This window comes from Pseudoalteromonas sp. MB47 (genome assembly GCF_011319765.1).
Classification (GTDB): Bacteria; Pseudomonadota; Gammaproteobacteria; order Enterobacterales; family Alteromonadaceae; genus Pseudoalteromonas; species Pseudoalteromonas simplex.
This window is the reverse complement of the sequence record NZ_VFBD01000006.1, coordinates 115,344-173,014: the sequence shown is the minus strand read 5'-3', so window position 1 is coordinate 173,014 and position 57,671 is coordinate 115,344. Positions and strand designations below refer to the sequence as shown.

At 41.5% G+C, this 57,671-nt stretch carries 57 protein-coding genes (2 of these 57 cut by a window edge); 25 read left to right on the top strand and 32 right to left on the bottom strand.

Going from position 1 to position 57,671, the window contains the following annotated elements; all coding sequences use genetic code 11:
- From IMPJCBKJ_RS03445 to IMPJCBKJ_RS03430, 4 genes are all read right to left on the bottom strand, one after another.
- Positions 1–466, bottom strand: partial view of a DUF3034 family protein gene (locus IMPJCBKJ_RS03445; RefSeq protein ID WP_166338814.1) — the 5' portion only. The gene continues 368 nt to the left of window position 1, outside the view; 466 of the gene's 834 nt are visible here — the first part of the coding sequence; it begins with the start codon at positions 464–466; its stop codon lies beyond the left edge, outside the window.
- Positions 453–2,768, bottom strand: coding sequence for an EAL domain-containing protein (locus IMPJCBKJ_RS03440; protein WP_138598862.1), 2,316 nt, complete (start codon positions 2,766–2,768; stop codon positions 453–455). Before IMPJCBKJ_RS03440 ends, IMPJCBKJ_RS03445 begins: the two co-directional genes overlap by 14 nt.
- The gene (locus IMPJCBKJ_RS03435) at positions 2,761–3,414 is read right to left on the bottom strand and encodes a methylamine utilization protein (RefSeq protein ID WP_166338812.1); all 654 of its coding nucleotides are present in this window, start codon (positions 3,412–3,414) and stop codon (positions 2,761–2,763) included. The genes IMPJCBKJ_RS03440 and IMPJCBKJ_RS03435 overlap by 8 nt, the downstream gene beginning before the upstream one ends.
- Positions 3,415–3,766: 352 nt before the next feature.
- Complete coding sequence (locus IMPJCBKJ_RS03430) at positions 3,767–4,873, bottom strand: phosphoribosylaminoimidazolesuccinocarboxamide synthase (protein ID WP_166338810.1); 1,107 nt, start codon at positions 4,871–4,873, stop codon at positions 3,767–3,769.
- 217 nt (positions 4,874–5,090) lie between these two features.
- Between IMPJCBKJ_RS03430 and IMPJCBKJ_RS03425 the strand changes: the two genes are divergently transcribed.
- The 4 genes from IMPJCBKJ_RS03425 to IMPJCBKJ_RS03410 are packed head-to-tail and all read left to right on the top strand — an operon-like array spanning position 5,091 to position 8,655.
- Positions 5,091–6,164, top strand: a complete 1,074-nt coding sequence (locus IMPJCBKJ_RS03425) for a CDP-glycerol glycerophosphotransferase family protein (protein WP_240920987.1) — start codon at positions 5,091–5,093, stop codon at positions 6,162–6,164.
- A 16-nt stretch (positions 6,165–6,180) separates the two neighbouring features.
- A complete protein-coding gene (locus IMPJCBKJ_RS03420; RefSeq protein ID WP_166338808.1) occupies positions 6,181–6,879 on the top strand; it encodes an ABC transporter ATP-binding protein in 699 nt (232 codons plus the stop codon).
- A complete protein-coding gene (locus IMPJCBKJ_RS03415; RefSeq protein WP_166338806.1) occupies positions 6,866–8,158 on the top strand; it encodes an ABC transporter permease in 1,293 nt (430 codons plus the stop codon). Before IMPJCBKJ_RS03420 ends, IMPJCBKJ_RS03415 begins: the two co-directional genes overlap by 14 nt.
- An 8-nt stretch (positions 8,159–8,166) precedes the next feature.
- Entirely contained in the window at positions 8,167–8,655 is a 489-nt protein-coding gene (locus IMPJCBKJ_RS03410) for a DUF3299 domain-containing protein (RefSeq protein ID WP_166338804.1), read from the top strand.
- A gap of 33 nt (positions 8,656–8,688) precedes the next feature.
- Here IMPJCBKJ_RS03410 and mutM read toward each other — a convergent pair whose 3' ends face one another.
- Entirely contained in the window at positions 8,689–9,498 is an 810-nt protein-coding gene (gene mutM, locus IMPJCBKJ_RS03405; RefSeq protein WP_166338802.1) for a bifunctional DNA-formamidopyrimidine glycosylase/DNA-(apurinic or apyrimidinic site) lyase, read from the bottom strand.
- Between the two features lie 11 nt (positions 9,499–9,509).
- Positions 9,510–10,001 carry a hypothetical protein gene (locus tag IMPJCBKJ_RS03400; protein WP_054552702.1) on the bottom strand — a complete coding sequence of 164 codons (492 nt, stop codon included), beginning with the start codon at positions 9,999–10,001 and terminating at the stop codon, positions 9,510–9,512.
- Between the two features lie 151 nt (positions 10,002–10,152).
- Here IMPJCBKJ_RS03400 and IMPJCBKJ_RS03395 point away from each other — a divergent pair, with 151 nt between their 5' ends.
- A complete protein-coding gene (locus tag IMPJCBKJ_RS03395) occupies positions 10,153–11,079 on the top strand; it encodes a manganese-dependent inorganic pyrophosphatase (protein ID WP_054552703.1) in 927 nt (308 codons plus the stop codon).
- 65 nt (positions 11,080–11,144) lie between these two features.
- Here the strand turns inward: IMPJCBKJ_RS03395 and rlmB are convergent, their stop codons facing one another.
- The 5 genes from rlmB to IMPJCBKJ_RS03370 form a co-directional block, all read right to left on the bottom strand.
- Complete coding sequence (gene rlmB / locus IMPJCBKJ_RS03390) at positions 11,145–11,891, bottom strand: 23S rRNA (guanosine(2251)-2'-O)-methyltransferase RlmB (RefSeq protein WP_166338800.1); 747 nt, start codon at positions 11,889–11,891, stop codon at positions 11,145–11,147.
- Positions 11,888–14,371 carry a ribonuclease R gene (rnr, locus tag IMPJCBKJ_RS03385; RefSeq protein ID WP_166338798.1) on the bottom strand — a complete coding sequence of 828 codons (2,484 nt, stop codon included), beginning with the start codon at positions 14,369–14,371 and terminating at the stop codon, positions 11,888–11,890. Before rnr ends, rlmB begins: the two co-directional genes overlap by 4 nt.
- Before the next feature lie 145 nt (positions 14,372–14,516).
- On the bottom strand, positions 14,517–15,119 hold the full coding sequence (locus IMPJCBKJ_RS03380) for a response regulator transcription factor (protein WP_054552706.1): 603 nt from the start codon (positions 15,117–15,119) through the stop codon (positions 14,517–14,519).
- Positions 15,116–16,234: a histidine kinase gene (locus tag IMPJCBKJ_RS03375; RefSeq protein WP_166338796.1), complete on the bottom strand. Its 1,119-nt coding sequence runs from the start codon at positions 16,232–16,234 to the stop codon at positions 15,116–15,118. Before IMPJCBKJ_RS03375 ends, IMPJCBKJ_RS03380 begins: the two co-directional genes overlap by 4 nt.
- A gap of 14 nt (positions 16,235–16,248) precedes the next feature.
- Positions 16,249–16,575: a multidrug efflux SMR transporter gene (locus IMPJCBKJ_RS03370; protein ID WP_054552883.1), complete on the bottom strand. Its 327-nt coding sequence runs from the start codon at positions 16,573–16,575 to the stop codon at positions 16,249–16,251.
- A gap of 215 nt (positions 16,576–16,790) precedes the next feature.
- On the opposite strand from IMPJCBKJ_RS03370, the gene IMPJCBKJ_RS03365 reads away from it, so the two are divergent.
- The 7 genes from IMPJCBKJ_RS03365 (at position 16,791) to queG (ending at position 24,150) form a co-directional block, all read left to right on the top strand.
- Complete coding sequence (locus tag IMPJCBKJ_RS03365) at positions 16,791–17,639, top strand: DUF350 domain-containing protein (RefSeq protein WP_166338794.1); 849 nt, start codon at positions 16,791–16,793, stop codon at positions 17,637–17,639.
- Between the two features lie 20 nt (positions 17,640–17,659).
- Complete coding sequence (locus tag IMPJCBKJ_RS03360) at positions 17,660–18,478, top strand: hypothetical protein (protein WP_166338792.1); 819 nt, start codon at positions 17,660–17,662, stop codon at positions 18,476–18,478.
- Positions 18,468–19,994 carry a polyamine aminopropyltransferase gene (locus tag IMPJCBKJ_RS03355; protein ID WP_346774150.1) on the top strand — a complete coding sequence of 509 codons (1,527 nt, stop codon included), beginning with the start codon at positions 18,468–18,470 and terminating at the stop codon, positions 19,992–19,994. The genes IMPJCBKJ_RS03360 and IMPJCBKJ_RS03355 overlap by 11 nt, the downstream gene beginning before the upstream one ends.
- A gap of 87 nt (positions 19,995–20,081) precedes the next feature.
- Positions 20,082–20,948: a DMT family transporter gene (locus IMPJCBKJ_RS03350; protein WP_054552710.1), complete on the top strand. Its 867-nt coding sequence runs from the start codon at positions 20,082–20,084 to the stop codon at positions 20,946–20,948.
- Positions 20,945–21,643 carry a glycerophosphodiester phosphodiesterase family protein gene (locus IMPJCBKJ_RS03345; RefSeq protein WP_054552711.1) on the top strand — a complete coding sequence of 233 codons (699 nt, stop codon included), beginning with the start codon at positions 20,945–20,947 and terminating at the stop codon, positions 21,641–21,643. The genes IMPJCBKJ_RS03350 and IMPJCBKJ_RS03345 overlap by 4 nt, the downstream gene beginning before the upstream one ends.
- 84 nt (positions 21,644–21,727) lie before the next feature.
- Positions 21,728–22,945: a methyl-accepting chemotaxis protein gene (locus tag IMPJCBKJ_RS03340; protein ID WP_166338876.1), complete on the top strand. Its 1,218-nt coding sequence runs from the start codon at positions 21,728–21,730 to the stop codon at positions 22,943–22,945.
- Positions 22,946–23,016: 71 nt separating this feature from the next.
- Positions 23,017–24,150, top strand: a complete 1,134-nt coding sequence (queG, locus tag IMPJCBKJ_RS03335; protein WP_166338874.1) for a tRNA epoxyqueuosine(34) reductase QueG — start codon at positions 23,017–23,019, stop codon at positions 24,148–24,150.
- A gap of 16 nt (positions 24,151–24,166) precedes the next feature.
- Here queG and IMPJCBKJ_RS03330 read toward each other — a convergent pair whose 3' ends face one another.
- From IMPJCBKJ_RS03330 to IMPJCBKJ_RS03320, 3 genes are all read right to left on the bottom strand, one after another.
- Positions 24,167–25,294 (bottom strand): response regulator, encoded by a 1,128-nt coding sequence (locus tag IMPJCBKJ_RS03330; protein ID WP_166338790.1) that lies wholly within the window; start codon positions 25,292–25,294, stop codon positions 24,167–24,169.
- A 19-nt stretch (positions 25,295–25,313) separates the two neighbouring features.
- Positions 25,314–27,263, bottom strand: coding sequence for an ATP-binding protein (locus tag IMPJCBKJ_RS03325; protein WP_166338788.1), 1,950 nt, complete (start codon positions 27,261–27,263; stop codon positions 25,314–25,316).
- A gap of 142 nt (positions 27,264–27,405) precedes the next feature.
- Positions 27,406–27,897, bottom strand: coding sequence for a GNAT family N-acetyltransferase (locus IMPJCBKJ_RS03320; protein ID WP_166338786.1), 492 nt, complete (start codon positions 27,895–27,897; stop codon positions 27,406–27,408).
- Positions 27,898–27,972: 75 nt separating this feature from the next.
- Between IMPJCBKJ_RS03320 and IMPJCBKJ_RS03315 the strand changes: the two genes are divergently transcribed.
- From IMPJCBKJ_RS03315 to IMPJCBKJ_RS03290, 6 genes are all read left to right on the top strand, one after another.
- Positions 27,973–28,548, top strand: a complete 576-nt coding sequence (locus IMPJCBKJ_RS03315; protein WP_166338784.1) for a glutathione peroxidase — start codon at positions 27,973–27,975, stop codon at positions 28,546–28,548.
- A 73-nt stretch (positions 28,549–28,621) separates the two neighbouring features.
- The gene (locus tag IMPJCBKJ_RS03310; protein WP_054552716.1) at positions 28,622–28,903 is read left to right on the top strand and encodes a peptidylprolyl isomerase; all 282 of its coding nucleotides are present in this window, start codon (positions 28,622–28,624) and stop codon (positions 28,901–28,903) included.
- A gap of 60 nt (positions 28,904–28,963) precedes the next feature.
- Positions 28,964–29,542: a glutathione S-transferase family protein gene (locus IMPJCBKJ_RS03305; protein WP_166338782.1), complete on the top strand. Its 579-nt coding sequence runs from the start codon at positions 28,964–28,966 to the stop codon at positions 29,540–29,542.
- 17 nt (positions 29,543–29,559) lie between these two features.
- A complete protein-coding gene (locus tag IMPJCBKJ_RS03300) occupies positions 29,560–29,910 on the top strand; it encodes a DUF2750 domain-containing protein (protein ID WP_054552718.1) in 351 nt (116 codons plus the stop codon).
- Positions 29,911–30,025: 115 nt separating this feature from the next.
- Positions 30,026–30,703: a hypothetical protein gene (locus IMPJCBKJ_RS03295; protein ID WP_166338872.1), complete on the top strand. Its 678-nt coding sequence runs from the start codon at positions 30,026–30,028 to the stop codon at positions 30,701–30,703.
- Between the two features lie 112 nt (positions 30,704–30,815).
- Positions 30,816–33,386: a M1 family metallopeptidase gene (locus IMPJCBKJ_RS03290; RefSeq protein WP_166338780.1), complete on the top strand. Its 2,571-nt coding sequence runs from the start codon at positions 30,816–30,818 to the stop codon at positions 33,384–33,386.
- 169 nt (positions 33,387–33,555) lie between these two features.
- On the opposite strand, the gene IMPJCBKJ_RS03285 is transcribed toward IMPJCBKJ_RS03290, so the two are convergent.
- Positions 33,556–34,425: a hypothetical protein gene (locus IMPJCBKJ_RS03285; RefSeq protein ID WP_166338778.1), complete on the bottom strand. Its 870-nt coding sequence runs from the start codon at positions 34,423–34,425 to the stop codon at positions 33,556–33,558.
- Between the two features lie 230 nt (positions 34,426–34,655).
- Here IMPJCBKJ_RS03285 and IMPJCBKJ_RS03280 point away from each other — a divergent pair, with 230 nt between their 5' ends.
- Genes IMPJCBKJ_RS03280 through yjjG form a run of 3 tightly spaced genes read left to right on the top strand, consistent with a single transcriptional unit; the run spans position 34,656 to position 36,830 of the window.
- Positions 34,656–35,555, top strand: a complete 900-nt coding sequence (locus tag IMPJCBKJ_RS03280; protein ID WP_054552722.1) for a phosphoribulokinase — start codon at positions 34,656–34,658, stop codon at positions 35,553–35,555.
- A 49-nt stretch (positions 35,556–35,604) separates the two neighbouring features.
- Positions 35,605–36,144: an inosine/xanthosine triphosphatase gene (gene yjjX, locus IMPJCBKJ_RS03275; protein WP_138598845.1), complete on the top strand. Its 540-nt coding sequence runs from the start codon at positions 35,605–35,607 to the stop codon at positions 36,142–36,144.
- Positions 36,145–36,155: 11 nt separating this feature from the next.
- Positions 36,156–36,830 carry a pyrimidine 5'-nucleotidase gene (gene yjjG / locus IMPJCBKJ_RS03270; protein ID WP_054561044.1) on the top strand — a complete coding sequence of 225 codons (675 nt, stop codon included), beginning with the start codon at positions 36,156–36,158 and terminating at the stop codon, positions 36,828–36,830.
- A 71-nt stretch (positions 36,831–36,901) separates the two neighbouring features.
- Here yjjG and lpxC read toward each other — a convergent pair whose 3' ends face one another.
- The 16 genes from lpxC to mraZ all read right to left on the bottom strand — a co-directional run bounded on the left by lpxC (position 36,902) and on the right by mraZ (position 54,632).
- On the bottom strand, positions 36,902–37,813 hold the full coding sequence (lpxC, locus tag IMPJCBKJ_RS03265) for a UDP-3-O-acyl-N-acetylglucosamine deacetylase (RefSeq protein WP_036971181.1): 912 nt from the start codon (positions 37,811–37,813) through the stop codon (positions 36,902–36,904).
- Positions 37,814–37,917: 104 nt separating this feature from the next.
- Complete coding sequence (gene ftsZ, locus IMPJCBKJ_RS03260; RefSeq protein WP_054552725.1) at positions 37,918–39,165, bottom strand: cell division protein FtsZ; 1,248 nt, start codon at positions 39,163–39,165, stop codon at positions 37,918–37,920.
- A gap of 21 nt (positions 39,166–39,186) precedes the next feature.
- Positions 39,187–40,419: a cell division protein FtsA gene (ftsA, locus tag IMPJCBKJ_RS03255; protein ID WP_054552726.1), complete on the bottom strand. Its 1,233-nt coding sequence runs from the start codon at positions 40,417–40,419 to the stop codon at positions 39,187–39,189.
- Positions 40,416–41,195, bottom strand: a complete 780-nt coding sequence (locus tag IMPJCBKJ_RS03250) for a cell division protein FtsQ/DivIB (protein WP_054552727.1) — start codon at positions 41,193–41,195, stop codon at positions 40,416–40,418. Before IMPJCBKJ_RS03250 ends, ftsA begins: the two co-directional genes overlap by 4 nt.
- Before the next feature lies 1 nt (position 41,196).
- Positions 41,197–42,117, bottom strand: coding sequence for a D-alanine--D-alanine ligase (locus IMPJCBKJ_RS03245; protein WP_138598841.1), 921 nt, complete (start codon positions 42,115–42,117; stop codon positions 41,197–41,199).
- Positions 42,114–43,565 (bottom strand): UDP-N-acetylmuramate--L-alanine ligase, encoded by a 1,452-nt coding sequence (gene murC / locus IMPJCBKJ_RS03240; protein ID WP_166338776.1) that lies wholly within the window; start codon positions 43,563–43,565, stop codon positions 42,114–42,116. The genes IMPJCBKJ_RS03245 and murC overlap by 4 nt, the downstream gene beginning before the upstream one ends.
- A 2-nt stretch (positions 43,566–43,567) precedes the next feature.
- Positions 43,568–44,641: an undecaprenyldiphospho-muramoylpentapeptide beta-N-acetylglucosaminyltransferase gene (gene murG, locus IMPJCBKJ_RS03235; RefSeq protein ID WP_166338774.1), complete on the bottom strand. Its 1,074-nt coding sequence runs from the start codon at positions 44,639–44,641 to the stop codon at positions 43,568–43,570.
- Positions 44,638–45,813, bottom strand: a complete 1,176-nt coding sequence (gene ftsW / locus IMPJCBKJ_RS03230; RefSeq protein WP_054552731.1) for a cell division protein FtsW — start codon at positions 45,811–45,813, stop codon at positions 44,638–44,640. Before ftsW ends, murG begins: the two co-directional genes overlap by 4 nt.
- On the bottom strand, positions 45,810–47,135 hold the full coding sequence (gene murD, locus IMPJCBKJ_RS03225; RefSeq protein ID WP_166338772.1) for a UDP-N-acetylmuramoyl-L-alanine--D-glutamate ligase: 1,326 nt from the start codon (positions 47,133–47,135) through the stop codon (positions 45,810–45,812). The genes ftsW and murD overlap by 4 nt, the downstream gene beginning before the upstream one ends.
- Positions 47,136–48,218, bottom strand: coding sequence for a phospho-N-acetylmuramoyl-pentapeptide-transferase (gene mraY, locus IMPJCBKJ_RS03220; protein WP_054552733.1), 1,083 nt, complete (start codon positions 48,216–48,218; stop codon positions 47,136–47,138).
- Positions 48,212–49,600 carry a UDP-N-acetylmuramoyl-tripeptide--D-alanyl-D-alanine ligase gene (murF, locus tag IMPJCBKJ_RS03215; RefSeq protein WP_166338770.1) on the bottom strand — a complete coding sequence of 463 codons (1,389 nt, stop codon included), beginning with the start codon at positions 49,598–49,600 and terminating at the stop codon, positions 48,212–48,214. Before murF ends, mraY begins: the two co-directional genes overlap by 7 nt.
- Positions 49,597–51,075 carry a UDP-N-acetylmuramoyl-L-alanyl-D-glutamate--2,6-diaminopimelate ligase gene (gene murE, locus IMPJCBKJ_RS03210; protein WP_166338768.1) on the bottom strand — a complete coding sequence of 493 codons (1,479 nt, stop codon included), beginning with the start codon at positions 51,073–51,075 and terminating at the stop codon, positions 49,597–49,599. The genes murF and murE overlap by 4 nt, the downstream gene beginning before the upstream one ends.
- A complete protein-coding gene (locus IMPJCBKJ_RS03205) occupies positions 51,068–52,885 on the bottom strand; it encodes a penicillin-binding transpeptidase domain-containing protein (RefSeq protein ID WP_054552736.1) in 1,818 nt (605 codons plus the stop codon). Before IMPJCBKJ_RS03205 ends, murE begins: the two co-directional genes overlap by 8 nt.
- Positions 52,882–53,208 carry a cell division protein FtsL gene (gene ftsL / locus IMPJCBKJ_RS03200; protein ID WP_054552737.1) on the bottom strand — a complete coding sequence of 109 codons (327 nt, stop codon included), beginning with the start codon at positions 53,206–53,208 and terminating at the stop codon, positions 52,882–52,884. The genes IMPJCBKJ_RS03205 and ftsL overlap by 4 nt, the downstream gene beginning before the upstream one ends.
- Entirely contained in the window at positions 53,208–54,143 is a 936-nt protein-coding gene (gene rsmH / locus IMPJCBKJ_RS03195) for a 16S rRNA (cytosine(1402)-N(4))-methyltransferase RsmH (RefSeq protein WP_054552738.1), read from the bottom strand. The genes ftsL and rsmH overlap by 1 nt, the downstream gene beginning before the upstream one ends.
- Positions 54,144–54,173: 30 nt before the next feature.
- Positions 54,174–54,632, bottom strand: coding sequence for a division/cell wall cluster transcriptional repressor MraZ (gene mraZ / locus IMPJCBKJ_RS03190; protein WP_054552739.1), 459 nt, complete (start codon positions 54,630–54,632; stop codon positions 54,174–54,176).
- Positions 54,633–55,091: 459 nt separating this feature from the next.
- On the opposite strand from mraZ, the gene IMPJCBKJ_RS03185 reads away from it, so the two are divergent.
- The 4 genes from IMPJCBKJ_RS03185 to IMPJCBKJ_RS03170 all read left to right on the top strand — a co-directional run bounded on the left by IMPJCBKJ_RS03185 (position 55,092) and on the right by IMPJCBKJ_RS03170 (position 56,807).
- Positions 55,092–55,433, top strand: a complete 342-nt coding sequence (locus tag IMPJCBKJ_RS03185) for a hypothetical protein (RefSeq protein ID WP_054552740.1) — start codon at positions 55,092–55,094, stop codon at positions 55,431–55,433.
- Between the two features lie 5 nt (positions 55,434–55,438).
- Positions 55,439–55,885, top strand: a complete 447-nt coding sequence (locus tag IMPJCBKJ_RS03180; RefSeq protein ID WP_054552741.1) for a hypothetical protein — start codon at positions 55,439–55,441, stop codon at positions 55,883–55,885.
- Complete coding sequence (locus IMPJCBKJ_RS03175) at positions 55,885–56,142, top strand: hypothetical protein (RefSeq protein ID WP_054552742.1); 258 nt, start codon at positions 55,885–55,887, stop codon at positions 56,140–56,142. Before IMPJCBKJ_RS03180 ends, IMPJCBKJ_RS03175 begins: the two co-directional genes overlap by 1 nt.
- An 89-nt stretch (positions 56,143–56,231) precedes the next feature.
- The gene (locus IMPJCBKJ_RS03170) at positions 56,232–56,807 is read left to right on the top strand and encodes an AAA family ATPase (protein ID WP_166338766.1); all 576 of its coding nucleotides are present in this window, start codon (positions 56,232–56,234) and stop codon (positions 56,805–56,807) included.
- Between the two features lie 41 nt (positions 56,808–56,848).
- Here IMPJCBKJ_RS03170 and IMPJCBKJ_RS03165 read toward each other — a convergent pair whose 3' ends face one another.
- A protein-coding gene (locus tag IMPJCBKJ_RS03165) for a glutathione S-transferase family protein (RefSeq protein WP_166338764.1) crosses the window boundary here: on the bottom strand, positions 56,849–57,671 show its 3' portion. Its footprint extends 149 nt past the window's final position; 823 of the gene's 972 nt are visible here — the last part of the coding sequence; its start codon lies off the right edge, out of view; its stop codon occupies positions 56,849–56,851.

The following is a 57,671-nucleotide window of genomic DNA, read 5'->3' as shown; positions in this document are numbered from 1 at the left end:
TATCGGTACCGCTGGTATCTTTTGCACCTAAAAAACTAGCAATACTGCCATCATCTAAAGACTTATGCTGCACACCTAAACTTAATTGCGGCCATTTACTGTAAACAATGTCACCATATAAGCGTACTTTTGCCCCGGTAATTGATTGCTCAATATCGGTATTTAATGCGGGAACTTCGAAACGTTGCTCCGCATAACTAAATTCAACGCGATCATTAACATTTAGCTGCGCACCACAAACATCTAAGCGGTAATCACTCACATTTGCACGACTGCAAAAGCCATTCAAAGCGATTTCATCATCACTTGCATAGCCTGCGAGCTGAGCCCATGGAACAATCCCACCACCCGCACTGCCTTCAACCTGAGAGACTCCGGGCGTTGCTAATAATTTACCTGAAGCTGCAAACCCTGAACTTGTAAAAACAATGAAAGTTAGTCCAAATAGCCAATTAAGATGCTTCATTATAGACCTCTAGCCATTGTAAAAACTGCTCTGATTTTAGTGGCCTGCTCAAGTAATACCCTTGCGCATAATCGCACTTCATTAGTTTCAAAAAGTCTAAAGAAGCTTTATTTTCAACACCTTCTGCAACGACAGAGAAACCTAGCTGATGACCTAAGTTTATTGTTGATTCAACAATATACTGATCTTGTTTAGATTGCTCCAATTGAAGAATAAAGCATTTATCTAACTTAAGTTCATCGATAGGTAGTAATTTCAAGCGACCCAATGAAGTTTGCCCAACACCATAATCATCTAGCGATATTTTTACCCCAAGTGATTTTAGGTTTTCTAATGCTTTAATACCTTGTTCTTCATTTTCTATCATGTCGCGTTCTGTCAGCTCTATTGTAATAAGCTGTCCATTAACATCATTCTCTTTTAATTGTTTTGCCAAATGAGAGAAAAAGCTTGGGAAGGCAATATCTTGAGCCGAAACATTGATAGCGGCTTGCATAATAATGCCTTGTTCTTGCCACCTTGCGACTTGAGTGACAACTGTTTTAACTACCCAAGCAGTCAAATCAACAATAACACCTGACTGCTCCGCTAAATCAATAAATAGCTCCGGTGATACCCACTGCCCATCCTTTCTTTGCCAACGGATCAGCGCTTCCACTTTATCGATCTTAGAGGTGTTTAAATTTAGCTTTGGTTGATAAGTCATAAACAATTGGCCATCGTCTGCTTGTAATGCATGTTTTAATTCATCAATAATTGCCAACCGTTCCAGATACTCTTCATCTTCACCGTTTTGATAATAATGAACATTCTTCTTTTTTGACGAAGCTGTATCAATTGCGATTAAAACTCGGCGCATTAGATCATCGGGCTTAACTCCCTCAAAGGTACAATGAACTACACCAGCGCTAAATCGCAAGGTAATATTCAAGCCTTGAATAGTGTAACCGACTTGTAGCTGAGCCATTAAATCCATGACTCCACTTTTTAATTGCTCTGCTTTTCCACTTGGAAATAAGGTTAAAAACTCATCTCCACCTATGCGTGCATTGACTCCACCAAGCGGCTCAGAATACTCACTAATACGTTCAGCAACTTCTCTTAAACAATCATCTCCAATACGAGGGCCAAGTTTGTCATTGATATGCCGCAAACCTCTTATATCAATAGCAACTAAAGTATATTCAGTGCCTTGCCCTAATAGCGACTCCATAATTTCCAACATGGCACTGCGTGTTAAAAACCCCGTTAACGTATCATGACTTGCTTGAAAGTTGATTTGTCGTTCACGTTCTTTAATGTCATTACCCATATTATTGAATGCATCAACTAACGTCGTAATTTCAGTACTTTGTTTTTTTCCTATAAATTCAGCTTTGTAGTTACCCCGCGCGAATTGCTGAGCAAGTAAAGTAAGTTTAGAAAGCGGTGTGGTAAGGTTTTTAGCCAAAATCCCACTAGCTAAAACGCCAATCACAACTGTGATAGCTGCTAATGAAATAATAGTAAAAAAGAGCTGCTCAAATTCAAGATAACTTCGAGTTAAATCGGCACTTAGTAGCACTGATACTTTATGCCCAGAAACCGAAGGTAGCTCAACAAGGCGATTACGATAAACTGGCTTTTCCCCAAAAATTCGCTGTGTAGATTTATTTTCAAAATGCCTAAGTACTGCATTATCTTCTGGCTTATCAACAAGAGAGGTTTCAACGACATCATCATCCTCTCCGATAAAACTTACATCCATAGTTGTAAGTTTTTTTAACTCTTCGGCAACTAGATCTGTGATTTCAAAACCAACCAAACTATATGCAACTGTTCTCGGTGCGCGAACTGGCAATATAATAACTTGATAAAGAGTCTGCTCGATAACGATGAAATTTGACTGCTCAGGGTTATCTAATAACTGCTTCATTAATGCCGTAAACTCATTTGGCATGTGAGCGAAATCCGTATTAGCAGAAACGAGCTCCCCAGATAAGTTTATGAGCATCATTAAATCAGCATTAATCCGCCTACTATGATTATTTAAGACACTGCTGATAGTATCGGCGTCTTGAGTTGCGACAGCTTGTTTAAAACCGAAATCTGCTGTTAACACTTTTGCAGCAGTTAGAAGAAGGCTCTCTTTCGCACTTAAATACTGGTTAAAAACATTCTCAGCAACATTAATATCTTCTAGAAGCTTTTGGTCATTAAAACGATTCGCTGACCACCAAGAACTAACTAGGCTGACTAAGCTTGTTAACAGAACAAGACCAACACATAAGGCAATAACTCGCCCTCTTAAACTATTAATCATTAGTACCCTTAAACATTTCTCCAAATGTATTTCGTGGTTTCGGCTCTATTGTAGTAATGACAATATCTGCAACCTGCGAAGAATCAGCAAATGTAATTGTTTTTTTCTGATCGATATCACTCTGTTGGTTTGGTTGCCATACCGTAAAGCTAGCAGGAAATGTACTCACATTTAATTGAACCTTCCCATCTACGCTCGTTTTTAGCACTTCTGAACTATCTGCAACATAAATGTATCCGACCATTGAATCATGGATATTACAACCGAGAACAACAATCCCAGGTGATTCAAATTTTTCGGGTTTTTCAGGTCGACCAGAGTAAAGTTTGATGTCAAATTGCTTTACAGTCGAGAATGAGTACACATGATGGCGAATATTATCACTATTTGGGAAGTCAACTAATTGCCCGTTTTGAATAACAAGTACTTTAGGGGTAAAGTGCTTATCAACCTGGTCCATGACGGCAACTGATAAGTTATCTTGGTGATTTAACTGCTGATCCTTAAACTCAATAACAGCATCTTTTAATGGCTCTCCAAATTGATCGCGTACAACAAAGGAAAAGTCCGCTGAAAGTACATTCGTTGAGCCTAATAACAAAGCAACGTAACATACCCGGCTAAAAAAATTCGCAAACATCAACATAATTAATTAGTTCCGCTCTTAGTTCACAATTCAGTATAGATTAATCTATTGTTAAGTTATACCTAATCATTTCATTGATAGAGACCGGTTTTAGGCAAGAAAGTATTGACGAAAAACTTAAAACTTAGTGAATTAGTTACAGTAATAACTTTGCTTAGTATTACTTTCGTTATCAATTAATCTGTAATGTCAGAAAGGTGGAGACTATTGGGATCATGTTTATCCCGTTTAATTACCTTATACATCATTCAGAAGTGAGTACAGAAGGTAATAAAAAGCCAAGCAATGTTATTTGTGACAGCTTGGCTTTAAAAATAGCATTTTAGCTATGAATAAAATTAGTAAATGCCTATTAATCGTGCTTAATTAAGCCGTAATCACTATCTAAAATTGCGATTACTTCACTTCTTGGGTCACTAGGAATAGTGATTTCTTGACCAATAATTTTACTCGCAATGCCAACGTAGGTATCAGACACTTCAAGCATCACTGATTCTGGCAAGGTGTAGTCTTTAGCAAGCTGCTCACGCTCGCCCATACGGTCTTTATTTAATAACACGTCGCTGTCTGGCACGTTATTAATTAATAACTGGCGGAAACCCTCTTTTGAGTTTTCAATGATTTTACCGTCACGGTAAGCTGGACCATCCCAGATACGTGATGAGTCTGGTGTGCCTACTTCATCGATATAGATAAGCTTATCTGAACCATCAATGTCTTCAACATAACCAAATTCAAATTTAGTATCGACAAAGATTTGATCAAGCTGTGCAAGTTCATCACTGATCAGCTTAAAGCCTTCAACAAGTAATTGCTCATATTTAGCGACATCATCTTCAGATTTGAAGTTAAAAACAGCTAAATTATTCGTAATATTTTCACGGGTAATATTTACATCATCTACTTCAGGGATCTCAGCAACACCGGTAATAATGCCTTTCGTTGATGGCGTAATTAACACTTCATCTAGCTTTTGGTTCGCAGCTAAGCCCTCTGGTAAATCAATACCACAGAAATTACGCGTGCCTTTCGCGTAATCACGCCACATACTGCCAGTAATATATTGGCGAGCGATGGCTTCAACTTTTACAGTACTTGCTTTACGCACAATCCATACATAAGGGTGTGGAATATCAACAATATGGTTACCAGCAAGGCCTGCTTTATCAAATAACTTAAACCAATGAGATGCCACAGAGTTTAGCGCGATACCTTTACCAGGCACACCATTTAAACCGTTTTCACCTTGCCAAATACAATCAAACGCAGAAATACGGTCAGAAATAACCATAATAGCTAGCTCAGTTCCTTTTGGAACTTGATAACCTTTTTCATTAATTAAACGAGCGCTGTCTTCATCAGTTAACCAATAAACTGAACGCACTTTACCACTGTGTACCGCACCTTTGGTACGGATCGGTAAATCATCGTTTACGTCTAAAACTTTATAGCTAGTCATGCTATCTCCGATAGTATTTGGCATGCTCTTGTGAGCACATGTATGGGATTGGGGTTATGGCCGCTTATAATAATCTAGACGCTTTGAAAGCTCAATCATTGCACTATCATCAGCTGCCTGCGGATGTAATAAAAACCATAAAAATTTAAACTTTCAGTAATTTTGCTGTCATAAACATTATTTCGCTATACTAGTGCCCTCGAAATAGGAGGTTTTCTTGGATTACTTAGCAGCTACCGCAGAAAAAAAATATTTAATGTTTATTTCGCAGAACTATTCGTACGCGATCTTACGCCCATTACAACGGGAGATTTTAGCCCGTGGCGGTGAAGTTAAATGGTTTTTACATGGGAAAACTGTAAATCGTGATTTTCTTGATGAAAACGAGCAAACCTTAGATAGCGTTGAGGCTATACACGATTGGCAACCCGATGTACTTTTTGCACCTTCTAATAGCATTCCCACTTTTATACCTGGGGTTAAAGTTGGCGTATTCCATGGTTTTGATGCGGGGAAGTTAAATAGCAAAGGCCAAAATGACCATTTTAAAGTCAGAGGTTGTTTTGATTTGTACTGTACGCAAGGGCCAAATACTACAGCTCCTTTCCAAGCTTTAGCTAAAAAGCATGGCTTTTTTCAAGTAAAGGAAACGGGCTGGCCAACACTGGATCCTTTTTTTAGTGAGATTGAAAACAATCCATACAAAAACCCAGACGACAACAGAAAAACACTATTAATTTGTTCGACTTTTTCAAAACGCCTGTCTCTTGCACCTAAATTATACGAACAAATAAAAGCGTACAGTGAGCAAGGTAAATGGCGAATTTTGGTACAATTCCACCCGAAAATGCCAAGCGAGCTTGTTGAACAATACAAGGCTCTACAAAACGAAAACCTAACCTTTGTCGAGACAGATAATGTATTACCGCTGTTGCAAGCTGCTGATGTCATGCTGTGTGATACCTCATCTATTTTGCTTATGTTTATCTTACAAAGAAAACCCGTCGTGACTTTCTGCAACCAAGCACCCGGCGAGCACCTTATTGATGTCACTGATGTCGATAAACTAACTGAAGCGATTGATTATGCCTTCACACAGCCTGCTGAATTAATGGCGAAAATTGAGCACTTCTGCCAGCAACTGCATCCATATCAAGACGGCTTATCGAGTCAACGTGTACTTGCTGCTAGCAATGAATTACTATTGAGCAATCCTGCACTTAAGCCGAAACCACGTAATTTTATTCGTAATTTTAAAATGCGTAGAAAATTAAATTACTGGCGATGGTAACAATTCATAGGTCGTTATGATCACGCTTGAAAATGTGCTTTTTAAATGGCACGCAAAACAATCCGAGCCGACGATCGATATTACTAAGCTAGATATTGATCAAGGCGAACATGTTTTTCTTCACGGTCCGAGTGGTTGTGGTAAATCAACGTTATTATCATTGCTTGCTGGCGTCACAGTGCCAACACAGGGCAATATCGAGCTGCTTGGTAAAGCGATTAACCAACTTAGTAATAGTAAACGTGACCGTTTTCGTGCCGACCATATTGGCTATATTTTTCAAAACTTTAATTTACTACCTTATTTATCGCCTATTGAAAATGTGACTTTGGGTTGCCAATTTTCAAAGCAAAGGCAAAAAAACGCATTAAAAAATAGTGCAACAATAGCCGCTGAAGCAAGCCGCTTACTGAGCGCTTTAGGGCTAAATGATAACTTGCAGCATCAAGCAGTTGCACAGCAGAGTATTGGCCAGCAACAAAGAGTTGCCGCAGCGCGAGCCTTTATTGGCAGCCCTGAAATTATTATTGCAGATGAACCTACCTCAGCACTCGACACACAAAATCGCCAAGCCTTCGTAAAATTGTTATTTGAGCAGGCAAGCGCAGCAAATAGCACGCTAATTTTTGTTAGCCATGATGAAACATTACAAACACTATTTACCCGAAGTGTCAGCCTTGTTGAGTTACAAGGAGGCACAGATGCTACTCATTAAACTCGCCACAAAAAGTTTATTAAACCGTAAGGCCAGTGCCCTACTCACTTTGTTTACAATAGCCATAAGCGTGATGCTACTCATGTCGATTGAACGGGTTCGAGTTGATGCTAAAAGTAGCTTTAGCAATACAATTTCTGGCACTGATTTAATTGTCGGTGCGCGTACCGGTGACATCCAATTGCTGTTGTCTTCGGTCTTTCGCATTGGTCATGCAAACAATGGCGTGAGTTGGAAAAGCTACCAATTCATCTCTGGGCAACGGGGTGTGAAATGGGCTATTCCTATGTCGCTTGGCGACAGCCATAAAGGCTTGGCTGTACTTGGTACAAATAAAGACTATTTTGAGCACTATCGCTTTGCTAAAAAGCAGTCGTTGAGCTTTTCACAAGGCCATGAATTTAATCACTTATTTGAGGTTGTTTTAGGTGCAGAGGTTGCCAGCAGCTTAGGCTATCAGCTAGGCGATGAAGTGGTGATTGCGCACGGCATGGGCAATACCAGTTTTCATAATCATGACGATAACCCATTTAAAGTGGTCGGTATTTTAAATTCAACGGGCACGCCTGTTGATAAAACCCTGCATATTCCACTTGCAGCAATTGAAGCGATTCATGGTGGTCATGCTCATCAGCATGAAGCCGTTCAGGCTGATGCAAATGACCACGACCACGACCACGACCACGACCACGACCAGCATGATGATGTTGATTTAGTTGGCACACCAAAACAAATAACCGCTTTTTTACTTGGTTTTGATTCACCACTTTATACCTTACAAGTGCGTCGTAATATTAACCAATACAAAGATGAGGCACTGCTTGCCATCATGCCGGGGGTTACTTTGCGTGAACTATGGGAAATGCTCTCTATCGTTGAAAAAATCTTGCTATTATTTTCTATCGTCGTGGTGCTGATCAGTTTGCTTGGCATGTTAACGAGCCTGCTTTCAAGCTTAAATCAACGCCGCAGAGAACTTGCTATTTTGCGCTCTGTTGGCGCAAGGCCATGGCATATTTTCACCTTGATCAGTGTCGAATCGTTACTTATCACAGGGCTTGGCTGCATTGTTGGCACCTCACTGTTCTATGCTTTAATGCTACTCGGCGCAGATTACTTGCAAAGCCATGCCGGAATAAGCCTAAATATTGCTTTATTGTCATCCTATGAACTCATGCTCTTAGCTGCGATAATGGTCGCAGGCTTTATTGTTGGGTTAATTCCTGCAACCCGTGCGTATTTCTACTCTCTTGCTGATGGCATGAGTATTAAAATTTAAGGAATGTTATGCCGTTTTTTCGAAAATTCGTCGCTTTAGTCGCATTAGTTGTGTGTGCTAGCGCTAATGCTGGCGCACCTAAAGAAATCTTCTGGGAAGATTTAATTCCAAAAGGTCATGTGCAAATCGATACCCAAGCACAAGCAAACCATGAAGGCTCTGAACAAAACTGGGTGCAACCAGACCTTGATGCTCCCGTGGTAAAAGAACTTAATGGTCAATCAGTAAGTTTGCCCGGCTTTGTTGTACCACTTGAAGGCGACAGCGAAGTGATCACCGAGTTTTTATTGGTCCCTTATTTTGGCGCCTGTATTCACGTGCCACCACCGCCGCCAAATCAAATTGTGCATGTCACGATTAAAGACGGCGTACCAATCGAAAGCCTCTACGATGCGATTGTCGTGACTGGCGTTATCAGCACCGAAACCTGGTCTGGTGAAATTGCTCAAGTAGGCTACAAGATGAAAGCCGTTGGTGTAGCACCATTTGAACTGTAATGAAAAAGCACGCCTTGGCGTGCTTCTTCATTGTTATTTTTGACAATTAGAGCAGTACACAGTGCTTCTTTGTCCTAACCTAATTTCTTTTAATGGCTCTTTACAATTGACACATGGCTCACCTTTGCGACCATAAACCAGTAATTGCTGGGCAAAATAACCAGGCTTACCATCACTTTGAGCAAAATCTTTTAATGTTGTGCCGCCTTGGGTGATAGCCGCAGCAAGTGTTTCTTTAATAATAGGCACTAATTGCTGATAACGCTTTAAAGACACCTTGCCGGCTTCTCGTTTCGGGTGAATTCCGGCCTTAAATAACGACTCATTGGCATAGATATTACCCACACCAACTACCACCGCGTTATCCATAATAAACTGTTTTATCGGTACTTTTTTATTTCTAGACTGTTCGTAAACACGCTTTGCAGCGAACTCATCGGTAAGTGGCTCCGGCCCGAGTTTGGTTAACAAGGTATGACATTCGCCTGGCGCTTGCCACAAACAGGCACCAAAGCGACGCGCGTCGTTGAGTCTTAGCGCTTTACCTGAGGCTAAAATAAATTCGATATGGTCGTGCTTTTTTAATGGCTCATCAGCACTCACAACTCGTAAGTTGCCCGACATTCCTAAGTGCAAAATAACACTACCCAGCTCACAACCGAGTAATAAATATTTTGCTCTACGCTCTACTGAGGTAACTTTAAGTCCTTGTAATTGATATACATCATCAGGCACAGGCCAACGCATACTGGCGTTATGAATATTTACTTTGGTCACTGTTTGGTTAAGCACATGCGGCGTTATTCCCAAACGGCTAACTTCAACTTCTGGTAATTCAGGCATCTGTGACTCTCTTAAAACGGGTATAACGGAAATAACTTAGCAGCATCAGCTTGTTCAAGCTCAAATACTCGTTGTAACCGCTTATCTAATAAATAGTATTGCTGATCTATGTTGTACAACTGATACACCGCTGGCAACTGCTCCCCAGCTAGCCACACGGAGGCAACATAATCAGCCGATGTCTGTGAAATTTTACTAACAGGGAGACTGGCAATAGTCAGTTTTTGATGTTGCCAAAGTTCAACGAGTTGTTCGAGCTGCTGCTCATCGCCTTGCCATGTGGTTTCTTGCAGTGATTGGCTACGCCAAGAGGTGCCGATACGTTCGATTTTTAATTCTGGAAATGCCATTGCTAAAATGAAACTTTGCTCTGGGAGTAATGCTTGTACTCCTTCTTCAACGGGCTGTGTATTGAGCTTTTTATGTAGGCCATTGAAGAAAAAAATCATCAATAGCATCGAAATAATCACCACATTATTCCATGCTTTTCGGCTCAAGCGCATCAGTATCTTCCTCAGTTTTCAATATCTTAAAGTGTAACCAAAAAGGACATTAATTGGCAGTTGTAATTGATCAACAAAATTTCATGTCTGTTATGTATCAATCTGTCGATACTTTGCTAAAATATCCGCCAAATTTAAAGGAGTTCCGTCAATGTCAATGTATGTAGTGGGTCATAAGATCCCTGATTCAGATTCAATTTGCGGTGCAATTGCGCTTGCTTACTTAAAAAACCAGATCAATGAACCTGCGATCCCGACGCGTTTAGGTGAAGTATCACCTGAAACACAATTTATTCTAGATAAATTCGGTTTCGAAGCACCTGAGCTAAAACTTAGCTACGCGGGCGAAGACGTTTATATCGTTGACCACACAGAAAAAACACAAGCACCTGATGACATCGATGAAGCACGTGTTGTAGGTGTTGTTGATCACCACAAATTAGGCGACTTAACTTCGTCAACACCACTTGAGTGTTGGATCCGCCCAGTGGGTTGTTCAAACACTATCATCAAAATGATGTATGACTTCTACAACGTAGAGATTCCAAAAGATATCGCAGGCATCATGTTATGCGCAATCTTAAGCGACACTGTAATCTTTAAATCACCAACGTGTACAACAGCTGATATCAAGTGTGTTGAAGCACTTGCTGAAATCGCTGGCATCGAAGATTTCAAAGAACTGGGCATGGAAATGTTCAAGGTTAAATCAGCAGTGGAAGGCACACCTGCACGTGATTTAGTAATGCGTGATTTCAAAGACTTCAACATGAACGGTAAGTTAGTAGGTATTGGCCAGCTAGAAGTTATAGACCTTGCTGTATTTGATGAGATCAAAGCAGATCTTGAAGCTGACATCGCAAAGCTTAAAGAAGAAGGCGGTCGCCACTCAGTATTACTCCTGTTAACTGATATCATGAAAGAAGGCTCTGAAATGCTAATTGCGTCTGATGACGTATCAGTAATCGAAGCTGCCTATGATGTTAAATCAGAAGACGGTCGCGTATGGTTAGATGGCGTATTAAGCCGTAAGAAGCAAGTAGTACCACCACTACAAGACGCTTTTGCAAAGATCTAATCAGAACTGTTAGATACAAAAAAGCCGATGTTACATCGGCTTTTTTGTGTCTGAAATTTACCAAGTTAGATTTGCGTTGCATTACGCTGACGTAACACTTCAAATAAACAAATACCGGTCGCAACTGACACATTTAAACTAGATACCGTACCAGCCATTGGGATTTTAACTAATAAGTCACAATGCTCACGTGTAAGACGGCGCATACCATCCCCTTCAGCACCCATAACAACAGCCATTGGCCCTGTTAGATTTGCATCAAATAACTCTGTATCTGTTTCACCGGCAGTGCCGACAACCCAAACGCCAGCATCTTTAATTTCACGTAGCGTACGCGCAAGATTGGTGACTTGTACCAATGGCACTGTTTCTGCTGCACCGCATGCGACTTTACGCGCTGTGCCGTTGAGTTTTGCAGACTTGTCTTTAGGAACGATAATCGCGTGCACGCCCGCAGCATCTGCAGTACGTAAACAGGCACCTAAGTTATGCGGATCAGTAATGCCATCAAGCACCAGTAAGAAAGGCGTTTCTTCATGGGCAATGATCTCATCTAGATCTTTTTCGTTGTACATGCGCGCCGCTTTTACATTAGCGATAATGCCTTGGTGCTGCTCACCATTTGCTTTATTATCAAGCGCTTTACGCTGCATAAATTGTACAGAAATACCGAATTTACGTGCTTGGTCAATAACCGGGTTTAAACGTTTATCTTCACGTCCTTTTAAAGCGTATATTTCTAAAAAGCGCTCAGGCTCTTTTGCTAATATTGCTTCAACTGAGTGAAAACCAAAAATTAATTCATTACTCACGTATTATTTGCTCCTCGGCCATTACGTTTACGGGCATTCTTACCCGGTCTTTTTGCCTTTTTAGTGGTTTTTTTCTTACTCTTCTTTTTGCCAGCTTTTACAGCATCAGCTTGTTTACTATTAGGCTTTTTACGCCCTTTAGAAGGTGAAGACTTGCCACGTTTTTCGTTGTCTTTATCGCCTGATTTTGCCTCAAAGCTGCCTGACTGCGCTTTTTTACCAGGAATTTTACCTGCTTTAAGCTGAGCACGAACACTTGGTTTTGCAGGAGCACTACGGCCACGACGACGCGCATAACGGTCTTGTTGCGCTTCACCTGCTAACACTAAGTTTATGCGTCGCTCATCAAGACTGACAGATGACACCTGAACCGTTAATTTATCGCCTAAACGATAAACGGTGTGCGTTTGTTCACCAATCAAGCAATGCTTAGCACCATCGTAATGGAAGTACTCATTGCCCAGGTTAGTTACATGGATCATGCCGTCGATTTGTAAATCGTCTAAGCGTACAAATAAACCAAAGTTAGTTACCGATGAGATCACCCCACCAAATTCGTCACCAACATGGTCTTGCATAAATTCACATTTAAGCCAATCTGCGACTTCACGAGTCGCATCATCAGCACGGCGTTCAGTGGTTGAACACTGCTCACCTAAAATATCAACTTCGTCATCAGTGTAGGCATACTCACCCGATGTTTGCTGACCTTGCGCTTTAAGTACCGCTTTAATTGCACGGTGCACCACTAAATCAGGATAACGACGAATAGGCGACGTAAAGTGGGCATACGCCGGTAAAGCTAAACCAAAGTGGCCAATGTTATCAGGCTGATACACCGCTTGCTTCATTGAACGGAGCAGCATGGTTTGAATAAGCTCAGCTTCTGGGCGGTCGCCTAATTTAGTTAACACGTGAGTGATTTCTTTTGGTGTTGGCTCATCAGAAATCGCGGTTTCGATACCAAGCTCTGATAAAAAGTTTCTGAAGAAACCAAGCTTTTCAGCATCAGGCTCATCATGCACACGATAAAGCGCACTTGCCTCGTGCTTTTCTAATAATCGGGCTGCCGATACGTTCGCTAAAATCATGCACTCTTCTATAAGTTTGTGTGCATCATTGCGAACCACTGGCACGATTGATTCAATCTTACGGTGTGCATTAAACACAAAACGCGTTTCTAAGGTTTCAAACTCAATCGCACCACGTTCTTGGCGTGCTGCTTTTAGTGCCATATACATCTGATGCAAGTCAGTTAAATGCGGCACCATCTCGGCATATTCTTCACGCAGCTTTTCATCGCCTTGTAAAATCGCATTCACTTTCGTGTAGGTAAAACGAGCGTGTGAATTCATCACCGCTTCGTAAAATTTATACCCAGACAACTTACCTGCTTCTGATACTGTCATCTCAGCAACCATACACAAGCGGTCAACTTTCGGGTTTAATGAGCATAGGCCATTCGATAACACTTTTGGCAGCATCGGAATAACTTGCTCAGGGAAGTACACTGAGTTACCACGCTCGATCGCTTCTTTATTCAGAGGCGTGTTCATTCCTACATAGTGCGACACATCGGCAATGGCCACCCATAAACGCCAACCACCTGAAGGCTTGCGCTCACAATAAACGGCATCATCAAAGTCACGGGCATCTTCACCGTCAATGGTCACCAGCGGTAAGTCACGTAAATCAACACGACCTTGCTTTGCTTGCTCATCAACAAACTCACCTAAATGAGCAACTTGCTTTTCAACCGCTTCTGGCCACACATGAGGAATATCGTGATTGCGTAGTGCAACTTCAATTTCCATACCCGGTGCTAAGTGCTCACCTAGTACCTCAGTGACTTTACCTACCGCATTCATATGTCGGCTAGGGTTTTGGGTAATTTGCACCTGCACCATTTGGTTGTGGCGCGCGCCATTTTCACTACCCGGTAGTATCATAATGTCTTGCGTTATGCGTGGGTCTTCAGCCACAACAACTGCAATACCATGCTCAACAAAATAGCGGCCAACTATCGGTGCACGTTCATTGGTTAAGACCTTAATGATACGTGCTTCGCATTTGCCGCTAGCGCCTTTGCGATTACCTTTAGCAAGCACAATGTCACCGTGCAACACCATATTCATTTGGTGCTTGGCGATAAACCAATCTTTACTCTCACCTTCAACTTCTAAAAAGCCGAATCCGTCACGATGACCAATGACCTTGCCTTTAACCAAGCCTGATTCATCAATCAATGCGTAGCATTTAAACTTATTGAAATACAGTTGACCATCGCGCTCCATAGCACGTAAACGACGTTTGAACGCAATTTGACGTTCTGTATCATTCACATGTAATTCGTCACAAAGTTGTGTGAAGTTTGCTGGTTTGGCACGAGATTCTAAGTGAGTAAGTATAAACTCACGGCTAGGGACGGGGTTTTCGTACTTTTCTTGTTCTCGACTGAGATTTGGATCCTGTTTTGACATTCACTATCTTGTTAGTTGGTTATGTTGTTATTTTAACCCATAACCTAACAATGAGACAGGCAAAAGCTATGAAACTTTTAAGAAATTAATTAAACCTGTTTTCGCACTCAAATTGCTCAATAATTTAATAGCAAAATTAAGGACCTTATAACCACCCTTTTCTCTTTGCAATTCTAGCAGCGTCGATACGGTTACTTGCATTTAATTTACTAATCGCCTCTGACAAGTAATTACGTACGGTTCCCTCACTTAAGTATAATTTAGCTGCAATCATTTGCGTTTTTAACCCCTCTGCAGCTAACTTTAATGATGCCCGCTCTTTTTCAGTTAGTGGGTCTCTATCATCTAAAGCACTTAAAACTAATTCAGGATCTATCACTTTATGCCCAGACATGACTTTTTTAAGTGCTAGAATTAAACTATCACTTGATGCCTCTTTAAGAATAAACCCCTTTACACCAGCATCTAAAGAGCGCCTGATATAGCCTGCTTTAGAAAAAGTAGTCATGATTACTATACGACTTTCACTCTTTTCTATTGCCAATTTTTCAGCAAGTTCAATTCCTGATAACTCCGGCATTTCAATATCTGTAAGAACGATGTCAGGTTTACACTTTGGTATTTCAGCAAGCGCCACCTTGCCATTTTCAGCCTGACCAATTACTTGAATATTTTCATCAAGGCCTAAAAGAGCAGCAACAGCTCCTCTAACTAACGCTTGATCTTCAACAAGATAGACTCTTATCATTCTGCCCGCTCCGATTTAATACTCAAAGGCAATTTAATAAATGCAACGAACTGTTGATTACAAAAACTAAACTCGGCCTTTCCCCCTAGCTGTAGAGATCGCTCTTTAATTCCCGATAGACCATTTCCAAGTGTAATTTGGCTAGTTTCATTTGCATTATTTTTCATTTTAATGTCAACACTATCCAGTGTTTGTAATATTGATATTTCACAATATTTAGCACTACTGTGGCGCAATATATTGGTTACAGCCTCTTTAATTATTAGGTTAACAACTCCTTCTAATTTTGCCGGCAAGTCAACAACCTTAATATTACGAATAACTTTGAAGCCACTCTCCTCTAACCGAACAATTAACCTATTAATTTGTGTATCTATATCCAATTCTTTTAAATCAGTTACAACTTTTCTTACATCGCTTAATAGCTCCCTAGCCAACTCCGCAACCTGAAAAATTTCCGACCTTGCTTGAGCCTGTCTATTAGCTTGACTTAATTTGCTCGCGAGCTCCGCTTTTAAAGCGATTGAAGATAAAGAATGGCCTAACACATCATGCAAATCTCTAGCTATGCGCTCTCGCTCTGCAATTGCTGCAAACTGCTCTAACTGTTTGCTATTTTGCTTTTCTCGGCGTTTATGGAAAAATTCATTACGCCCTGCAATACCATAACTAAATAAAGCGACAAGCAATATAAGAGAACCACTGAGAAAATACTCAGCATAATTTTCATTGATTATCTGGCTACTAGATAGCAAAGCTAAAAGTAGTATCGAAATTGCAAAAATACGCGCACGGTTCGAAAAGTTATAGCCTACAATATATGCTACAAAACCAAATAAAGTCGCGGAGCCAACTGTTAGATAACTAGCAATGACACAAACCAAAATAAGCGACATTAGCTGCAGCCAAACTTGTTCTGTTCCTCTTTGTGTTGCTTTCACATACAAATAAATAAAAATTAAGTACAACAGAACAATCGTGAACATCTGCATAAAGTCAGTGCTTTCAATTTGGAAAATACTCGGAAGCAAATAGAATCCCGAAAAAAGCAGTGGCCCCCAATTCCAAAAAGAGGTCAAATTCGTTTTTTTATCCTTAAGCCGACTATTTAACATATCACTTGCTTCTTTTAGTTGGTTTGAAATTTTAGCCCAATTATTCCGACTAAAATTAATATAATACAGATTATCTGAAATATCGTAATAGACTCTCTAAGCCATATCACACTAAATATTGATACCCCAACAGTACCAATACCGACCCAAATCGCATAACTAATCCCGAGAGGTAATGACTTTAAAGCAAATGACAAAAAGGCAAAGCTGGCCCACATAGCTGCAAATGTAACAACTGAAGGCCATAGCTTAGTAAAGCCATTTGACTGCTTCATAGCAAGTGCCCAAATAACCTCAAAAATTCCTGCAATTAATAAACTTATCCACGCCGCATTATTCATTTTTATTCCTCCAGAAAGTAGAGGCTTAACTATTACTTTTTCTACTTGCCGGAATAAGTGAATTTTGTCATTGATTGAACTGACAATTGTCATAAAAAAGCGATGAAACTTTTAAGAAATTGATTAATTCTGCCAAAAATGAAGCGTTGATATTCTTTGCAGCAAACACTCTGTGTTAATATTTTCGGAAAATAACAACAAGCTAACATAATTATATGGATATTAACTTAACCCATTACCTCGCAACGATGGCCTATAACAGTGCCTACATTGCTCTGTTCATTGCGATTATAGCCGTTGCAAAACTGTCGTATAACTTAGCAACCCCTTATAACACCACCAGCCAATTAACCGACAGTGCCAACAGTGCTTTAGGTTTATCTATTGGTGGCTATTTAGGGGCAATTACCATTATTTATGGCTTTGTTTTAGCTGGGCCTAGCCAAGGTTTACTAAGCGATTTGATGAATGTATCACTGTACAGTGTTTTAGGTATGGTGCTGCTAACCTGCTCACGTATTTTGAATGACAAATTACTGCTGCGTTTGTTCTGTAACCAAGAGCAATTAATTAACCAACAAAACGAGGCCGTAGGCTTAGTACAAGCGGCAAACTATATGGCTGCAGCGCTGATCATTGGTGGTGCATTAACCGGCGAAGGCAGCTGGTTATCGGCCATTGTGTTTTATTTTTTAGGGCAACTAATGCTGATCATTTTTGCCAAAGGCTATGATCACCTCACTGCTTTTAATCTTCACGAACAGCTCGAAAAAGGTAACAAAGCCGTAGCGCTTAGCTTTTCTGGCACCATGTTGGCGCTAGCTATTATCTTGTGTCATGCGCTCATTGGTGGCTTTCATACTTGGCAACAAAGCTTAAGCTTATTCTTTATTGACGCATTATTTGGCTTTTTAATTTTACCAATTGTGCGTTACCTCGTTGATAAAATTATCTTTAGCAAAATTTCACTCGACCAAGCAATGTACGACAAAAACACCGCCGTAGCGGTTATTGAAAGCAGCATTGCAATCTGTGTTGCTGTTATCATCACTATCGCTATTTAAGCTTATTTATGGAGTAATGGATGAACATCTATAAGCTTTTTATTATTGCCGCTATCACATTTGTTGTTTGCTTAGTGATACGTGCTGATTTACAAGCGCCACTTATTAGTGGCCAATATGGCAACTTTAAAGACTACGACGGACAAGACAAACCTTACCTATTTACAGTGCCAGAAGATGGCCAAATAATGCGCTTAGAAATTAAAGGCAGACTGCCTTTAAACTCATGGAAAGCCATTGATATCGAAATTTTTGACCCTGATGGTAACTACTTATTTAGTTACTCTGATGAACTTTGGGCAGAAACCGGACACGATTCAGATGGTAAATGGACTGAGTACCGTGATTATACTCATCACGATGTCCACTTCCCTAAGAAGGGGCAATATAGCGCCTACGTCAGTAGTACGTTTGGCCCAAATAAGCGTGCCGAACATTTTAGTTATACGTTTCGTATTATCCCAATCAAAGGTAACAGTAATTTCATGTTACCGCTGTTATGGATTTCTGGCTTCATCGGCGGTGTAGCGCTATTTGTAATGCTGCATCGTTTAGAAGCTGAGCGTGAAGGCTCCGATATTACTTATAAACCAATCAATAAGTTAAACCCTGAGGCTATAAAAGCAATGGAATCGCGCATCTCAGTTTGGCCTATTGTGTTACTGTTTTTAGCACCCGTGCTCTTCTTTTCCTTCTTGGCATATAGCAAAGGTGACAAAGAGCAAGATTGGCAAGTTTACTCCTATCACCACCTCACGATAAGCGTTGATAAACAATTGCGTGAGCAAAGTATTGGCAGTGCAGGTTTCCGTTCACGAGGCGGCCCAGGTGGTAAATAAATCAATTCGCGAAAGCCACATTTTACTGTTTAGCATTTTTGTTGCAGGCCTTTGCTCTATTATCTATGAGCTACTGATCGCAACAACGGGTGCCTACTTTTTGGGTGATAGCATCACCCAATTTTCCCTGACGATTGGCGTCTATATGGCGGCAATGGGGGTTGGCTCTTATTTTTCGCGTTTTGTGCCTGATAAGCCATTGCTGGTGTATTTTATTGGCTTTGAGTTAGCGCTTGCGCTACTTGGTGGTTTGAGTGTGCCCTTGCTGTATTTCTGTTATGCGTTTGGTTTACCGCTGCAAGCAATTAGTATTTTACTCACCACGCTAATAGGGATTTTGATTGGTTTAGAAATTCCGCTGTTAAGTCGCCTAATGGAAAAACATTATGCGCTAAAAGCAAACCTCGCCAATGTGTTATCTATTGACTACTTTGGCGCCCTACTTGCGACTTTACTGTTTCCTTTTCTATTTTTACCTTGGCTTGGGGTTTTTAAAACAGCGTTAAGTTTTGGCTTAATGAATCTAAGTATTGCGCTGTTATTGCTGTGGTACTTTATCGACCATATCAGCCCAAATCGTCGAAAAGTGCTTAGGCTCACGCTTGTTTTAGTTAGCTTAATATTGGTGCTTTGTTTATTTGCGAGTAAACAGCTCACCCATCTTTGGCAAAGCCAAATCTACGATGACCGTGTTGTACACTCAGAGCAAACGCCCTATCAGCAAATTGTACTCACTCGTCATAAAGATGATATTCGGCTTTATTTAAACGGTGGCTTGCAATTTTCATCGATTGATGAGTATCGCTATCACGAAGCGCTTATTCATCCCGCTATGGTGCGCCATGGTAATGCAAAACGTATTCTAATTTTAGGTGGTGGCGATGGCTTGGCGGCCAGAGAGCTTTTGAAATACCCGCAAATTGAGTCTGTTACTCTAGTCGATTTAGACCCTGCAGTAGCTAGGCTTGCGCAAACTAATCACAACCTGACAACTCTTAACAAGCACTCACTCAGTGACCCTAAAGTGACGGTTATTCATCAAGATGCTTATGTGTTTATTGAGCAAAGCGAACAGCTGTTCGATATTATTTTTATTGATTTACCTGATCCAAAAGCAATCAATTTAGCACGGCTTTACAGTCAGCAGTTTTATCAACTAGTAAAAACACGATTACCAAATAACGGTATTGTAGTGACCCAGGCCACCAGCCCATTTTTTGCGAAACACGCATTTTGGTCTATCAATAATACGCTCATTGCAGCAGGCTTTGCGCACACCTTGCCTTACCATTTAAATGTACCCTCTTTTGGAGAGTGGGGCTTTGTTATGGCTTGCAACTTGATGTGTAGTAACCAACAAGTATTACCGGTTAAAACCCGCTTTTACCGCCCTGAAAATGACTCACAATTGTTTATTTTTACCCCAGATATTAGCGCTAACAATGAAAAAGTATCGACGCTTGATGAGCCTAATGTGCTGCACTATTACTTGCAGGGGTGGAAATATTGGAACTAAACGAATGGATTAGCCCATTTAGGGAGTTTACAAAGTAAAGGATTACCGTTACAAAGAGAGTTAATAACAACAATAACAAGGTTTGTAATGCAGGCGCACAAACAGAGCCTAATATACTTACATATTGCAGTACTCCTATTTGGGGGGACTGCATTATTCGCTAAACTAGTCAGCCTAAGTGCATTAGATATTACCGTTTACCGAACAGCGATTGCTGGCTGTGCCTTACTGATCTTACTTACAATTCAACACAAAGCGATTAAGCTTCACTCGCGTCGCGACTACCTTATAGCCTTGTTACTTGGTGTCACTGTTGGAATACATTGGCTCACCTATTTCGCAGGTATGCAATTAGCAGGAATTGCTGTCGGTATGATTGCCTTTTTTACTTATCCTGTTATCACGGTGTTTTTAGAGCCTTTTTTTCATGGCAGCAAACCACAGCTCAAAGATATTTTTAGCGCCTTAGTAGTAATGCTTGGTATTTATTTACTTATTCCTGATGCCAGCTTAGGCAATGATGTCACCCTCGGTATTGCTATTGGTATTTTGTCAGCGTTCTTTTTTGCTTTTCGAAATATCGTTCATAAGCGTTACTTTAGCCAATATAGCGGCCCACAAACCATGCTTTACCAAACTTGGATCGCCTGCATTATGCTGTGTGCCTTTGTCGAGGTACCGCCATTACAAGTTGATACAATAAATTGGCTGCTATTAATTACTGTAGGGGTTATTTTTACAGCAGCACCGCATTCACTGTTTGCAGCAAGCCTAAAAAACTTATCAGCTTCAACCGCTGGTTTAATATCGTGTTTGCAGCCTTTATACGGTACGTTTTTCGCTTTTTTAATTTTGCATGAGCAACCTTCAATTAGCACTCTTATTGGTGGCGCACTAGTTATTAGTGCCGCTTTTTATGAAACATGGTCAGTGACTCGTAGGTATAAGCAATGATGAAAGTATTCGCTCACAGAGGTGCCAGTGGTACCTACCCAGAAAATACTCAAAGCGCCATTATCGCCGCTGTTGATTTAGCAGTAGATGGCATCGAAATTGATGTGCAAAGCTGCCTTGATGATTACATGATTATTCACGACACTTGGCTTGATCGTACAACTTCAGGTCGCGGTAAAGTAAACGCCTGCTCAAAAGAGCAAATTCAACAATACGATGCAGGCAATGGCGAATGCGTGCCCACTTTACAACAGGCAATCGATTGGGTTGGTAATAAAACTTTACTTAATTTAGAGCTTAAACATACTTTTTCGTTAGACAAGTTTGTAGAGCTTATTGAGTCAAATGTCAGTGCAGGGAAAATATCTCGGGATAACCTGTTAGTCTCTTCATTTGATCACCACCAACTGATGTGGCTAAAGCAAAAACTGCCGTGGGTAAAGATTGGTGCACTTACCGCTTCTATCCCAATTAATTACAGCGAGTTTGCGCAAAAACTGCATGCCTATAGCATTCATGTAGATAAAAACTTTATAAACCATGAGTTTGTTGCTGACGCAAAACAACGCGGCCTTCAAGTTTATGCTTACACGGTCGATAAAGTGGAAGATATCGAATTAATGCTAGAGTATGGCGTAGATGGTATTTTTACTAATTTTCCGTGTCATACACAAATGACACTGCAGTCACTGTAACTCAACAAAACTAAGCTATACTGTTGAATTATGTGACATTGAATAATAAAAAATTACGCCAAAATGAATCAACACAACACCTTAATGAGTAGCTATATGCGCATTTATAATTTTATCGAACAAACTTTCTTTTACACTCTTACACGTAAGATTGTCGGTAATTTAGGTTTTGTGTTTGCGTTTCAGGCCATTACTTTGATCTGGCTTTATAGCAGCCTGTCAGAGCAACAAGCTGGCATGGGACTATTTTGGTTAATGACCTTTGTTATCATCGCGAGCTTTATTTTTACTATTTTCTACATGCGCTTTTTAATTGTGCGCCCAGTGCAAGCAATGCGCGATACACTTGAGCAAATCAACCGTCATGATGCAGATTTATCTGCCAAGTTACCGCATTTTACCTACGATGAATTTCGTGATTTAAGTGAGCAGTACAATACCTTTACAGTTCATTTAGCAAATCTATTAGCCACCACATACCAAAGTGCACAAGCCAGTGCAGATAGTAGTTCAAAGATGACTCATTCAATGCAGCAAACTGCAGAAATGAGCCACCAGCAAATCAAGTTTAGCCAAACCATTACTGATTCGAGTAACCAAATAACTTCAAGCCTTGAGAATATTTCAGCGAACACTGATAGCGTGCACCATGTTAATAGTGAGCACTTAAACTTTGTAAAACACTCAGCCACTGAGTTATCAGCATTAGTTAAAAAGGTCGCGATGATTAGCCAAATTTTAGGTAACTTTTCTGCAACGGTGTCTGGCCTAAAAGAAAACAGCGAGAACATTCGCGCCATTTTAAAAATGGTAGAAGAGTTTTCTGACCAAACCAATTTACTTGCACTGAATGCTGCAATTGAAGCGGCACGTGCAGGTGAAGCTGGCCGAGGCTTTGCCGTGGTTGCCGATGAAGTTAGATCACTATCGGTTAAAGTAAACGACGCAACCCGCCAAATAACTGATTTTATTAATCAAATGAATAGTCTTGTTAGCGAAACCAATAAAGAATCTGAGCAACTAATTAACCACTCGAGTGAAGCTGAAACAGCGATTAGCAATACCTCTACAGGCTTTAGTAATATGCTTAGCGAATTTGAGCAAAACCAACAACAACTACAGCAGATTGTTAGTGCGGTGCATTTACTAGAGCAAACTCAAACCCACACTCATCAAACTGTTGAGCAAATAGTTGCTCTGGGTGAGCAAGCAAAACAGCAGATTGATGAATCACTCGCTGACTGCCAACAATCACACAAACTGAGCCAACAAACCCAAGAGCAATTAAAACGCTTTGTGTAATCGGCTTTTAACTGCTGCTCTGAGTCAAACTATGTTAAAGTAGCCGCTTCTTGGCTACTTTTTTATTGACCGTGACAACACCCGCTATTGATTATGAACAACTCGCACTGCAAATAAAGCAATGGGGTAAAGACCTTGGCTTTGCAGAAGTCGGGATCACAGATATTGACCTTACGAAACATGAAGCTCAACTGCAGCGCTGGTTAGATTTAGGCTATCACGGTGAGATGGAATACATGGCAACCCATGGTATGAAGCGAGCGCGCCCCGCAGAGCTGGTACCTGGCACGCAACGAGTCATCTCAGTAAAAATGAACTACCTACCGCCTGATGCAAGCTTTGCTAGGAACCTCAAACAAACAGATAAAGCGTACATCAGTCGCTATGCATTAGGTCGTGACTATCATAAATTAATTCGCAACCGCCTAAAAAAATTAGGCCAACAAATAGAACAGCATATAGGCCAGCTAGGTTTTCGTCCTTTTGTTGATTCAGCCCCCGTGCTTGAAAGACAATTAGCCGAAAAAGCAGGCTTAGGCTGGCGTGGTAAAAACAGTTTGCTAATCAATAAAGAAGCGGGCTCTTGGTTTTTCTTAGGTGAGCTGTTTGTTGATATACCGCTACCTATTGATGAAGAAAATAGCTTTGAGGGCTGCGGTAAATGCGTTGCCTGTATGACACTGTGTCCAACTGGTGCGATTGTCGAACCTTATGTAGTCGATGCCCGTAAATGTATCTCTTACCTTACTATTGAATTGCAAGGCGCTATTCCTGAAGAGTATCGCCCACTGTTAGGTAATCGCGTTTATGGCTGTGATGACTGCCAATTAGTTTGCCCGTGGAATCGCTATGGCCAGCTGACCGATGAAGCCGACTTTCACCCAAGAAAACAACTTAAAGATCAAGACTTACTGACCTTATTTGCTTGGGATGAGGCAACCTTTCTAAAAAATACTGAAGGCAGCCCTATACGCCGCATTGGTCACGAGCGCTGGTTAAGGAACCTCGCTGTCGGATTAGGTAACGCTGATTACAATGAGCAGATAATTGAGGCTTTAGAGCAAAGGTTAACAACCGCTAGCGCTTTGGTCGCTGAGCATATTGAATGGGCGCTTGATCAGCAAAAAAATAAGCGCCAGTTAAAGCTTCGTAAAACTGCGCGCTTAATTCGCATTGTTGAAAAAGGACTGCCCAGAGATGCTTGATAGCTTAAGTTGTAACTTACTGCTTTAATAATTGCGATAAATCATTTTCAATCTCTTTGAATGCCGCTTTTACTCCCTGAACTGACTCTTCACGTGCAACAGAGTTTTGAATGGTTTCGTCGACCTTTTGATAGATAAAAACCTCTTGGTCCTCATCTAAGCCCATGGTTGGTATACGTCGTTCTAAGTCTTCTTGAAGCTGCTTAAATACAGCCTCGTTATTTACACGATTTTCATTTAGAAGTTCGATGAGTCCCGAAAACTTGCTGTGAACTTTACCTACAGCATCATTAAGTTGTTGCTGTTGTCTGAGCAATTCTTTTTTTGTGATGATCGCTTTAAGCTGCTGCTCTGTAACACTGACTAAAAAGCAAATATGATCCCGAATTCGACCATGCTTATCAGGGTCTTGGTCTGGCATATTTAAGATTAGTAAGCTGATCATTTCGTAATTGACTAAAATTCGATTCGAAAATTCATGGAGTCGGCCTTTATTTTTGAGCATTTCAAATAACTCAATAACGATTGGCGAACACATGCCCGAAATTGAAAAGTGCTCAATGCCAGACTCTAAGCGAAACTCAACATTGCTTTGTAAATCAAATGAGCTTAGACAGTTAAGCAGAGCCTTACCCAGCTCTTGCTCATCTTCAATAGCACCTATATGCTCGATATAGTTGACTATTTGCCCCATTTCACTGCTGTTCGCCATCGCATTAAATGCTGTTGAAGTCGCATCTTCAACTTGTTGCTCTAGCGATTCTTTTTCTATCAATACTTGATGTAAGTGCTGCAGTTTAAGCTTTAATTCTTCATGCCCGAATGGTTTAACTATATAGTCCTCAGCTCCGACTGAATAGCCTTCCATACGCTCTTCAACCGTTCCTCTTGCTGAAACAAACATAACGATTATTTTCTCGGTATTTGGATTCTCTTTTAGTTTTCGACAAACATCATAACCACTCATTTGTGGCATACTCACATCAAGCAGAATAACCTGAGGATCAAACTCTTCAACTACTGCCAAACACTCTGGACCGCTACTGACCATTTTCAGTTCAAAGTCGAGCTCTTCAAGAATCTCTTCAATTATTTCTAAGTTAAATGGTTCATCATCGACGGCTAAAATTCTCTTTAAGGCCATGTCTAACACTTCCGTTTTATTAATTTAACTTTACAGATCTATCTTCATTCGCTAAGTGTTGAGGTAGATCTATCCTCAATGGAAGCTTTACTAAAATAGTTGCACCTCCATATTCATTATTTCTTGCCGTAATCGTTCCTTGATGTAAGGCTACAAATTCACGACAAATAGCTAAACCAAGTCCTGTACCTCCAGCACCACTATTGGTTTTACTACTTTGCTCAAACTTCGCAAAAATTTTCTCAAGTTCAGACTCGGGAATTCCTATACCACGATCTATTACTGATATTTCAGCCATTTCATTATTCATAGCTAGCTGAATATCTATCTCACTGGCTGGCTCACTAAATTTAAGTGCATTACCAAGCAAGTTGCGCATTATTTGGTTTATCTGCTCTTCGTCACAATCGAGCAAAATACTTTTCTCAAAGCCAATTAAACGAATAGCAATATTTCTCTCAAGAGCAGTCCCAGAGACATCATCAATACTGGTTTTTATAATACTGCTAAGGTTATGTTTTTGCGGATTAAAGGGAAATTTACCAACATCCAGTTTTGAAAGATCAAGCAAATTATTAAGCAGTGACAATAAGCGCTCACCACTTTGTTCTATACGCGATAAATACTTATTTAACTTGTCTTTACTCAGATCATTGTTGGCAACTTTATCAAGTCCAAAACGAGCAAAACTTAAGATTGAATGCATTGGCGTTCTGAGTTCATGAGACATATTCGCTAAAAATTCAGACTTACTTAAGTTTGCAGCTTCAGCCACATCTTTTGCGTGCTCTAGTTGAGCTGTTCGCGCTTTTACCTCTTCTTCAAGCAAATCTTTTGCTTCAAGTAGCAAATCTTCCTTTTCTTTTAAGTGTGTTACGTTTTTAAAGATCCCCGCTAACGCAATTTCGCCGTGATGATCTATTTCATTAAACGATCCCACTAATGGAATATCATTGCCATCTTTTTTAAGCATTCTTAGATCACAGCTAAATTGGCGGTTTTTACTTAGCGTCGTAATTTTTTCTTTAATACGTGTTATTGAAGGCTCATCAAAAAAATCAAATACCGAACAGCTTTCAAATTCATGGTGCTGTTTATCAAATAATTGTTCACAGGCATCGTTGGTTTCGATTACCTTTCCGCATCGTTCAAATAAAATAATAGCGTCGGGAGTATGCTTAAAAATAACTCTTAATAAACTGTCCTTTTCTATAAGCGCATCAACGGTACTCTGAAGTCTTTCAACAAGTTCTGAATTATGACGTTTGAGAAGCTCTGTTTGCCATAGTTTATGAACTGATTGCAATAAACCATTATCATCAATCGGTTTGATCAAAACATCTTCAACACCCTGACGAATGGCAGCAACCATGGAAACTTGATCAGGCTTTGAGGTATACAATAAACAACGACTTTCAGGCTGCAACGACTTCAGCTTTATAAACAATTCAAGCCCTGTTCCATCTTCAAAAGTAAAATCACTAATCAATAAATCAATTGCATGCTCATGAATTAACTCCATTGCAAAGCTCATGTTATCAGCGGTGATGGTTTTGATATGCGCGCCCTTTAAGTTTTGCGCTATTTTTTGTAACCGGTCGGGACAATGATCAACGAGCAATACAGTAGGAAGTTTGAGAATATTGTCGCTGTCTAATTCTAATATTCCCTCTAGAAGCGTGCTTATCTCTTTATTTGCGAAAAAAGGGTATATAACAACGGCATTAGGTAAGAGACGGTTAATTTCACTAAAATGTTCAAGTAAGTCACTGCGTTGTGCTTTCGGTGCGAGTAATAAGAAATGCTCTTGAGAAAAGTCATTCATTAGTTCTTCAATGATACTTGTTGGCACCCCATGTGAAGCAGCAACGAGATCATATTGCTGTTTTAGAACGGTATCATCTATCATTGAAAAGTGTAATAGCTCAACTTCGCAACCGATAAGCTCGAGTAGAACTTTTACACGCATCGCAAGTACACTATTACTATCAACTATTAATATTTTTCGCACCGTAAATAAGACTCACTATAAAAACCGACCTTTTTAGCGTAGTCTAAAAATCTTTTACCGCACAATTTACACCGTATTTTTTTACTAGTTTTTGAGAAGGTTAAGGCTGCAAGTGCTTACCCAAAATTGTCAAGCCATAAGCTTTATCATCCATAATTGCAATTTCTGGAAGCTCTCCCCAAACCTTGTAGTCAAAGCGATTAAACAGTTTTATGCTCGGTAGGTTATGGCTGAAGATAAAAGCTAACAATACCTTGATATTAAGTGTTTTTGCATGCTGTTCTGAAAATGTAAGCAATTGTTTACCTAGCCCTTGCCCTTGAGCCTGCTGGGTGATGTAAATACTAATCTCAACCGTGCCATCGTAAGCTGGGCGGCCATAAAAAGACTTATAACTTAACCAAGCAATTACTTTACCTTGTTGCTCAAAAACAAAGATAGGTCTTTTTTCTGTATGGCTATCAAACCAAGCTTGTTTGTCTGCCACCGACACCTCTTCGGTATCTGCGGTAACCATACGCCCAGGGATGGTCTCGTTATAAATCGCGACTATATCAGTTAAATCGTTTTGTGTTGCTTTGCGAATCGTCATAAATAGCTGAAATTAAATGATCACTTTGCTGCATATTAGCGTATATTCATCACAAATAACTAGCGGGAAATAACTATGTATAAATATGCTTTGTTACTTGCAGCAGGCCTAATAACAACCAACCTTGCAGCACAAACCACAGAGGCGGTACCAACAGCTAAAGCAAGCAGCCAATGTGATGATTTTACCAATGTCACAATGAGAAAGTTGCGTTCAAAAGAGTCTATTAATTTTTGTGAATTCAAAGACAAACCACTGCTCATTGTGAATACCGCTAGTAATTGTGGTTTTACCGGCCAGTTTGAAGGCTTAGAAGCCATTCATAAAGAATATAAAGACCAAGGCTTGGTCGTATTAGGGTTTCCATCAGATGACTTTTTTCAAGAAGAAGACGATGAAAAAGACACTGCAAAAGTATGTTTCATCAATTATGGCGTAACCTTTAATATGCTGGCTACCAGTGCCGTTCGCGGTAGCGATGCAAACCCAATATTCAAACACCTAAACGAAGCAACCAGCTCACCTAACTGGAACTTTTACAAATATTTAGTGTCTGCAGATCGTAAGACAGTGCAACGCTTTAATAGTAAAACTAAGCCACAATCGCAAACTTTACGCGATGCAATTGAAGCTGAGCTGACTGCAAAATAAATTTAATTTTTCGTTCGGTAAATATTGAACTAAACTAGTGATTTAATACTAAAACACACATTAGGGAGATGTTATGGCAGTAGCCAGTGCAAGACACATTCTCGTAGACAGTGAAGCTCACTGTTTGGATTTAAAGCAGCAAATTGAGCAAGGAGCTGACTTTGCAGAGCTTGCTCGTGCTCATTCTAATTGCCCTTCAGGTCAAGATGGTGGTGCATTAGGTGAGTTTGGCCCTGGCATGATGGTTCCAGAGTTCGACAAAGTCGTTTTCTCTGCACCAATTAACCAAGTCCAAGGCCCAGTGCAGACCCAGTTTGGTTATCATCTTCTAGAAGTAACAAGCCGTACTGACTAATTTACAAATCGATTTCAAAAAGCCGCTTCATAGCGGCTTTTTTTTGCGAAGGATCTCAAAATGAAACTTTTAGGCTCGACCACCTCACCTTTTGTGCGCCGTATTCGGATTTGGGCTGCACTTAATAACCTAGCTATTGATTTTATTAATTTGGATATTTTCTCTGAGCAAGGCAGACAAACCATGATTGCTCATAACCCTGCCAGAAAAATTCCTGTATTAATCGACCATGATTTTACCTTATGTGATTCCAACTCCATTATTCGTTATCTGCTCGAAAAAGCGGATCAGCCATTACTTAGCTGGCAGCAAGAGAACTACTTAACCATTATCAATGCCTGCAATGATTCACTGGTAGAAATTTTACTTTGTCAGCGCTCAGGGTTTGATACCAGCAGCGATAAACTATTTTTTAATTTACAGAATGAACGAATTGTTGAAACATTAGCCTATTTAAATACTCATTTATCGGAGCCAGTATTTAAAAGCTGTGAATACCTCAACATCAGTTTATACTGCTTGCTAGATTGGATCCGCTTCCGCGAATTAACTGATTTTAGCCAACTAAATAACTTAGTTGATTTTTATCATAAATTCGCCGATAAAGCGGCAGTACAACAAACAGATCCACGAAAATAAAGATAAGGGTTACGCAAATGAGCGATATCGAAATTGAATCAGAATTAGTTAGCTTTGTAGAAAAAGTTCGTTTGAACGAATCTATGTGGGCACTCGGTGCCGAAGATGGTGGTTTTGTTGTCTGTGAATCAAACCAATTTAGCGACACAGATGTGTTATTACTTTGGGGTACTGAAGACGCTGCAAAAGCACAATGTAAAGATGAGTGGCAAGACTATACCCCTGTTGAAATTGGCCTAGACGAATTTCTTGATGAGTGGGTTGAAGACCTTAACGAAGATGATGCGCTTGTTGGTTTAAACTGGAACGATGATCAAGTATGCGTTGAAATCGAACCGGTTGGTTTAGCTAAAGCTCTTTGCGATTAATAGCAATCCTTAAGCTTATAACGACACGGCCGTATTTATGGCAGTGTCGTTAAGCTGGAAACTTGATACTTATCAGGTATACTCTTCAACACATCTTTATTATCAAGGTATTAGGTTGAAGTCCCATCTTGGTCGTAGGCCCTTTTCGGCCATGGAATTACATACCCTGTATAATGGTTACATTTATGGTGATCAGCGTTTAGCACGTGAACAAGCTAAGCATTGGCACTTTTGGCTGCCTTTATTTGCTTATTATACTGGTGCCTACAGCGATGAAATTGGCCATTTAACCCTTGATAATATTGTCACCCTTGATGGCATTCGCTGCTTTGATTTTCATACGCATGGCAAGATAAAACCACGCTATGTGCCTATCCATAATGCATTACTCGATGCTGGGCTTGATCAGTACTTAGACTTTTTAACAAGTCAAAATCAACAACGACTGATGTTTGATTTACCCGCTAAATCTGGTCGCTACAGCGAAAAAGTACGTATTTGGTTTTCGGGTGAAGGTGAACGCGCTGGTTATTTACAAAAGTGCGCTATTCCTACTGTTGATCAGCAAGGTATGAAAACCGCGATAAGCAGCTTACGGCTTAACTTTGAACAACAAGTGCGAATTCATGCACTGCAAGCCAACTGCAAAGACGCCTTTAACTACTTGCTTGGTTTTAAAGATTTCAACGAACAACGCTTTGCTGATATGCAATTATTAAATACCGTGCTGCAAAACGTCCGACAAATAAACCCGCAACTGCATTGGCAGCGTTTCATTGACCGCCATAATTAACTGACAAACTTTGTTACTAACTATTTATTACTGTTCAAATTAAAACCTGATAGCATGGTGATTCGCCCCTCATAGCAGGTGCCTTTCTAACAACAAAAAATCAGGGATACTTATGTTCTTAAAAAGCCTATTAACGGTGAGTGTTGCACTTGCTGTTAGCTCTGCCCATGCCAATGAATATGTTATCGAAAAGCTTGCCAAGCCTAGCTCACAACAAGTAGAACTTACGCTTGATCCTGCCAAAGACAATTTTTCTGGTCATACCGAAATTGCTTTAGAGGTTCTAAAAGCAACCAATTATATCGAATTAAACGGTATTGATTATGCAGTTAGCATGGCGAAAATTTTAGGTGCAGAAAACTGTGACCTAAGTGCTGAAATGCTAAAAACAGGCAAAGTTAAATTCGCTTGTGAAGAAAAAATTCAGCCAGGTAAATACACTTTAAAAGTTGATTTTACCGCACCTTATAACCGCCAAAGTGTTGGTTTATATAAAACTTTAGATCAAGGCACACCTTATCTTTTCACGCAATTTGAAATGAGCGATGCGCGTCGTGCATTCCCCGTTTTTGACGAGCCAAGTTATAAAATTCCATTTCAGCTAACTATCACAGCGCCAACATCACAAAAAGTGTATGCCAATACACCGGTTTTAAAAACCAAAGTTGATGGCGATATGACAACGCACTTTTTTGACAAAACACCACCGATTCCTTCTTACTTAGTCGCTATGGCTGTGGGCCCGTTTGAAGAGCTTGAAATTAAAGGCATGCCAATCCCTGGCCGCGTATTGACTCCACAAGGTAAAATTCACCTTGCTGATTACGCAAAAGAAAATATGCCGCGTGTGTTAAAAGCCCTAGAAGATTATTTTGGCATTCCTTACGTATACAAAAAGCTAGACTCAGTGGCAGTGCCAGAGTTTCCATTTGGCGCAATGGAAAACGCAGGCCTAGTGACTTATCGTGAAGACATTTTACTAGTAGACCTAGCAACAGCAACGCGCAGTAAAAAAGAGCGTAATGTATCAATCATTGCCCATGAGTTAGCGCACCAGTGGTACGGTAACTTAGTGACTATGAAGTGGTGGAATGATTTATGGTTAAACGAAGCATTCGCAAGTTGGATGGCAGCGAAAATCACTGCACAAATCAACCCTGAGTTTGAGTCGCACTTAGACTTGCCACAAAACCATGTGATGGCACTAGATGCGCGTCTAAGTACTAAACCTATTCGTAAGCCAATCAAAACTGAAGCTGATATCATGGATGGCCTTGGCCTTGCCTACAGTAAAGGGAGTGCAGTTTTATCTATGGTTGAAAACTGGATTGGCGAAGAGGCATTCCAGCAAGGTATTCGTGCTTACTTGAAGAAATTCTCTTACAAGAATGCAGAAGCTGCTGATCTATGGCAAGCACTAGGCGAAGCGTCTAATAAAGATGTAGCAAGCGTTCTTAAATCGTTTATCGAACAATCATCTTTCCCACTTATCAAAGTAACGCAAGACGGAAAGAAAATTAATATCAGCCAAAGCCGCTTTGTAAATGCTGGCGTTGATGCACCTGCACAACTTTGGAATGTTCCGGTTGCAATTAAGTATGGTGCGGGCGACAAAGTTAAAACCGCAAGTGTTCTGCTGAATAAAGAAACACAGCAACTAACTCTCGACTTTGAACCTGAGTGGATCTACCCAGATCAAGGTGCCATGGGTTATTACCGCTGGGTATTAAATGATGCACAGTTTAATGCCCTGTTAGAGAACGCTGCTGACAAGCTAACGGTACGTGAGCGCTTAGCGCTACTTTCTGCGGTTGATTCATTACTTGATGCAGGTGTTATCTCTGCGGCTCACTTAATGCAAACTTTAGAAGCCTTTGTGAGTGATGCTCACCCATTAGTAGCAAACACAGCATTGGGTTACCTTGCTGCTCAAAAACGCGTATTCGAAGACGACAGTAACCGTGACCTATGGCCTGAGTTTATCCGTAACAGCATTGCACCTGCTGCTAAGCAATATGGTTTAACAGCAAAAACAGGTGAAGACGCGGCGGTATCGCAATTGCGTGCGCAAGTTATTGCCCGTTTAGGTTTTGATGGTCAAGACCAAAAAGTCATTGATACTGCAAAAGCACAAGCGGCACTGTACTTAAACAACCCTGAAAATGTTGACCCATATTTAGCCTCAACTTACTTAAACCTTGCGGCTTACCATGGCGATGCAAAGTTACTTGAAAAGTACAAACAAACCTTTAAAACCACCAAAGATCCACAAGTGCGTACTAAGATGCTGGCAGCGATGGGTTACTTTGGTAAACCTGAGTTACAAAAAGCGGTTCTAGAATACAGCTTAACAGATAACGTAACAGCCTCTGATATGCGTACGTTATTAGGTGGTTTAGGCTATGGTAAAGAGCGTGAAGCACTGTTTATTGAGTGGATTTACAACAATTACGATGCCATCACTAAGAACTTACCACCGTTCTTTGTACCAAATTTACCGTTCTTCACAACTGCAAGCTGCAATGCGAAAAGCCTAGAGAAAACCAAAACCTTCTTCAACGATAAAATCACTGAAGTACCAGGTTATGCACGTTCTCTTAGTAAGCTTGAAGAAAGCATTAATGATTGTATTGCACTGAAAAACCGTGAGTTAAACTCGGTGAATAGCTTCCTTAAGCGCTAATTAAAGCAAATGCAAAAAGGGCCACAATGTGGCCCTTTTTTATTGCGCTAAAATAGCAGTTAACTTAGTTATAAATTGCTCTGCAGCTTCAGGTGAGGTGACTTTAAATGCAATACCATAATGAATGGGCTGTGCACTTTTATGAATGCGAGTTGGAAAACGGGTCAGTTCACTTATTACATACAAATGCCAGTTTGCTCTGTTTGTAATTTAAACGCGAGATTGAGCCTTCACAAAAGCGTCTTAAATCAAGCCACTGTGATACCACTTCAGGCTCTGTCAGGCTGCGCTTATGAACTCGGTTATTAACCGCATAAGCCACAGTGTCTTTATCAATTAAAGCAAAGTCTTGCACCGACTCAGGTAATCTAAATAAATCACTGACTTCCTCTGTTTGCGGCATAAAGCGTGCAACCCAATGTTGGTTGTTTTTGTTATAACTAAATAAATAACTGTTTGTGTGTTTATCAAAAATTAAAGTTCGGCCAATATCACCGGCAATGACACGCGGTTTAGCCGCAGCAACGTGAGTGTATTGCAATGTATGCGGCTCACCTAAGATAAACATGATCAGGTCTTCATCAGCGCCCCACGCATGGTAGCCAACCGGCTCAATCCATTCAAAAATTCGGCTCGCGGCAGGCTCTTCTGCTAGTGGGTACTGCCATAACTTTTGCTTACCATCTGCTTCGACCACGATTGCCGACAAGGCTTGCTGATTTGGCATTAGCGTTGGCGAGTATTCACTGACAGGCGTGTTGGTGATATTCACGCTGCTCTTAGATGCAAAGTCATAAAACGCAATATCGGTTTGTGACTGACCATTTTCGCTAACAACCTCATGGGTGTAGTAAAGCCCAGTATCAACTAAAAATGGTTGATTATTATAAGTTTTATCATCTGTTACTCGCGACACCTGCATACCATATGGGGTGTCTAACTCGGCAAGTAATATTTCGCTTTTAGGCATCGCTGCATGTACGTGACTGGTAAACAATGTCCCTGCTGCGACGAAAAGTAAAGACGAAATCAATTTCATGTTGTTCTCTCGTTTTAATTTTTATTAGCCCATGATAGCGTTAATTAATCCGCCAGTCACTTGACCTTACCATGCTCGACCTTTATAACTAGGACGTGTTCGTTTTTTATCGGTTTCTACTGATTGATTTTATGCACGGTAATACCAATCGAGTTATGCCACTGACCATTTAACACACTAGAATGGTTAAATTTTTAAGCCGACTGGTATCAACAATAACGAGAATAATTATGTCAGCTAAACACCCTATCATCGCTATTACCGGTTCATCTGGGGCGGGAACTACCACAACCACCAATGCAATTAAGCACATTTTTAGAAGCTTAAGCATTGATGCCGCCTTCATCGAAGGCGATAGCTTTCATCGTTATACTCGCCCTGAAATGGATAAAAAAATCCGTGAAGCACAACAAGAAGGTAAGCACATTAGCTACTTTGGCCGAGAAGCTAATGATTTTGGTGCCCTTGAAGAGCTTTTTTACCAATATGGCGAAACCGGCCAAGGTAAAATCAGACGTTACTTACATACTTTCGACGAAGCGGTGCCTTATAACCAACTTCCAGGAACTTTTACCCCTTGGCAAGATTTAGAATCAAATACAGATATCTTATTCTATGAAGGTCTTCATGGTGGTGCTGTCGATGAGAATCATGATGTTGCTAAGCATGTCGATTTATTGATTGGCATGGTGCCAATTATCAACCTTGAGTGGATCCAAAAACTCATTCGCGACACCTCTGAACGAGGCCATTCGCGAGAAGCGGTAATGGGCTCTATTGTGCGTTCAATGGATGACTACATTAACCACATTACCCCGCAGTTTTCACGTACTCATATCAACTTCCAGCGAGTGCCGACGGTTGATACCTCAAACCCATTCAGCGCAAAAGATATTCCTTCTTTAGACGAAAGCTTTGTTGTGATTCGTTTTCGTGGCATAGATGACGTCGATTTTCCGTACTATTTGAGCATGATTGAAGGCAGCTTTATGTCTCGTATCAATACGCTTGTGGTACCTGGAGGCAAAATGGGCTTAGCAATGGAGCTTGTGCTAACCCCGTTGATCAAAGATATTATTTTGAAAAAACGCGCACTTGAAAATTTAGCCCCGGTTGACTTGCCGATTTAACTCACTCGGGTACACTGCTGACTCTGGTGAAAACAATGGAGTCGTCGCCTTGAAACAAACATTACGTGTTATTGTTGGTTCAAAGAACCCCGTTAAAATTAACGCGGCTAAACATGTCTTTAGTCTTTATTTCCCACATCATACCATTGAGTGCAAAGGTGAAGATGCACCTTCTGGCGTACCTGATCAGCCACTAGGTGAAGATGAAACCCGTATCGGCGCTGAAAATCGCGTTAAGTATTGCCAAGATCACTTTGACGCCGATTTTTATACAGCAATGGAAGGTGGCGCAGAACAATTTAGTTATGGCGCTGCAACCTTTGCCTTTGTAGTGATTGCAAACAAGCAGCAATTTAGCGTGGGTCGCAGTAGCAACCTACCGTTACCGCAACCTTTTTACGATGCCTTGCTAGCTGGTAAAGAACTAGGTGATGTCATGGATGAGGCATTCAATACCGTTAATATCAAACAACAAGGTGGTGCTATTGGCTTATTAACCAATCATCTTGCCACGCGCGAAAGTACTTATGTACAAGCGCTGACATTGGCCATGGCGCCATTTTCTCACCCTACCCTATTCAACCAGTAATTAGGATAACCATGAAGTATAGCCACGTATTATTCGATGCCGATGAAACGCTATTTAGCTTTAATGCATTTGAAGGTTTAAAAGTGATGTTTGCACATTACGGCGTAGAATTTACTGAGTCAGATTATCATCATTACCAAGCAACCAATAAGCCGCTTTGGGTTGCTTATCAAAAGCATGAAATTACCGCCAGCGAGCTACAGATAACTCGCTTTACAGAATGGGCTAATAGACTCGATGTGCCAGCAAAAGAGCTTAACGATGGCTTCTTGGATGCTATGGCCTCTATTTGTGTGCCATTACCTGGTGCAGTTGACTTGCTTACAAAGTTAAAACCACACGCCAAGCTAGGCATTATTACCAATGGGTTTGCTAAGTTACAACAAAAACGCCTAGAGCACACCGGTTTACAGGATATGTTCGATTGGCTGGTTATTTCAGAGTTAGTCGGTAAAGCAAAACCTGCCCCAGAGATTTTTCAACATACATTTCAATTAATGGGGAATCCGCCAAAAGAGCAGATTTTAATGGTAGGCGATACCGCTGCCAGTGATATTTTAGGTGGTCACAATGTGGGTATCGACACGTGTTGGTTACAACACCCGGGAGTTGAGCTACCAGAGGATATTAAACCAACTTATCAAATCAATCAGTTGGTCGAGCTTGAAGCTATTCTAGGCTTGTAATTCTTGATAATAGTTTGGCAAAAAAAATGACGCTTAAAGCGTCATTTTTTGTAACTGTAATATGCTTGCGATTAAGCTGTCGCTACTTCTAAGCCTGGTGCTGGCATAGTCACTGGGGTATCGAAAGTTGCCCATTCCCATGCTGACTCAGTCGCCATAATTTTACGAAGTAGTTTATTATTTAAATCATGGCCTGATTTATAAGCCGTGATTTTACCTAGAATGTTGTGGCCAGTCATAAACATATCGCCCACACAGTCTAAGATCTTGTGTTTAACAAACTCATCGCTATAACGTAAGCCGTTTGGATTTAGTACTTTAAACTCATCCAATACAACTGCGTTATCCATGCTACCACCTAATGCTAGGTTGTTAGCGTGCATATACTCGATATCTTTCATAAAGCCGAAAGTACGTGCGCGGCTGATTTCTTCAGTGAAGCTTTGTGCCGTGATATCTAAACCGATACGTTGGCGGCTTTCATTGATTGCTGGGTGATCAAACGCAATTTCAAAATCGATGTGGAAACCATCGTATGGTTCGATCTCAGCCCATTTATCGCCTTCTTCAATACGTACTTTTTCTTTAATACGAATAAAGCGCTTAGCTGCATTTACTTCTTTAATGCCGCCTTTCTGTAACAAATAGATGAATGGTAATGCACTACCATCCATGATTGGTACTTCTGAGCTGTCTAATTCAACAATTAGATTATCAATACCCATTGCCGCTACCGCCGCAATAAGGTGCTCAGTCGTTGATAAACGAACACCATCTTTGTTTGTCAAACAGGTACACAGTTGCGTATCACCAACGGCTTCTGGTGTTGTTTCAAAATCAACAACCGGATCAAGGTCTACGCGACGAAATACTATCCCAGTATTTGCGCTCGCAGGTCGGAGAGTAATAGTGACCTTCTCACCTTTATGAAGTCCAATTCCTATGGCTTTGACTACTTCTGCAATCGTACGCTGTTTAATCATAGGTTCGCTCACTTATAGTTACAGTTAGACGGCGAATTGTATCATAAATACATTCAACTGCCAATTTGTTTATTTATCGAACAAAATTACCAACAAAAACTGTCTTAGTCAGCTTGCTTTCTTAGGAAAGCTGGAATGTCGAAGTAATCGCCACCCTCTGATTTATCAGACTTTTTGCTGCTCTCAGTGCTGCTAGATACTGAGCTGCTCGTTGTACTTTGTTGTACTGGCTCTTGCTTTTCAGACGCAGATGACATGCTTACATCATCACCGCTGCCTTGACTTGCAAAGCTTGGCACATACATGCTGCTAGTTGTTTGGTTCATTGAGCTTTGTACATCAGAACCTGATGCTTTTTTAAAGCCATTATCCACAATACCAAACTGTGGACGACGATCGCCGCCTAAACCTGTTGCAACAACCGTTACACGTAACTCGTCGCTCATTTCAGGGTCAATTACCGCACCCACAACCACTGTTGCGTTTTCTGACGCAAGTGCTTTAACGTGGTTACCAACAATTTCAAATTCTTCAATCGCAATATCCATACCTGCCGTGATATTAACTAAGATACCTTTAGCACCTGTTAAATCGACATCTTCAAGTAGTGGGCTTGAGATAGCCGCTTCTGCAGCTTCTTGCGCACGGTCAGGGCCAGACGCAGATGCTGTGCCCATCATCGCAGTACCCATCGCTGACATAACTGTACGTACGTCGGCGAAATCCACGTTGATTAGACCAGAACGTGTGATTAGTTCTGCAATACCTTGTACCGCACCAAATAACACGTCATTCGCTTTTGCGAAGGCATCTAATAGTGTAGTGCCTTTGCCTAAAACTTTAAGCAATTTATTGTTCGGAATTGTAATAAGTGAGTCTACAGTTTCTGACAATTCATTAATGCCTTGTTCAGCAGCTGCAGCACGCTTTTTACCTTCAAAGTCAAACGGGCGCGTTACAACAGCAACCGTTAAAATGCCTAACTCTTTAGCAATTTTAGCAACCACTGGCGCAGCACCTGTACCCGTACCACCGCCCATACCTGCTGCGATAAATACCATGTCAGCACCTTCTAAGCTGGCACGGATAGTCTCAGCGTCTTCTTCAGCAGAGTTACGACCCACTTCAGGGTTAGCACCTGCACCTAGACCAGAGGTGATTTGTGTACCTAGCTGCACTGTTACATCAGCAGATGAATTACGTAATGCTTGTGCATCCGTATTCGCAGCAATGAAACGTACACCTTCAATTTGTTGTTTTACCATGTGCTCAACAGCGTTACCGCCGCCACCGCCCACGCCAATTACTTTAATGACAGCTTCTTCGCTGTGCTGTTCCATCATATCAAACATGTTTACTCTCCGACTTGAGTCTTAAAACTCACCTTGGAACCATTTAGTAATACGGTTCCACCAATTATTATCACCTTCTGCTTTCGACTTTTGTGCATTCATCGATTGCATTGTACGGCCGTATTGTAACAAACCAACCGCGGTCGCGTACGAAGGATCATCTACATAATCTGTCAAACCAACAATCCCGATTGGTTTGCCAATTCTGACCGGCATTTGGAAAATGTCTTCTGCCACTTCCATTGCACCCGTCATTTTTGCTGTTCCGCCAGTAATGACGAGACCTGCAGCAATTTGGTCTTCAAAACCTGAGCGGCGGATTTCTTCCATCGCCAACTCGAATAATTCTCTAAAACGTGGCTCAACAACCTCAGCTAAGGTATGGCGCGACATAATACGCGCTGGTCGGCCACCCACACTCGGTACTTCAATAGTGTCTTCGTTGCTTGCCATTTGGCTACTCGCACACGCATATTGTACTTTGAGTGACTCGGCATGTGATATAGGCGTTCTAAATATTTTTGCAATATCACCAGTCACTTGGTTACCGGCTACAGGAATAACGGCTGAGTGGCGAAGCGCACCATTAATATAAATGGTGATATCCATGGTACCGCCACCAATATCTAACACGGCTACACCCAGTTCTTTTTCGTCATCTGTAAGTACTGAGTAACATGATGCCAGTGCCGTGAAGATCAACTGATCGACTTCAAGGCCACAACGCTCAACACATTTCTCGATATTCTTTGCCATATCGTTTGAGCAAGTAATAATGTGCGCGCGAGCTTCCATACGTACACCGCTCATGCCAAGTGGGTTTTTAATCCCTTCTTGCATATCGATGCTGTACTCTTGTGGCAATGCATGGAGCATTTTTCGTTCTGCCGAAATAGGCACTGAACGCGCAATGTGGATGACATTTTCAATATCTTCGTCTGTCACTTCCGTGTTGTTAATTGCCACTACACCGCTTTCATTTTGGCACTGGATATGTTTTCCAGAAATCCCTAAATAAACAGAGCTAATACGGCAATCAGCCATTAGCTCAGCTTCATCTATAGCTCGACGAATCGATTCAGAAACAAGGTTAAGGTCGTTAACGCCGCCTTTATCCATACCATGCGATACTTGGCTGCCAACACCCACAATGCTTAGTTTGTTATCTGCGGTGATTTCACCAACGGTGGCCACAACTTTCGATGTGCCAACGTCTAATCCAATCACTAGGTTTCTTTCTGCTGACTTGGTCATGCCTTACTCTTATTTTCTAATTGCTCTTCTTGCACTGGCTTCCAGCTCACTGCAAGACCGGTATCATACCGTAAATCAACAACATCGATTTGTGCATCTGCACGTTGTTCCATGCGCGGATACACGTCAATAAAACGCTGTACACGCTTTGCTTTTTCTTTGCGGCCTAAGTTCAGGCGAATGCCGTTATCAAGCCATAACTGCCACGAAAAGCGCTCAGAAAGCGCTAAACTAGTCAGCTCTAAGTTATTCACTTTGAGCATTTCTTGAAATTGACTAAATGCTGTCCACGCCTCAATCTCACTGCCTTCAGGGCCGTATAATTGTGGCAAGCTTGTGGGTAATTTATCACTACTTGCTTGGAACACTTCGCCTGCTTGGTTTAACAGCATATCACTGTTCCAATGAGCTACAGCTTGATGTTCAACAACATATACTTGCAGGGTATCTGGCCATTGCTTTCTGACCGATGCCGTTGCCACCCACGGCAAGCTTTGTACTAAGCGTTGCACATGTTTTACGTCTAATTCAAAAAAACTCGATAAGTCGGCTTTTTTTATTGCACCAATAATTGCTTTTTCATCAGTATATTGGGGCTGTCCAAGTACTGATAAATGCTTTATTTGTGCGTCTTTGTTTTCTACCAACCAATCTGAGACGCCTGTCGTGATTTTTACTAATGCAAAAATCACGACTAGAAAAAAGCTCACACCAAAAATCAACGACCAATTTAGTTGTTGTTTTAATTGTTGCGCTTTTTCTAAAAAAGGATGCATATTAAAGGGTTTGCTCCAAAATGCGAACAACTAATTGCTCAAAGCTTGCACCATTCGCTTTCGCTGCCATGGGCACTAAAGACTTTTCTGTCATGCCTGGTACCGTATTTACTTCTAATAAGTAAAAGTTACCTTGCTGATCACGCATCGCATCAACACGCCCCCAACCACTTGCACCCACTAAATCAAATGCTTTTAATGCCATATCTTGCAACAATTCAGTTTCTTGCGCGGATATATCTGCAGGGCAATGATACTGAGTTGTATTCGATTGATACTTAGCTTGATAGTCATAAAAGCCATTTGGCGTCGTCATCTCAATGACAGGCTGAACATCTTGCCCAAGTACAGCAACAGTAAATTCACGGCCAGTGATCCATTGCTCAACAAGCACTTGGCTATCAAACTTAAATGCAGCGTTAAGCGCCGCATCGAGTTGCTCAGCGCTGCTTGCTTCTGCCATACCAATGCTTGAGCCTTCATGTGAGGGTTTTACCATCACTTTACCAAATTCATTAATAATCGCTTGGCTATCAAACTCATGGCGGCTATCAACAACAGTGTAAGGTGCTGTGCTTAGCCCCATTGCTTTAAATAAGTGCTTACAACGCACTTTATCCATCGCAAGCGCAGAACCTAAAACGTCACTGCCAGTATATGGGATACCCATAAATTCAAGTGCACCTTGAATAGTGCCATCTTCGCCACCACGACCATGCAGAGCAATAAACACACGTTCAATGTTTAGCTCTTTTAATTGCCATAGCGGCTGATCTTTCGGATCAAAAGCAATGGCATCAACGCCAGCACTTTGCAAAGCATTCAATACAGCTTGGCCTGATTTAAGAGAGACTTCTCGTTCGGCAGATGTGCCACCAAAAAGTACCGCTACTTTGCCAAATTTGTCACTTAACTGGCTCATACGTTTACCTGCTTTAGTTGTTCAATAGACAACTCGGTTGCTGCTAACTTTTTCACTAACTGGCCAATGTTACCAGCGCCTTGTGTTAAAACTAAATCATTATCTTGCAGTGTACTGGCAAGAACACCAGCAAGCTCGGAGCTGTTGGCAATATGTAATGGTTCTTTACCACGCTGGCGTAAACTACGACATAAACTCTTGCTGTCGGCCCCCACAATTGGCTCTTCACCCGCTGAGTACACATCAAGGAGTAATAACTGATCAACATCAGCCAGTACTTTGACAAAGTCTTCGTATAAATCACGGGTTCGACTATAACGGTGCGGCTGATAAATCATCACTAAACGTTTATCTGGCCACCCTTCACGAACCGCCGCAATTGTTGCTGCAACTTCTGATGGGTGATGACCATAATCATCAACTAACATCACATTACCGCGTTCATTCTCAAAGCTTCCATAATGCTGAAAACGACGGCCTACGCCTTCAAATTTTGTCAGCGCTTCTAAAATTGCATGGTTAGCTATGTTTTGATCTTTAGCCACCGCAATCGCAGCTGTCGCGTTAAGCGCATTGTGCTTACCCGGCATATTAAGCGTAACGGCTAGGCTTTCACCTTGCTTATTTACAACATTAAATGAACAAGTATTCGCTGTTTGGCTAAAATCAACCATGCGGTAATCAGCTTCTGCCGACTCACCATAGGTAATCACAGGGCGTCCAAAGCGAGGGATCAACTCCGCTGCAACCTCAGAATCAATACACACGACAGCTAAACCATAAAACGGTAAGTTATGAATGAAATCAACATACGTGTCTTTCATTTTTTCTAAGCTACCGCCGTATGTATCCATGTGATCTTCTTCAATATTCGTGATCACCGACACCATAGGCTGTAAGTGTAAGAATGACGCATCACTCTCATCAGCTTCTGCAATTAAAAAGTCGCTTTTACCGACCTTGGCATTACTTCCAGCGCTGTTTAACAAGCCACCAATAATAAAGGTTGGATCAAGGCCCGCTTGTGCATAAATACTTGCTATTAAACTGGTTGTTGTTGTTTTACCATGAGTGCCCGCTACAGCAATACCGTGGCGAAAGCGCATTAATTCTGCCAACATTTCGGCGCGGCGAACAATTGGAATACGTGCCGCTTTTGCTGCTTTAATCTCAGGATTTTGCTCGTTAATCGCACTTGATACCACGACAACGCTGGCATCTTTTACATTGTTCTCATCATGACCAATAAATACTTCTGCACCCACTTGTATTAAGCGCTCAGTCATCGCACTGTGCGCAATGTCTGAACCTGTGATGCGGTAGCCTTCAAAAGCAAGTACTTCGGCAATACCACCCATGCCTGCGCCACCAATACCCACAAAGTGGATGGTGTCTATACGACGCATCGCAGGACGAGTGTTGTTTTCTTTCATCGTGCTTTCTTTCACTACTAATCTCTTCTATCTGCTAGTTGCTCACAGCGTTTTGCAACATTGGCTGTGGCATCTAAAATAGCAAGCTGTTTTGCTTTACTTGCCATTGTTGAAATTTTTTCTGGTGCATTTACGTAAGGCGTTAATAACTCAACAACCGCCGCTTGGTTAAACTCACTTTGCTGCATAATTAACGCAGCTTGCTCAGTCACTAAATACTTTGCATTGGCAGTTTGATGGTCATCGACAGCATGCGGAAAAGGCACAAATAAGGCCATTCTTCCGGCTGCCGCAATCTCACTCACCGTTAATGCACCAGCTCGGCAAATTACCAAATCAGCCCATTGATATGCGCTATCCATATCATCAATGAATTCAGCGACTTTACTATTTTCAGTTAACCCTAACCGTTGATAGCTGGCAGTCACATTCGGTTCATTATTTTTACCTGTTTGGTGCCATATATTAAGCGTTGTTAGCGCTGAAAGTTCACTGAATACAGCTGGTAAAGTCTCATTAAGAACTTGCGCACCGAGTGAACCGCCAACTACTAGCACATTAATCGGTGTCGCTGTTTGCTTTACAGTAACATTAGCGACACTTGCTCGCACTGGGTTACCCACCACTTCGCATTGTTCTTTTGCAAAAGCCGATGGAAAAGCAGCTAAAACTTTATTGGCAAACTTTGCTAGCCAACGATTACTCATGCCTGCAACGGCATTTTGCTCATGAATAACCAAAGGAATACCTAAGCTCTTTGCTGCAATGCCCGTAGGTCCAGTCACATAACCACCCATAGCTAAAACAACATCGGGCTTTTGTGCTTTTAAAATTTTGCGTGCTTGAAAAATGGCATTCATCACCATAAATGGTGCCTTGACCAAACGTTTAATACCATTGCCACGCACACCTTTCACATTGATAAAATCAATCTCAATGTTGTGCTTAGGTACTACCGTTGCTTCCATTCTGTCAGGCGTGCCAATCCAGCTAACCTGCCAACCTTGCTGTTTTAAAAAATCGGCAACTGCAATACCCGGGAAAATATGACCACCAGTACCGCCTGCAACAACAAGTAATTTTTTACTCATCGCTTACCTCCTCGAGAGGTTGCCTGCTTAGTTGCCATTTTTGTCTCAAAATCTATTCGCAAAAGTACACCTGTTGCTATGGTCATAATTAATAAACTAGAGCCACCGTAAGAAACAAACGGCAGTGTTAAACCTTTGGTTGGCAAAATACCCGCACTTGCGCCAACATTTACCATGGTTTGAAACGCAAACCAGATACCAATAGCAAAAGCAAAATAGCCTTCGTACTCTTTGCCGCATTTCAATGCTTTTTGACCAATTAACAGGGCTCTGAATACAAACACAGCAAGCACAATCAAAATACTTAATACGCCAAAAAAGCCAAGCTCTTCACCAATCACTGCAAAGATAAAGTCATTATGTGCTTCAGGAAGATATTGCAGTTTTTGCACGCTATTTCCTAAGCCTTGACCAAACCAACCACCTTGGCTGTATGCCATTAGCGATTGCACTAACTGATAACCTTTACCGAATGGATCTTCCCACGGCTCTAAAAAGCCTGTGACACGGGCCATACGGTATGGTTCAGCGATAATTAGCACTACCACGGCAGCAATACCCGTTAAAATAAGGCCAAAAAACTGCCATAACTTAGCCCCCGCTAAAAACAACAAACCAACTGTCGTCACAAACAGTACAACTACGGTCCCTAAGTCTGGTTGCATCAAAATCAAAAATGCATACACACCAAATACAGCTAATGGCTTGAAAAAACCTTTTAAGTTCTCTTGTACTTCTTCACGTTTACGTACCAAGTAACCGGCAATATAGCTAAAGAAATACAACTTGGCGGCTTCAGCAACCTGAAAGCCCACAGGGCCAATGGGTATCCAGCGCTTTGCACCGTTCACTTCACGGCCAACAATCAGCACTAAAACCAGCAAACCTAAACCCAGCAACAATAAATAGGCGTTACTGCGCTTCCACCAATCCATAGGCACATTTGTGGCAATCCAAAATAAGAAAAAGCCCATAATTAAGAACATGCCGTGGCGAATAATAATGTGATACGGATTATCAAATAATCGCTCTGCTGTTGGCATAGAGGCACTGGTTACCATCACAAAGCCAACGCCAATCAACATCAACATGCAATACAATAACGGCACATCATAAAGCTGTGGCGATTGCTTTGGTGTTAATGCGTCACGGATGTCAGCAAATGCAATCATACTGCCTCCGCCAATACGCACTGCGCAAAATCATCACCACGTTGCATGTAATTGTTGTACATATCAATGCTGGCACATGCAGGTGCTAATAAAACGATATCGCCACTGCTGCTTAAGTGTTTTGCTAGTTGCACAGCTTCATGCATGTTGGTGGTTAGGTGGCCTTTTTCGGTTAATGCTACGAGAGCTTTAGCATCCTTACCAAAACAAATAAGCGCTTTCACTTTGTTGTTTAAGTATGGCTTTAAGGCATCTAAATCAGCCCCCTTTGCATCACCACCGGCAATCACAACCAATTGCTTTGCTTGATCAGCTAAGCTTTCAATCGCAGCGATAGTTGCACCTACATTGGTCGCCTTTGAGTCGTTAAAGTATTTCACTCCATTAATTTCAGCGACAAACTGGCAACGGTGTGCAAGCCCAGTAAAAGCACTAAACGCTTGCTGGTAATACTCTTTAGCAATATCAAACGGGCTCAGTAATGCCATCACCGCTAAAGCGTTTTGTTGATTGTGTGAACCAACAACATTTAAGCAGCTTGCTGGTAATACTGGTTTACCGTGTGCTGCAAAGTGTTGTTCGCCTTGATGTTCAACCAAGGCAAAATCTGCATTGGCGAGCGCAAAGCTTACTTGGGGCTGCTTTGCAGTGTGTGTTGCCACATCAATGGCATTAACTACAGCAAGCTCTGAGCCATTATAAATACTTTGTTTAGAGTCTATGTATGCTTGATAACTTGAATAACGATCGAGGTGGTCTTCACTCACATTCAACACACAGGCACTTTTCGCTTTTAAGCTATGCGTGGTATCAAGTTGAAAACTCGACAGTTCAAGTACATACACATCATAGTCTTGCGATAGTAAATCAAGTACCGCAGTACCAATGTTGCCACCAAGGCCAACTTTATAACCGGCCGCTTTCAGTACTTCAAACGCCAATGTGACCACTGTCGACTTACCATTTGAACCTGTCACCGCAACAATTGGTTTATCGGTCAAACGGGCAAAAAGCTCCACGTCACCAATCACTTCAACACCAGCATCAATCGCTTTTGCTACAGCGGGTGTCGCGAGGCTTAAACCTGGGCTGATAATAATAATGTCATTGCTGGCTAAGTCTGCCTGTTCTAAATCACCAAAGTGAGTCGTTAGCTCACTGGCATGCTCATTTAGCCAATCAGCACCCGGCGGCGCTGTGCGGCTATCAACAACAATTGGCTTAATATTCTGAGATAATAAAAAACGCACAATGCCCAGACCGGTTACACCGAGTCCGAGCACTGAAATTTGTTTGTTTTTAATCTCGTTAATTACTGTCATTTACCTGATCTTCAATGTCGCAAGGCCAGCAAGCACTAGCACGATTGAAATAATCCAAAAGCGCACAATTACGCGCGGCTCAGGCCACCCCTTTAATTCATAATGGTGGTGAATAGGCGCCATTCTAAAAATACGTTGACCACGTAATTTGTATGAGCCTACTTGTAAAATCACCGACAATGCTTCCATTACAAACACACCACCCATGATGATAAGTACCAGTTCTTGACGAACCAGCACCGCAATAATACCCAGTGCACCACCAAGTGCTAATGAACCTACATCACCCATAAATACCTGTGCTGGGTAGGTGTTAAACCATAAGAAACCAAGTCCAGCTCCCACAATTGCTGTACACACAACCACAAGCTCACTGGCGAGCGGTAAATGCGGAATATGTAGGTAGCTTGAGAAATTAACGTTACCTGTTAAATAAGCAATAATGGCGAGTGCTGCCGCCACTAAAATGGTTGGCACAATCGCTAAACCATCAAGGCCATCTGTTAGGTTTACCGCGTTCGACGTACCTACAATTACAAAGTAAGTCATCACGATATAAAACAACCCTAGCTGTGGTAGCACGTCTTTAAAAAACGGCACAACTAACGAGGTTTCGCTGCCTTGCTGCGAGGTAAAATAAAGTGCGCTGGCAACCACTAACGCAATCACTGATTGCCAAAAGTATTTCCATTTAGCAATTAACCCTTTAGGGTCTTTGCGGATCACTTTACGGTAGTCATCAATAAAACCAACCACACCTAACGAGCCCACGACAAATAAGGTTGCCCAAACATATTTATTTGAAAGGTCTGCCCACAGTAATGTGCTGGTAAAAATCGCCCCTAAAATCAAAATGCCGCCCATAGTTGGCGTACCTTTTTTAGATAGGTGAGATTCTGGACCATCGTGACGAACCACTTGACCAATCTGCATTTTTTGCAATGCACGAATTAGCTTAGGACCAAAATAAAGTGAGATAAGTAGCGCTGTTAAAATACCTAAAATTGCGCGCAGCGTTAGGTAAGAAAAAACATTAAAGCCACTGTAATATTGTGTTAAATACTCTGCCAGCCAAACTAACATGACGATACTCCATTATTGCCATTTTGCTGGCTATTTACTAAATCTGTGACCACAAGCTCCATACGAGAACTGCGCGAACCTTTTACAACAACAGTGGTTTTTTGCGTCGATTGAGCAAGTTCACTTTGTAATTGTTGTAATAATTGTTCACGGCTTGAGAAGTGGCGGTTTGGCTTTTCAAATACATCACTGGCTGATTTACTTAATACACCTAGGCTGTAAAGCTCATCTATGCCTTTTTGCTGTGCATATTCACCGACTTGTTGATGATAAAAACGCGCTTCTTCACCAAGCTCCCCCATATCACCTAACGCAAAAATACGACGCCCCGGCATATCACTTAACAAATCAATTGCCGCTTTAACCGATTGCACATTCGCGTTGTAGGTATCATCAATCACCGTCAATGTGTCTGACACTTTAAGGACGTTTACACGACCTTTAACTTCACCCATGGTTGCCAGCGCCGATGCGACACTTTCGAGACTTACACCGAGCTCAGTGGTTAAGGCGGTGGCTATTAACGCATTAGCAATATTATGCTTGCCCGGTAATGCCAGAGTGACAGGTACTTTTTTATCTTTATTGCAAAGCACAAAAGAAGCGCGCGCTTGTTCATCAAGCACCACATCTTCTGCCCAATAATCTAATTGTTGGCTAGTAGAAAAACGTTTTACGTTGCGATTAGTTAATTTATCAAGCCAAAAATCGGCATAATCGCTGTCGCAATTAACTACGGCAACACCATCAGGCTTTAAGCCATCATAGATTTCGCCTTTGGCCGTTGCTACACCTTGTAATGAGCCAAAGCCCTCTAAGTGAGAAGCTGCAACATTACATACCACAGCAACATCAGGTTTCGTCATTGCAACGGTGTAAGCAATTTCACCAATGTGGTTTGCACCTAACTCAATCACCGCATATTGGTGTTGTGGTTCAAGGCGTAATAACGTGAGTGGTACGCCAATGTCATTATTAAAGTTGCCTTTTGTTGCTAGTACTTCACCATGACCAGATAAAATCGCCGCACACATTTCTTTTACGGTCGTTTTACCCACGCTACCAGTAATAGCAATTGTTTTCGGTGCAACCTGTGCCATCACAGCTGCGCCGATGTGACCTAGCGCAATACGTGTGTCACTAACCACAAACTGCACAATATCGACATTAACAGGGCGCGCTACAATAGCAGCTGTCGCGCCTTTTTCTTTTGCTTGCGCAACAAATTTATGGCCATCAAAATTAGGCCCTTGTAGCGCTAAAAACACTTCACCGTCACACAAAGTACGGGTGTCAGTGTTAATATTTTTTACCGTTTGATTACCACCTTGGTAATCGGTTGCTAGAACTTTAGCTAGCCAATCAAAATCCATAGGGATCATAACTGCGCCCCTTGCGATTTTTCTTTTAATTGTTGTTGTACATATTGACGATCGCAGAAGTCGATTCGTTGGTCGCCAATAATTTGATAATCTTCGTGACCTTTGCCCGCAATAAGGATGACATCATCAGCACTCGCTTGCGAAATGGCATAACTAATAGCCTGCGCGCGGTCTGCTTCACAATGTGCGCGTTCAGGCTGCTTAAGCCCCGCAACCACATCAGCGATAATAGCGTCAGGGTCTTCACTTCTTGGGTTATCGCTGGTGACAATAATACGGTCTGCATTGCCTTCAGCTGCTTTTGCCATCATAGGGCGCTTGCCTTTGTCTCTGTCACCACCACAGCCAAACACACAGCTAACGCCACCTGAAACGTGCTTTTGCAATGCTTGTAATGCCAGTGCTAATGCATCAGGAGTGTGGGCATAATCAACAATACAAGTCGGTTGACCTGGCGCACTAAATGCCTGCATGCGCCCAGCAACAGGCTGCAATGACTTACATCCTTCAACGAGTAAATCAAGTGGGTAACCCATACCTAATAAAGTGGCCATAGCAGCGGCTAAATTATATAAGTTAAACTCGCCAAACAGTGTGCAATTAACTTCGGCTAGCCCCCAGCTGGTATCAAACTTCGCCGAAATACCGCTGTTATCATAAGTTACATCGCTAAAATAAACAAAACGCGCATTTTCAGGCGTGAGGTTTTTATGGCCGTAACAAATTAGATTATTGAAGTCGTATTTTTCTAACCATGCTTCAACTTGAGCATCATCTTGATTAAGCACCACAAGCTTTGGCATATGGTCACGCATTAACATTAACTTGGCATCAGCGTAAGCATCCATGGTGCCGTGATAATCTAAGTGATCGCGTGTAAGGTTAGTAAATACTGCTGCTTTAAACTGACAATTATCAACGCGATGCTGCACTAAACCATGAGATGAGACTTCCATGGCCACAACATCATTCTGCTCTGCGACAAGCTCAGATAAAATACGCTGTAAATCAACGCTCGATGGCGTGGTGTTTGCAAGCTCAGTTAGATTATCAGGATGCCCATAACCGAGCGTACCTATCACTGCTGCGCGTTTATGACAGTGCTGTGCTAAGTGCGCAATCATTGCTGTGGTTGTTGACTTGCCATTGGTGCCTGTCACACCCACTAAATCAAGCTGCTTTGATGGTTGCTGGTAAAAAGCTGCTGCAAGTGCTGGCAGCTTTTTCGCTAAATCGGTAACTAAGTAAAGTGGTTCAAACTCACTTTCGAACTCACATAAACGGTCAGCAATAACTGCCACCGCACCATTTTCAATGGCTTTGTCAATAAACTGTCCGCCATCAAGCTGATGGCCTTTAATGGCGACAAACACATCGCCAGCTTTTACATCTCGACTATCAAGACGTAGTTGGTTAACCAATAAACTATTGGCCTCAACATCAATTTGATTAAGAATCGGTTTTAAATCACGCATCGTTATCTTTGCCTTCTACGTACGCAACCGCATCTTTGTCCGGTGCAACGTTTAGAATTCTTAAGGCATTGGAGACAATCTCTGCAAATGCAGGGCCTGCCGTCGCACCGCCGTAATAAACATCTCCACCCGGTTCATTAATCATTACTACTACCGCTAAACGTGGGTTACTCGCTGGCGCAATACCAGCAAAATAGCCAACATATTCGTCACCATACCCGCCCACAGCGGCTTTCTTAGAGGTACCTGTTTTCGCAGCAGCACGATAGCCATCAACATGAACTTTTTGTGCAGTACCACCTTTTTCGAATACGCTTTCCATCATGTGAACAACCGCTTCAACGTCTTTTTGTTGGAAAATACGTTCACCCTCTGGCACTGACTCTTGTTTAAGAACTGTTAGCGGGCGCATAACGCCACCAGAGCCTAACATGGCATAAAAACGCGCCATTTGAGCGGTACTTACAGCTAAGTTATAACCAAATGATAATGCAGCAATTTCATGATCTGACCAGCGTCGATTTGGGTAAAATAAACCGCTGCTTTCACCAACCATGCCTGTACCACTATCACTGCCAAACCCCACCTTTTGGTAAAGCCCTACAAAATAGTCTTTTGGTACTTCTTGACTGACCTTAGTTACACCCATATTACTTGAATACTTTAAGATTTCTCTTAAGGTCATCTCACCATGGTTACGGGTATCTTGCACAAGGCTGCCACCCACACGCATCCAGCCAGGATAAGTATCAATAATTGAATCCGGTTGAATTGCGCCGTAGTCTAAACCAGCTAAAATGGCTAGTGGCTTAACAGTAGAGCCTGGCTCAAACAAATCGGTGATAGCACGGTTACGACGCTTATGCGGTGCAGCATCGTTTAAGTTATTAGGGTTAAACGATGGGCTATTCACCATAGCTAATACTTCGCCGGTTTTAACATCAACAACCATGGCTGAACCCGAAGTAGCTTTATAGGTTAGAACTGCTGATTTTACTGCTTTATAAGCAATCGCTTGAATGCGCTGATCAATACTTAAATGAATGTTTTCAGGCTCAACACGTTCACGCTCATCAAGCACTTCTACTTCACGGCCTTGGGCATCTTTACGAATGGTGCGCTGACCTTCAACACCCGTTAACGCCTTTTCGTAAAGCTTTTCGATTCCCTCAATACCATGACCATCAATGTTAGTAAATCCAATAACATGGGCTGTTACTTCACCGGCAGGGTAATAACGTTTTGACTCATCAAGTAAGTGGATACCTGGTAAACGAAGATCACCAATATAGTTAGCAACAGCAGGGGTAACCTGACGTTTTAAGTAGACAAAACGACGCTTTGGATTATCACGAAGGCGAGAGTTAACTTTACTTGGGTCAATGCGTAATACATCCGCAAGTTCACGCCAGCGAATATCATTATTGTAATAAGCGGCAATACGTTTATCTAACTCAACCGTATTTTCAGCCAGTGCTTGTTGATCTTCACCATTTTTTCTAGCTTGACGCAGTACCTTACTGATCAGTGATTTATGCAGCGCTTTCGGATCCGCATACACACTTACCACAGGTACGCTGACCGCCAACTCTTTGCCATTGCGATCGAAGATCATGCCACGTTGCACATGTTGTTTTTCAACACGCACAGTTCGTTTATCACTTTCAGAACGCGCTTTATCTGGTTCAATAACCTGTAAAAAAGCGGCACGCGCAACCAGCGTCATAAAGACTAAAAACACCACTGAGCACACCAGCAAAAAACGCCATGTGATTAAGGTATTTGTTGGCTTTTTCCCTCTGCTTCTCATCGCAGTATTACCACCTGTTCGTCTTGGCTAGTTGGCCGTTTCATTTCTAATTGCATAGTCGCGACTTCTTCAATGCGCGCATGCTGTGAATAAAACTCTTCTTCTACGAGCAAGTAACGCCACTCAAGATCGAGCTCATCACGCTCTTGCAATAATTTGTCTTGTTCAATCAATTGCTGACGCGCTAGATGCGTCACCTGAACCACACTCAAACTAGATGCGAGGATCACAACCAACAAGGCCAAGGTCAGCTTATTAGCTCCTAGGCCTTTGAAAATTTCTGTAAATAAATTAGGTTGGCGATGTGTCGCTTTAGCTTTCATTACAACCTCTGCGCAACCCTTAACACTGAACTACGTGAACGCGGGTTTGCTTCAATCTCCGCCTTACTTGGCTTAATGGCTTTACCCACTGCCTTTAACGTCAGGTTTTTGTTTATTTGTGCGTCCGTCAAAGGCAGACCTCTGGGTATCGCCTCTCCCTTACTCTGTTTTTTAATAAACTGCTTAACAATGCGATCTTCTAACGAGTGGAACGAAATAACCACTAAACGTCCCCCTGGTTTTAAAACCTCAACAGCGGCTTGCAATGCAGTTTGAATTTCTTCAAGCTCACTATTGATATAAATACGGATCGCTTGGAATGTGCGTGTAGCTGGGTGTTTGTGCTTATCTTTAACTGGCACAGCTTCATCGACTAAATCAGCAAGCTGCTTAGTACTTGTGATTGCAGTGTGCTCACGTGTTTCAATGATCTTATGAGCAATTCGACGACCAAATTTTTCTTCGCCATAGGTTTTAATCACATGCGTGATATCTTCTAGTTCAGCTTCAGCTAGCCATTGTGCAGCACTGCGACCACTGGTTGGATCCATACGCATATCAAGTGGGCCATCTTTCATAAAACTAAAACCGCGTTCAGCATCATCAAGCTGTGGTGAAGAAACACCGATATCCAACAAAATACCGTCAACTTTACCGATTAAATCGTTATCTTCAGCAACCGCTTTTAGGTTTGAAAAACGAGTGTGAGCAATTGAAAAACGCGCATCATCGGCAAATTTTTCGGCGGCTTTAATAGCTTGTGGATCCTGATCAATCGCCTGTAAGCGACCTTGTTCACTTAAACGCGCAAGAATTTGCCCCGAGTGCCCACCGCGACCAAATGTGCCATCCATGTAAATGCCTTCAGGTTTAATATCCAAAGCATCTATGGTTTCGTCCATCAGTACAGAGACATGTTCAAATTGCGCTGTCATTAGCTATTATTTGCCTTTTTCTTTGTGCCGTTAGAGTGAGAAGTTATCGAACTCAGGATTCGCCTCAAAATCGCCTAGGCGTTCAATTTCAGTATCTTGGCGCATTTGTTCATGCCAACGATCTTCATCCCAAATTTCGAACTTGTTCATCAAGCCAACCAACATGATTTTTTTTCCTAGTTCTGCATGGGCTCGTAACGAAGGTGCCAGCAAAATTCGGCCATTTTTATCTAATTGATATTCTGTGGCATTGCCGAGCAACATTCGTTGCATGCGGCGAGCGCGTGGATTCATATTTGAAATTTTTAATAGTCGCTCTTCTATTTCAAGCCACTCGGCTAACGGGTATAACCACAAGCAGGGCTCGTTTAAAGCAACAGTGCAAATAACCGTTCCCTGATCTTCAGACAAGATCGCATCTCGGTACTTAGTTGGTACCGCAAAACGTCCTTTATCATCCAAACTCAGTGAGCTCGCACCCCGAAACATAACATGCCTTAAATTAGGTTATTTATTGTAACTGACTATCTCTGATCCAATTTGATCCACTAAAAACCACTTTTTACCACAGTGCTCCAGTTTAGGGCTTGACAAGCTATTTTGTCAAGTAACTAGATCATCTTCAGTGCCTTCTAAAGCCAGAAAAAATAAGGCCTCAAGCAAAGCCTCTGAATTACGTGGGAAAAAGTGGAAAACATAGAAAAAAATTTTTTTTCCAATTTTATTGGCAATCTAATGGGGAAAAATGGTTAATGAATAACCAATGAACAATTACAAAATTATCTTATTCTGTAATTTTTACTTAATCACCCTGCAAGAGTTACGAAAAACCACTAACCAAGAACGCAATAAAAAGAATAAACAATTGAAAATTATTGATTTTATATTTTGGTATGAAGGTTGCGATGAATTAATCACCAATTAAATGGCAATTTTTAAGGAATGATTATGACTACCGCAACTTCAAAATCGAATTCAAGCACGGCAACAAGTAACAGTGCAAACTCGAACGCGGCTCAAGTAGAGGCGCCATTCACAGAAAAAGCGACAGAGGCAGCTCACCACGCAGTAGATGCATTATCAACACGCGCTGCTAGTGCTGAACATAGTGTACGTCAGGGTGCATCTAGCTCTGCTCAAACGCTTTCGGAAAAGCAAGCAATAGCACGCGCTAAAATTAATGAATACAGTGGTAAAACTCGTAAACTTGCATCAGAAAACCCACTTGCAACAGCAGGTATTGCATTTGCTGCAGGCATGTTAGTAACTGCACTTATTCGTCGTAAGTAATTGTTATGCAAACTTCTCAATCTACAGATGAGAAAACGCAAGATGCCACTGATCAGCCATTAAACGCTGATCAGTGGCAAGATCACCTTGCTAAACTATCTGACTACGGCAAACAGCTATATATTGACTATCGCAAACAAACTGGGACTTGCAAAAAGCTTGCAGCTGCGGAGTGGCGCTTATCAACACGTTCACTCGCCTTAACTATTATACTACTTGTCTGTTTTGCCGGTGGTTTAGTGTTACTTTGGGCTGGTTTACTTGCTACTGTCGGTATCGCGATATTCAGCTTTAGCCAATCATTGTGGTTAGCCGCTATTTCACTGATTGCATTACAATTGCTTTGTCTTGCATGGCTTTGGAAGAACATTGGTTATGTCAGCAGTAAAATAGGTTTTGATCATACGCTAAAAAGTATTCGTCAATTATTGAATATTAGTAAGGATGAATGATGTTAATTGATTATTTTATTAATAAACCGCAACACAGAGTAACTAAGCTAAGCCAGCAAATGGATTTACAAGATGAGCTTAAACGTCAACACCATCAAGCGTTCAAATACCGTTTAAAACGCTTTGCGGTAAGTAAAGTGGGTGTTGCCAGTGCCTTCACTGCGGGTATGGGTTATGAAGCACTTAATAACTCAGACCACAAGGACAGTAAATTGAAACAAGTCAGCCGCTTCAGCTGGTTACTGCGTTTGTTGTGATCATTATCATGTAATGTTTGCTTTTTACTTCTCTTTGCCACCTATTTTCATTACCTTAAACACAAACGAGCAATTTGTGAGGATGTAAGGTGAAGAAAAGGATTGTACTAACTGGTGGCCCTGGCGGTGGTAAAACAACAGCCATCGATCTATTAAGACGTGAATTTTCTAATCAAATTGTTGTTGTACCAGAATCTGCGACCATGCTGTTCAGCGGTGGTATAGAACGTGGTGATGCAACTCACCTGATCAAAGCTCACCAACAAGCTATCTTCAGCTTACAAAAACACCTTGAACATATTCAACGAACCATGCACCCAGATCGTTTAATGCTTTGCGATCGTGGTAGCTTAGATGGACTTGCCTACTGGCCCGGTGAGCAAGATGAGTTTTTTGAGTGTCTGAATACCAACCTACATACCGAGCTGGATAAATATGATGCAGTGATCTTTTTTGAAACAGCAGCGAAGTCTGGGCAAAGTATTCATTCTAATAACCCAGTCAGAAACGAGTCTGATCAGCAAGCCATATTGCTTGATGACAAACTGCAAGCAGTTTGGTCTCAGCACCCTAATTTTAATTTAGTGAAAAGTTCTGAGTCATTTATTCAAAAGGTGATGTTTGGCATCGACACTATCCGCAAGGTCATGGATAGTTATAACTAACAGTTCAATCAAGTCATTAAACTGTTAGTTATCAAGGTTTATTAACCACGGTTATGAGACCGAGCGTAGTCTATATCAGGCCCTTTTGGCACAACTTGAGTTGGGTTGATCATGGTGTGGCTAAAATAGTAATGACGTTTTATATGATAAAAATCAACGGTCTTACTTACACCTTCAATTTGATATAACTCACGTAAATAGTTGCTGATCGCCGGATAGCTCTCAATAGTACGCAAATTACATTTAAAGTGGCCCACATAAACACTGTCGAAGCGAATTAAGGTGGTAAATAAACGCCAGTCGGCCTCAGTCAGTGTGTCCCCCACTAAATAACGATTAGCTGATAATCGTTGCTCAATTTTATCAAGAGCTGCAAAGAGATCATCAAAGGCTTCAGTGTAAGCTTCTTGCGTTGTCGCAAAGCCTGCACGATACACCCCATTATTAATGTTGTGATAAACAAACTCATTAACTTCATCAATTTCAGAACGTAACGATTGCGGATAAAAGTCGCGTTCATTACCTGTTAGGGAATTAAACGCGCTATTAAACATTCTGATAATTTCAGCAGATTCGTTGCTAACAATACGCTGCGTTTTTTTATCCCAAAGCACGGGAACCGTAACACGACCTGAATAATCGGCTTTGTTACGCGTATAAATTTGATGCATAAAGTCGCTATCGAAAAGTGCATCACCGGTGCTGTGATTGTCTTTATCAAAGGTCCAGCCATGCTCTAGCATGTCAGGACTGACAACCGACACACTGATATAATCTTCAAGGCCTTTTAAATGGCGAAAAATCAAAGTGCGATGAGCCCACGGGCAAGCTAAAGAGACATATAGATGGTAACGATCTTTCTCA

Coding starts and splice junctions, on each gene's coding strand:
- IMPJCBKJ_RS03440 (WP_138598862.1), bottom strand. CDS start 2,768: ATGATTAATAGTTTAAGAGGGCGAGTTATTGCCTTATGTGTTGGTCTT.
- IMPJCBKJ_RS03435 (WP_166338812.1), bottom strand. CDS start 3,414: ATGTTGATGTTTGCGAATTTTTTTAGCCGGGTATGTTACGTTGCTTTG.
- IMPJCBKJ_RS03430 (WP_166338810.1), bottom strand. CDS start 4,873: ATGACTAGCTATAAAGTTTTAGACGTAAACGATGATTTACCGATCCGT.
- IMPJCBKJ_RS03420 (WP_166338808.1), top strand. CDS start 6,181: ATGATCACGCTTGAAAATGTGCTTTTTAAATGGCACGCAAAACAATCC.
- IMPJCBKJ_RS03415 (WP_166338806.1), top strand. CDS start 6,866: ATGCTACTCATTAAACTCGCCACAAAAAGTTTATTAAACCGTAAGGCC.
- IMPJCBKJ_RS03410 (WP_166338804.1), top strand. CDS start 8,167: ATGCCGTTTTTTCGAAAATTCGTCGCTTTAGTCGCATTAGTTGTGTGT.
- mutM (WP_166338802.1), bottom strand. CDS start 9,498: ATGCCTGAATTACCAGAAGTTGAAGTTAGCCGTTTGGGAATAACGCCG.
- IMPJCBKJ_RS03400 (WP_054552702.1), bottom strand. CDS start 10,001: ATGCGCTTGAGCCGAAAAGCATGGAATAATGTGGTGATTATTTCGATG.
- IMPJCBKJ_RS03395 (WP_054552703.1), top strand. CDS start 10,153: ATGTCAATGTATGTAGTGGGTCATAAGATCCCTGATTCAGATTCAATT.
- rnr (WP_166338798.1), bottom strand. CDS start 14,371: ATGTCAAAACAGGATCCAAATCTCAGTCGAGAACAAGAAAAGTACGAA.
- IMPJCBKJ_RS03380 (WP_054552706.1), bottom strand. CDS start 15,119: ATGATAAGAGTCTATCTTGTTGAAGATCAAGCGTTAGTTAGAGGAGCT.
- IMPJCBKJ_RS03375 (WP_166338796.1), bottom strand. CDS start 16,234: ATGTTAAATAGTCGGCTTAAGGATAAAAAAACGAATTTGACCTCTTTT.
- IMPJCBKJ_RS03370 (WP_054552883.1), bottom strand. CDS start 16,575: ATGAATAATGCGGCGTGGATAAGTTTATTAATTGCAGGAATTTTTGAG.
- IMPJCBKJ_RS03365 (WP_166338794.1), top strand. CDS start 16,791: ATGGATATTAACTTAACCCATTACCTCGCAACGATGGCCTATAACAGT.
- IMPJCBKJ_RS03360 (WP_166338792.1), top strand. CDS start 17,660: ATGAACATCTATAAGCTTTTTATTATTGCCGCTATCACATTTGTTGTT.
- IMPJCBKJ_RS03350 (WP_054552710.1), top strand. CDS start 20,082: ATGCAGGCGCACAAACAGAGCCTAATATACTTACATATTGCAGTACTC.
- IMPJCBKJ_RS03345 (WP_054552711.1), top strand. CDS start 20,945: ATGATGAAAGTATTCGCTCACAGAGGTGCCAGTGGTACCTACCCAGAA.
- IMPJCBKJ_RS03340 (WP_166338876.1), top strand. CDS start 21,728: ATGAGTAGCTATATGCGCATTTATAATTTTATCGAACAAACTTTCTTT.
- IMPJCBKJ_RS03330 (WP_166338790.1), bottom strand. CDS start 25,294: ATGGCCTTAAAGAGAATTTTAGCCGTCGATGATGAACCATTTAACTTA.
- IMPJCBKJ_RS03325 (WP_166338788.1), bottom strand. CDS start 27,263: ATGCGTGTAAAAGTTCTACTCGAGCTTATCGGTTGCGAAGTTGAGCTA.
- IMPJCBKJ_RS03320 (WP_166338786.1), bottom strand. CDS start 27,897: ATGACGATTCGCAAAGCAACACAAAACGATTTAACTGATATAGTCGCG.
- IMPJCBKJ_RS03315 (WP_166338784.1), top strand. CDS start 27,973: ATGTATAAATATGCTTTGTTACTTGCAGCAGGCCTAATAACAACCAAC.
- IMPJCBKJ_RS03310 (WP_054552716.1), top strand. CDS start 28,622: ATGGCAGTAGCCAGTGCAAGACACATTCTCGTAGACAGTGAAGCTCAC.
- IMPJCBKJ_RS03305 (WP_166338782.1), top strand. CDS start 28,964: ATGAAACTTTTAGGCTCGACCACCTCACCTTTTGTGCGCCGTATTCGG.
- IMPJCBKJ_RS03300 (WP_054552718.1), top strand. CDS start 29,560: ATGAGCGATATCGAAATTGAATCAGAATTAGTTAGCTTTGTAGAAAAA.
- IMPJCBKJ_RS03290 (WP_166338780.1), top strand. CDS start 30,816: ATGTTCTTAAAAAGCCTATTAACGGTGAGTGTTGCACTTGCTGTTAGC.
- IMPJCBKJ_RS03285 (WP_166338778.1), bottom strand. CDS start 34,425: ATGAAATTGATTTCGTCTTTACTTTTCGTCGCAGCAGGGACATTGTTT.
- IMPJCBKJ_RS03280 (WP_054552722.1), top strand. CDS start 34,656: ATGTCAGCTAAACACCCTATCATCGCTATTACCGGTTCATCTGGGGCG.
- yjjG (WP_054561044.1), top strand. CDS start 36,156: ATGAAGTATAGCCACGTATTATTCGATGCCGATGAAACGCTATTTAGC.
- lpxC (WP_036971181.1), bottom strand. CDS start 37,813: ATGATTAAACAGCGTACGATTGCAGAAGTAGTCAAAGCCATAGGAATT.
- ftsZ (WP_054552725.1), bottom strand. CDS start 39,165: ATGTTTGATATGATGGAACAGCACAGCGAAGAAGCTGTCATTAAAGTA.
- ftsA (WP_054552726.1), bottom strand. CDS start 40,419: ATGACCAAGTCAGCAGAAAGAAACCTAGTGATTGGATTAGACGTTGGC.
- IMPJCBKJ_RS03250 (WP_054552727.1), bottom strand. CDS start 41,195: ATGCATCCTTTTTTAGAAAAAGCGCAACAATTAAAACAACAACTAAAT.
- IMPJCBKJ_RS03245 (WP_138598841.1), bottom strand. CDS start 42,117: ATGAGCCAGTTAAGTGACAAATTTGGCAAAGTAGCGGTACTTTTTGGT.
- murG (WP_166338774.1), bottom strand. CDS start 44,641: ATGAGTAAAAAATTACTTGTTGTTGCAGGCGGTACTGGTGGTCATATT.
- ftsW (WP_054552731.1), bottom strand. CDS start 45,813: ATGATTGCATTTGCTGACATCCGTGACGCATTAACACCAAAGCAATCG.
- murD (WP_166338772.1), bottom strand. CDS start 47,135: ATGACAGTAATTAACGAGATTAAAAACAAACAAATTTCAGTGCTCGGA.
- mraY (WP_054552733.1), bottom strand. CDS start 48,218: ATGTTAGTTTGGCTGGCAGAGTATTTAACACAATATTACAGTGGCTTT.
- murF (WP_166338770.1), bottom strand. CDS start 49,600: ATGATCCCTATGGATTTTGATTGGCTAGCTAAAGTTCTAGCAACCGAT.
- murE (WP_166338768.1), bottom strand. CDS start 51,075: ATGCGTGATTTAAAACCGATTCTTAATCAAATTGATGTTGAGGCCAAT.
- IMPJCBKJ_RS03205 (WP_054552736.1), bottom strand. CDS start 52,885: ATGAGAAGCAGAGGGAAAAAGCCAACAAATACCTTAATCACATGGCGT.
- ftsL (WP_054552737.1), bottom strand. CDS start 53,208: ATGAAAGCTAAAGCGACACATCGCCAACCTAATTTATTTACAGAAATT.
- rsmH (WP_054552738.1), bottom strand. CDS start 54,143: ATGACAGCGCAATTTGAACATGTCTCTGTACTGATGGACGAAACCATA.
- mraZ (WP_054552739.1), bottom strand. CDS start 54,632: ATGTTTCGGGGTGCGAGCTCACTGAGTTTGGATGATAAAGGACGTTTT.
- IMPJCBKJ_RS03185 (WP_054552740.1), top strand. CDS start 55,092: ATGACTACCGCAACTTCAAAATCGAATTCAAGCACGGCAACAAGTAAC.
- IMPJCBKJ_RS03180 (WP_054552741.1), top strand. CDS start 55,439: ATGCAAACTTCTCAATCTACAGATGAGAAAACGCAAGATGCCACTGAT.
- IMPJCBKJ_RS03175 (WP_054552742.1), top strand. CDS start 55,885: ATGTTAATTGATTATTTTATTAATAAACCGCAACACAGAGTAACTAAG.